Here is a 44,058-nt window from a genome sequence, read left to right as displayed (position 1 = left end):
CCCCCTGGTACACGGCGTTCAACGTCAAGCCCGGTGACGCATTGTATCTGGCACCGGCCGAGCGCGTCAGCGTGTGGCAATAGGATCGCGTAGCGTCGAGGTCGCTTCCATTTGACGGTGACGAGTTCGCACGCGTTGCTGGCACAGGAAAGCGCCTTGCGAAGCGTTCCGTATTTGTTCTAGCTAGTCGGACGCCGCCGATGCGGTGACTCGATTGCTGGAGCGACCCGATGCAGCACGATCTGCAACTGCGTGCGGCTGCGCGCGCGATCTACGACGCCTGCTATCCGACCGAGGATTGGGCGCCGGTCGGCTTCGACGAGGCCGAGCGATACGCGACCGTGCACTACAGGCAGGCGGTCGGCGCAGCCCGGCAAGCCCGCGCGGTTCTGACGAAACGCGGTGAACAGCTGGCCGAGCAAACATTTCTGAGATGAACGACCGTCCGGAATCAGGAAGCGGTGATTCCGTCCTGAAAGGCAGATTGTGGGTCAGTACATCATCGAGCGGCTGATCAGCATGTGTCACAATCGTCGGGCTGTGACCGAAAAACAGCATTCATTTCTGACCGGGATCACCCCGACCACCAGGCCGCTTTCTTTGACATAGCGCCATGCCGCGTGTCGCGCGTCAGACGGACACGCCCGATGCATCACGATCGTGTTCGGTCAGCACGGTCGTGACGGCCACGTCAGCTGTAACGTTCGCTGCTGTCGCGAACATGTCGGGGATGGTGTCCACTGCCAGGAACAACGGCAACAGTTCGATCGGCACGCCCACCGCGAGCGCAACCGGGGCGTAGGCGGCGAAGAAGCTGATCTGGTTCGGTAGCCCAGCGATGACCAAGTTGTTGAGCACCGCCAGCATCGCCACCACGACCAATTGGCCTAGCTCGAGATCGATGCCGTTCAACCGCGCGAGCGCCAGCGTGACGAGCGTGATCGCGCACGGCGCGCTGATGCGGAACAATGCCACCGCGAGCGGCAGGATCATGCCCGCCGTGCGCTCGGGCAGCCCGAGCGTGCGCACCGCCTGAAGCATCGCGGGCAGTGACGCGAGCGAAGATTGCGTGCTGAACGCGACCGTTTGCGCCGGCAATATCACGCGCAGGAACACGCGCACCGGCGTGCGCGAGGCGATTGCGACCAGCAGCACGAAGACCGCCAGCAGTGTCACGCCCGCGACCACGCGTGCGACGACGTACCAGGCGAGCAGCGCGCCGACTGCGAACCCGCTGCGCGCGGCGACGTCGAACGACAGCGCGAAGACGCCGACCGGCGCGGCGAGCAGGACCCAGCCGATGATCACCAGCAGCGGGTCGAGCAGGTTTCTGAATGCTTTCGTCACAGCTGCGGCCCGGTCGGGCTCGATCCGGCGCAGCGCGAGCGCGAAGATCAGCGCGAAGATGACGACCGGCACGATCGCACCCGCGGCGGCCGAGGCGATCGGGTTGACCGGCACCAGCGCGCGCAGCGTGTCGGCGAGCGGGGGCAGATCAGGCAGCTTCGCAGCCCCAGTCGTGACTCCCGACAAATTGGACACGTGCCAGCCGCTAAACATCGCCGAGCCGAGCGCGACGCCGAACAAAGCCGAGCCGAACAGGAACACGACGAACGCGCCGATCGCGCGTCGCGCCAGTCCGCCGGCAGGTGCTGCGTCACCGGCCATGCCGCCTTCACTGCCCAGCCCGGTGACCACCAGCGCGAAGACCAGCGGGATGATCGGCATCCTGAGCGCGTCGAGCCACAGCCCGCCGGCCGCCTGCACCGCCGGCAGAACGGCGGCGCGCGGCCCCGCGAGGTAGCCTGTACCGAGTCCCGCGATCAGCGCGGCCAGAATACGCGCCGCCGGCGGAACCCTCTGCAAAACCCTCACGCGGGTTCCGGCACCGCGGTCGGCACGGCCATGACCTGGGCGGCGAACCGTTCCATTTCCTCCTCCTGCGGGCTCATCTGTAGCAGCAGCAGGTCGAGCCCTGCGGCCTCATATTCTGCGATCCGCTCCTTCAACTGTTCGGGCGTGCCGACGAGGTTGGGGCGCAGCCCGCGGTTCGAAACCGAATATTCCTGCAGCTTCAGTTCGCGTTCCAGCTGCGTCCCCGACAGCCATTGATCGAAATTGGCGTAGCCTGCGGGCAGTTCGGTGACGGTGGTGATCCGCTCCAACTCTCGCTTCGCCTCGGCCTCGCTGTCGCGGACGATCGCGTAGGCGGCCATGCCGAAGGTCATCGGCGTGCCGCCCGCCGCGGCGCGGCGCGCGCGCATGTCGTCGATCTTGGGTGCGATTGCCGCCACCGGATCGCCGTGCATGACATAGGCGTCGCACTGCGCCGCGATCATCGTCTTCGCGGCGTCACTCTCCCCGCCGGCGTAGATGATCGGTCGGCTCTTCGGCTTGGGCGCGCAGATCGCATCCTGCGTCGTGTAGAAGCGGCCCTGGTAGCTGAAGCGATCCTCGCGCCACAGGCCATCGACCACGTCCAGCCACTCGGCGGTGCGCGCATAGCGATCGTCGTGCTTGTCGAACTGCAATCCGTATTGCTTCGCCTCGTCCGCCCACCAGCTCGACACGACATTGAGTGACAGGCGTCCGTCCGCGATCCGGTCGATGTTCGCCGCGGCCTTCGCGAACAACGCGGGGTGGTGGAAGTTCGGGCGTACCGCGACCATCAGCTCCAGCCGCTCGGTCACTGCCGCAAGCGCAGCGGCGGTCGACCACGCGTCGAGCGCGGGCTGCTCCACGCCCTTGATGTCGTTCAGGTTCAGCTCGGCGATCAGGGTCAGGTCATAGCCCCACCGCTCGGACGATTGCGCCAGTCGCCTGGCGTAATCCCACGTCGCCTCCATGCCTTCGTCGGAAACGTTGCGCAGCCAGCCGCCGAAGACAGGCATCCAATAACCGTATCTCACGCGCGTGCCTCCGCAATGCGTTGTTCGAGCCAGTCGACCAGCCGATCGTGCGGATCCCAGCCCAGCACGGTGAGCGGATCGGCGACAAAGTTGGAGAGCGCGTTGACGTCGTAGAAACGCGGCGTCCCGTCGCGGTCGTCGATCAGCACCTCGACCCCGCCGACGTCGATCCCCGCGGCGGCGACGATCGCCTCCGCGCCCGCGATCAACGCCGGGGCAGGCTCGACCGCCTTCATCGTGATGGTCGGGCGGCCGGGGAGTGCACACGCGTCCGCCGGGCACAGGTCGAAGCTGCCACCGCCGTCGACCTCCAGCGCGTAGAGGAAACGCCCCGCCAGCGTCTCGATCCGAGTGATGGTGCCGCCGCGCGCCGGCGCATATTCCTGCACCAGCAGCACACGGTCGATGCTGTCGGGCACCTGCCCGGCTGCGACCGCGGCGGCGAGCGCGGCGGGATCGTCGTAGCGCACGATGCCCGCGCCCGATCCGCCGATGTTCGCCTTGACCACGATCGGGAAGCGCAGGTCACGCGCCGCGGCGACCAGATCGGCGGCGCGGTGAACGACGCGCGTCGCCGGGATCGCCAGGCCGAGCCGTGCGATTAGCGACAACTGCCGTGCCTTTGAGGCATCGAGCGTCAGGGCGGGCGTGCCGTTCAGCACGGTTGCCCCTTGTGCCTCCCACTGCGCGAGCGCGGCCGCGGCGAAGAAGATTGGATGCTCGGGCGCGCGCAGGAAGCTCGACATGGCGATACGGTTGAAGATGACGCGGGCGGGCGGCGCGGTTGCGGCGGGATCGAAGGCGAGGCCGTCGGCGTGGATCGCGCGGTAATCGACGCCGCGACGGTCGAGCGCGGCGAACAGCGGCGCGAACCACTGCGGATGTTCGAACAGGATGGCGAGATCGGTCATGGCAACCACCGATTAAAGCACCTTGCAGCTGGTGGAGCGAAGTTTCGCTTTGCCGTCTGGCACGTCAGCTTGTCGCGCACGAAGCTCGCCGATCACAGTCCTTCGCCTGCGACCCAGTGTGCGTTCGACAGGTAGCGCGCGAGGTCCCACACCTGACGCCGGATGTCGGGCACCGCGGTGATCTCCCAGAACGCGCCTCGTGTCATCGGCCCGACGGCGAAGATGCTCTCGTTCGCTTGCCCGTCGAACGAGCGGACACGTGCCGTCGCGTCGACATCGATCCCAAGCCGCTCCGCGTCGGGGCGTATGGTGCCGTGCGCGATCATGTCGCCCAGCAACGGTTCGTCCACCTGCGTCACGTCACCCTGCGGGCCGACGCAATTGATGATGCGCGACACGTCCAGCGTGGTGGTGGTGGCCGTGCCGCGTGCGCGCCACACGACGTTGAGCTTCTTGTCGGCGACCTCCGCATGACAGATCTTGCCGGCGCGTACCTCCAGTCGGCCAGCCTCGATCAGGCACGCGATCCGATCGGCCACCCTGGGCGCAAGCCGGTGGCGGTGCACGTCCCACCACGGACGCAGATGGCGCAGGAAGCGCGCGCGGGTCGCGTCATCGGCACTCTGCCAGATCGCCTGCGTGAAGGGGCGTAGCTCGTCCACTGCGCTGCGCCAGCCGATGTCGGACGCGCGGTCGCGAACCGCGCGAAGCATCCGTGACAATGGCGGCGCCGGCCGCTCGCGTCGCCGCGCCGGGTGGGCGCCGCCCGAGGCATGGCGATGCGGCAGAAGTCCGCGGCGGGAGATCGCGATCATCCGGCCCTTGAACCCGGCGCTGTCGAGCTGCACCGCCACGTCGACCATCGTCAATCCGCTACCGATCAGCAACAGTGTGTCAGCCTCGCTCAGGCCGTGCGACAGATCGCCCAGCGCTGGTTGTATGCTCCAGGGATTGCGGATGAAGGCCGGATGGTCCGCGACCGGCTGCAGCGTGGCGGGTACGTGTGGCGGCAGGTTGCCGAGCGCCAGCACGACCGCATCGGTGTCAACGTGGCGACTATCCGACAAACGAACGCGGTGGCCGTCACCGCGCTCCTCCACGGCGAGAGCGTCCGCCGCGACGAGATCAAGCCGTCCGGGCGATGACGCCGCCGCGGTGTCGAGCAGATCGCGCAGATAGCCGCCGTAAAGACGGCGCGGGATGAAATCCGCGGCATCGAAGCCGTGGTCGTGGCTCGACAACCAGCGCACGAGATGATCGGGTTGATCGGGAAAGGCGCTCATGTTCGCGGTGCGCACGTTCAGCAGGTGTTCCGTCTGGCGCGTTCCGTAGGCGATGCCACGACCCAGCGCCGCTCGTTCGATCAGGGTCACACGCGGCCCGTCGTGTCGCAGCAGGTTGATCGCGAGCAACGTTCCCGAGAAGCCGCCGCCGATGATCGTCACATGCTTGATCAAGTAGTTGTCCTCGAAACGTCGAGCGGGGTTCACCGCCACAGGAATGTCGCCGCCGGTCGATAGGTTGCCTTTCCAGCGGTCTAGCAATCGTTTTAACACCTACTGCAAAGCTGGGATATCCTGCTCGACAGGAGTTTACCGCTGCGCATGTCCTCGATCCTCCAGTCACCTGTCTTTTTACCGGCGCCTGGGCACCGGCCGGGTGGTGCTGGCCGATGAGCCTCGCGGCGCTTCCGCGATCGGACGGGCGATCGGCGATCGACACTGCGGTGACGGCACTCCGTTCCGTACGTGACGAGGCGCGCCGTCGTTCGGCCCATCGGCCGGTCGGCGCATTCCCGTCCCGCCGCGGCGTGGCGGCGTTGATGGACCTGATCGCGTCCGCCCTGTTCCCGCGGCGGCTTGGCGGCTTCATCGGCAATGCGCGCGACGAGGATGGCTTCGTCGCGGCCAAGCTGATCGCGCTCGCCACCGAGCTGGAGCGCGAGGTCGCCGCCGAGCTGTCCTATTGGGAGGATGAGGCGCGCGGAGCCGGGTTCGAGGCCGACCAGCCGGCGACGATCGTGCGGCTGTTCATGGCGGCCCTGGGTGAAGTCCGTGCGCTGATCGACAGCGATGTCGCCGCGGCGTTCCTGGGCGATCCGGCGGCGCGCAGCGAGGATGAGATCCTGCTGTGCTATCCCGGTGCGATCGCGAGCCTGCATCACCGCGTCGCGCATCAGCTGTTTCAGCTCGGCGCGCCGATCGTGGCACGATTGATCTCCGAATTGGCCAATGAGCGGACGGGGATCGACATCCATCCCGGCGCGACGATCGGCCAAAGCTTCTTCATCGATCACGGCACGGGGGTCGTCATCGGCGAAACCGCGATCATCGGTGCGCGCGTGCGGCTCTACCAGCACGTCACGCTCGGCGCGCGCACGCCGCCAGGCGACGCGGCACCGACCCCGCGCAGCCGCCACGCGCGTCATCCGATCGTCGAGGACGATGTGGTGATCTATGCCGGATCGACGATCCTTGGCCGAGTCACCATCGGGCGGGGTGCGACGATCGGAGGCAACGTCTGGCTGCTGAGCGACGTGCCCGCGGGCAGCATCGTCTCGCAACCCGAGGCGCGCGTGCTCAATGCCGTTGGTGCGCAGGCGGTGCGTGAGCGGTTGGCGGAGCAATGAACGTGAGTGGAGCACGCAAGCCGCTGGTGGGGGTGCTGTGCTGCAACGAGGTGGCGCAGCGGCCGATCCAGGCGGTCGCCAGCCGCTTCGTCGCGCCGCTCGCACATTATGCCGGCGCATGCGTGATGCTGGTGCCCGCGATCGCCGATGTGAGCGACGCGGGCGCGCTGAGCGACCACCTCGACGGTCTGCTGCTCACCGGCTCGCGCTCCAACGTCGCCGCGCATCGCTACGGCGGCGAGGTGAATGACGGCGTTCGCGACGACGATCGCGATGAAGTCGCGCTCACGCTCTCTTCACGAATGATCGAGGCGGGCAAGCCGGTGTTCGGTATCTGCCGCGGCTTGCAGGAGCTGAACGTCCTGTTCGGTGGCACATTGTCGCGCGAGCCGTGTCGCGAGCGTCACCTGCGCGGCGGCTGGGACGCGCGGCCCTATGCCGAGCTGTTCAACCATCATCACGACGTCGAACTGACGGCCGGTGGCCGGCTGGCACGCGAGACGGGTCGCCGTTCGGTCTCGGTCAATTCGGTCCACGAACAGGCAATAGACCGGTTGGGCAGCGACCTGTCGATCGAGGCGCGTGCGTCGGGCGACGCGGTGGTCGAGGCGATCGCGGCGCGTCCTTGCGGCGCCGAGGTGCTGGCGGTGCAATGGCATCCCGAATGGGACGTCGAGGCGAACCCCGCCAACCGAGGCTTCTTTTCGCTGTTCGGCCAAGCGCTGCGCGACAGTGCCGCGATCCATCGCGGCGTTGCCGCAACACCTGCGTCATTCCCGCTTTGATCGTCACAAAGGAGGTAACCTTGAAGAAAATCGTCACCACGCTCGCGCTGTCGCTCGCACTCGGCGCCGCCGCCTGCGGCAGGTCGGATGAGGCCAGCAACACCGTTGCGGGCAGCGACATTGTGCTGAACGACGAGGACGCACTGACCGAGAACGACGCCGCGCTGGCGGCCGGTCCGCTCGACAATGCGACCGTGACGAACGCCAACAGCTCCGTGGGCAATGCTTTCTGACGCCTCACGCTCTTTCACCAACCCGCCAGGATGCTCCCTAGCGCAACCTGAGGCTCGCCGGCGTGTCCGGCGAGCCACTCTGTTTTCCGGAAACGTGAGCCGGTCGGGCCAGCGCGGAACAGGCGGGCAGACCGTTTCTTGATGCTGAATAAGAACGCGTGGCCAAGCCACCAATCAAAAGGGGTGCCCTGCATGACATACCGCCCGCTCGCACTTGCCGGAGCATCTGTCCTCGCGCTCGTCGCGCCGCTTGCCGATGCGCAGACGCCGACGCCGGGCACGCCTGCTGTCGCCGAACCCGCGCAGGCGGCACCCGCGGCCGATGCGGCGATCACTGCCGACGAGGGCAACGACATCATCGTGACCGGCACGCGCGCCGCCGGACGCACCCGGCTCGACAGCGTGTCGCCGGTCGATGTGCTGAGCGCAGCCAGCCTGCAACGCCAGGGCACGACCGAGGTCGCCGCCGCACTCGCGACGATCGCGCCGTCGATCGACTTCCCGCGCCCTTCCGCCAACGACGCCACCGACGCGATCCGTCCGGCGACGCTGCGCGGCCTGTCGCCCGATCAGACGCTGGTGCTGATCAACGGCATCCGTGGGCACACCTCGGCCAATCTCAACACCAACGGCACCGTTGGGCGCGGATCGGCGGCGGTCGACCTCAACACCGTGCCGACGTTCGCGCTCGACCGGATTGAGGTGCTGCGCGACGGTGCGTCGGCGCAATACGGCTCGGACGCGATCGCGGGGGTCATCAACCTGCGCCTGCGCGAGGCGCGTTTCGGCGGCGGCGCGCAGGTCAATTACGGCTTCTACGACACGCAGGTCGATACCGCGCGCAACAGCCGCCACGTGACGGGCGAGAACAGCGTCACCGTGTCGGCGTGGCAGGGCATCGGGTTCGGCGACGACGGCTTCGTCACGCTGACCGGCGAGTATCTGAAGCGGCAGCCGACCAACCGCGCCGATCTCGACACCCGCGTTTCCCCCGCGCGCGTGACTGGTCGCTACGGCGACCCGCAGGTCGAGCAATATACCGGCTTCGTCAATGCGGGCACCTCGCTGACCGACAACCTCAGCCTGTACGCGTTCGGCGGATACCAGGAACGCGACACGCGCAGTGCGGCATTCCCGCGCGTCAATCCCGCGGCGCAGACCACCGCGGCAGCGACGACGCGGCGCCAGCTCGCGCTCGCGGGCTACCCGGACGGGTTCCTGCCGCTCATCAACACCAAGACCAAGGACATCAACTCGGCGGCGGGCCTGCGTAGCACGCTGGGCGGTTTCGACCTCGACCTGTCGCTCAGCTACGGGCGCAACACGGTTGATTTCCGTACGCTCAATTCGGCCAATTACGCTTATGGCTCGGCCACCCCACGCAACTTCTACGACGGTGAGGTCGCCTACGACCAATATGTCGCCGGCCTGGATGTCACGCGCAAGTTCGACGTGTTCCAGTCGCTGAACCTCGCATTCGGGATCGAAGGGCGCCGCGAAGGGTACAAGATCAGCGCGGGCGAGCGCGCGTCCTACGGTTATCCCGCGGGTGCGACCGATGCGGTCGCCGGCTCCGCGCCTGGTGCACAAGGATTCGGTGGCTTCGATCCCCGCAACGCGACGAAGCGCAGCCGCCGCAGCGGCAGCGTCTACGTCGACGTCGAGGCGCAGGTGACCGACAGGCTGTTGTTCGGCATTGCCGGCCGCGCCGAGGATTATTCCGATTTCGGCAGCACCGCGAACGGCAAGCTGTCGGCACGCTACGACCTCGCCGACTGGTTCGCGCTGCGCGGCACCGCGTCGACCGGCTTCCGCGCGCCCTCGCTCCAGCAGCAATATTTCACGCAGGTCGCCTCGGTGGTGACCAACGGCACGCCCGTGCTGACGGGCACGGTGCCATCGACCAGCGACGTCGGACGCGCGCTCGGCGGCTTGCCGCTCGAACCCGAGAAGTCGACCAACCTGTCGCTCGGCACGGTGATCCGCGCCGGCGGGTTCGACCTGACGATCGACGCGTATCGCATCCACATCCGCGACCAGATCGGTTTGTCGGAGAATATCGCCGGGGCCGGCAATCCGCAGGTGCAGGCGATCCTGGCCCAAACCAACACCGGCGTGGCCGCCGCGCGCTTCTTCATCAACGGGCTGGCGTCCACCACCAAGGGGATCGACGCGGTGGCGCATTATCGCTGGCGCACGACGGCCGCGGGTGCGTTCGATTTCACGGTCGCGGGCAACATCAACGACGTGAAGGTCACGCGCGTGCCCACCTCCACCGCGACCCTCGACCCCGCGCCGACATTGTTCGCGCGCAGCCGCATCCTGACGCTGGAGGATGGCACCCCGCAGCAGAAGGTGACGGGCACGATCGACTGGTCGCTCGACCAGATCGGCGCGCTGGCACGCGTGACCTATTACGGCGACGTCAACCAGCCGGGAACGACACCCGCTGCCGATGTCCGCACCGGCGACCGCGCGATCACCGATCTGGAGCTGCGCTATTCCGCCACGCGCGGTGCGCAGATCGGCGTGGGGGTGAGCAACCTGTTCGACGTTTATCCGCGGCAAACCTCGATCGCGAACAACTCGACCGGCGTGCTGGGCTTTCCCTATTACTCGCCGTTCGGGTTCAACGGGCGCTTCCTCTACGTTCGCGCCGGGCTGAACTGGTGACGGCGGACCGCATGGGGTCATCGCAGTCCACGGGGCTCGTTGGCCATTCATGGCTTGGGTTGCCGACACTATTGCTTGTTTGGCCCAGCCGGCGCGACCGCCCATCTGTTCGTTCATGAGCACTCAAACGCCCAATCGCCTGCCGTCGTTCGGTGTGCAGGTCCTCGTCGGCATGGTCGCGGGCCTGGCACTCGGCCTGGTCGCGCGACAGACCGGCGGCGTCGACGGCGCGCTCGCGGTGACGCTCCACACGATCGGCACCATCTTCGTTCAGTTGCTGAAGGCGCTGGTGCCGGCGTTGGTCTTCACCGCGATCGTCGGATCGATCGCGGCGCTGCGCGACCTGAACAACGCCGCGCGGCTGGTGACGCAGACGCTGTTGTGGTTCGCCATCACCTCACTAATCGCGGTCACGATCGGCATCACGCTCGGCCTCGTGATCGAGCCCGGCATCCGCGCCGACGTCAGCGCCGCCGCCGCCGAGATGCCGACGACGCGCGGATCGTGGCTCGACTTCCTGACCGGGCTCGTCCCCGCCAACATGCTGGGCCTGTCCGCCGCGTCGCGCATCAAGGATGGCGCGGTGTCGACCACGCTCGGCTTCAACGTGCTGCAGATCATCGTTGCGGCAATCGCGATCGGCGCCGCTGCGGTGCGCGTCGGCGACGCGGGGGCGGCGTTCCTGGCGTTCAACACCTCCGCGCTCGCGGTCTTCCGCCGGTTGCTGCGCTGGATCATCGCGCTGACGCCGATCGGATCGGCCGCGCTGATCGGCGACGCGGTGGTGCGCTACGGATGGGACACGCTTTCGTCGCTCGGCGCGTTCGCGGGTGCGGTCTACCTCGGCCTCTTCCTTGTCCTGTTCGTCGTTTATCCTGCCCTGCTGCTGCTTCACGGGATCAGTCCGGCATGGTTCTTCCGCCGCGCCTGGCCCGCGATCCAGCTCGGCTTCGTGTCGCGCTCTTCGGTCGGCACGCTGCCGCTGACCGAGGAAGTGACCGAGCGCGCGCTCGGCGTGCCGCGCTCCTATTCGGCGTTCGCGGTGCCGCTCGGCTCCACGACCAAGATGGACGGCTGCGCGGCGATCTACCCCGCGGTGTCGGCGATCTTCGTCGCGCAATTCTTCAACGTCCCGCTTCACCTGGGCGACTATTTCCTGATCGCGTTCGTCTCGGTGCTGGGATCGGCCGCTACCGCGGGGCTGACCGGCGCGGCGGTGATGCTGACGCTGACTCTTTCAACGCTGGGACTGCCGCTCGCCGGAGCGGGGCTATTGCTGGCGATCGACCCGATCCTCGACATGGGGCGGACCGCGGTCAATGTCGCGGGTCAGATGCTGGTGCCGCTAATCGTCGCCAAACGCGAGCAACTCCTGCCAGGCCAGACCGAAGCATTGGCCTGACGCCGCACGCTTGCAGCAACGGTACGACGTCGACGGTGAAGCGGCGAAATTGGCTTGGGTGACCGGCGTGGACGTTCAAACCGTCGAACACACGCGCCTTGAACCAGCGTTCGACCCCGTTGACGACCATCCTGGCTGATCCGACGAGCGGGCTGCTGTATCGGTCGCGGCTGAACTCGATCGTCTCGCGAAGCGTCAGCGCGGGTGGTCGCCGAATCGGTAATTCTCTTTGCCTGCGTCGAGAAGGTGTTGCCGGCGTGGTCGATTGCCGGACTTTCGAGAGGCGGACCTTTTCTCCGGAATACGATCCCGATCGGGAAGCGAAGTGTGACAGCCATCCGGTTCTGACACCGCCTTCTTTCGGTGGGTTCGTGGGTGTCAAAACCTCCGGGCCACAATCTTCGAAGTGGCGGATTTTATGGTCATGGAAGCGGCCCACAGGGCTTTCCCGTAACGAACATGAGTTGGGATTGCAGAGGCGAGGGCAGGGTGGATTGCCCAGCTAACGGATCTGCGAACGTCGCTGACGAATAATCTCGAGCCGCGACTTCTTGTGCGCGCGAACCACAGCGGCTAGCTCGTTCCAGCTGATCGCTTGTCGACCAGCTGATGATCGCGCTGGTGCCCTGACAAGGGGCTTAAAAGGGAACACGGTGAGAAGCGTAGCTTCGAGGCCGAGGCTGTCCCTGCAACTGTAAGCGGCGAGCACGACGTGCGTGGTTCCTCGATCGGAACCGGCCACTGGAGGGCGCCCGATGGCGTCACCTGGGAAGGCTGCACGGCGCGGCGATGACCCGTGAGCCAGGAGACCTGCCAGCGTCGGGTCGCTCTTGCCTTGGCCCAGGGGATGGCTGCGGCACGGTTCTCCCGTCTGAGCGACGAACGTGCGGTGGAGGCCGCATCGGGTGTGTCCCGCGACGCTGATCGGCGTCGGCGCGCGGGCATGCCTGACCGTTCGTGACGGCACGCCTCCGCCGGTAGTCGCTTGACGCCCGGAGAAGTTCGATGACGAAGACGATAGCGTGGTACCTGGCGGCGATCGCTGCGGGTACGAGCCTGCCGAGCGCGGCGCAGACCATGCAGCCGAGCGAACCAGCCGATCAGACACGCAGCACCCCTCCCGCCGACATCGTCGTGTTCGGGCGCGGCGAGGCGAAGATCGGCGTCGCGCATGCCGCCAGTGAAGGAACCGTGGCGGGCAGCGACCTGCTGGTCCGTCCGCTGCTGCGCGTGGCCGAGCTGCTGGAGGCGGTGCCCGGCATGATCGCGGCGCAGCATTCGGGAAGCGGCAAGGCGAACCAGTATTTCCTGCGCGGGTTCAACCTCGATCACGGCACCGATTTCACCACCTATATCGACGGCGTGCAGATGAACCTGCGCACGCATGGGCACGGCCAGGGCTACCTCGACCTGAACGGTTTGATCCCCGAGATCGTCGCGCGCGAGGACTTCCGCAAAGGTCCTTACCGCGCCGATGGCGGCGACTTCGCGCTGGCGGGCGCCGCCTATATGACGACGATCGACGGCTATGACCGGCCGTGGCTGTCGGTCGAGGGCGGCTCGTACGACTACGCCCGGATCGCCGCGGGCGGCACGATCGACGGCGTCGGTGCGGGCGAGCTGACGCTGGTCGGTCAGGCGCGCGTCTACGACGGGCCGTGGCAGGAGCCCGAGCATCTGCGGCATCTGTCCGGCTTCGCCAAATACAGCGCGCCGACGGGGTCGGGCACGATCCAGGCGTCGCTCCACGCCTATCACGCAACCTGGCGCCCGACTGAGCAGATCCCCGAGCGGATCATCGGATCGGACCGCTGCGCCGACGTGTTCTGCTCGCCCGATCCGACCGCGCGCGGTCGCACCACACGGCTGATCGGCAACGTTGGTGTTACGCAGAATGACTGGCGCGCGAACGTCTACGGCCACTTCTACGACTGGTCGATGTACTCGAACCCGACCTATACCGATCCCGACGGCACCAGCGCGCAGATTCGCCAGTTCGATCGCCGCTGGATCGTCGGCGCGCGCGGTGAGAAGCGCTGGACGCTCGCGCCACAGCTCGCGCTGATGCTGGGCACGGAGAACCGCTTCGACCATATCGGTAGCGTCGGCGTCGACCGCACCGCCGCGCGCGCGTTCCTGTTCTCGCTCGGCCGCTACCACGTCGAGGAAGCATCGACCTCGCTCTACGGCGAGGCGACGTGGACGCCGCTCGCCGGCGTGCGCGTGATCGGCGGTTTGCGCGGCGATTATTACCATTACGACGTCCGCGCGCGCGACAGCGCGGCAGCTGCGGCCGGGACGGGGAGCGGCGACGACGCGATCCTCTCGCCCAAGGCATCGATCGCCTGGGCGCCGAGCGAGCAGGTCGAACTGTACGCCAACTGGGGCCGCGGCTTTCACTCCAACGACGTGCGCGGCGCGGTCAACGTCGACACGCCGGTCCCGGTGCTGGTGCGGGGCGACGGGCGCGAGGTCGGCGCGCGCTGGCAGGGTTCGGGGCTGACGCTTACGGCAACTTACTGGTGGCTCGACGTCGACAGCGAGCTGCGCTTCGTTGGCGATTCGAACGCGGTCGAGCCGACCGGGGCGAGCGAGCGGCACGGCTACGAGCTCGTTGCCTTCTGGCGTCCGCTACCGTGGCTGGCGCTCGACGGCAATTACACCGCCAGCCACTCGCGCTACGACAACGGCGACCGCATTCCCAACGCGTTCGAGAATGCCGCGTCGGCGGGCGCATCGATCGTGCTTGATCCGTGGGAGGCGAGCATTCGCGTGCGCCACCTCGGACCCTATCCGCTGATCGAGGACAACAGCGTGCGCGATCATGGCAGCACGGTCGTCAACCTGCGTGCGGCGCGAAAGTTCGGACGCTTCCAGGTGTACGGCGAGTTGCTCAACATCCTGAACAACCGCGACAAGGACATCGCCTACTATTACGAGTCCTACATTCCCGCGTTCGACACCGCAGGTCCGACCGATGGGCGTCTGAGCCGCGTGGTCGAGCCGCGCACCCTTCGCCTCGGCGCACGCGTAAACTTCTGACGTGCTCTTGCTGCCAGTCGCAAGGGCACGACTGGCAGTTCGAAGCTTGGTTGATCCCGTAACTGAACCATAGCTGCCGGCTTGTCGCGGAAATGCTGAGTTTTGAACGCGTCGTTTGTCGCGCCTTTTGCGACACCATAATGTCTGCTTCTGGGTGGCGAGCCGACGTTCAGCGGCGCGGGTTGTCCCACAACCGATCGCATTTTCGAGAAGGCGATTGGCTTCCCAAACCCTTTCACGGGACGCCTTCCGAGAAAAGGCCGTGAGACCGTTTGCCTCAGTGACACTTCCCATATGCACGGCTAGTCAGCCTGCGTGCAGGCTGTCCGGCATCTTCTCGCGCAACGCCATTTTGCCGTGCTGCTGTGTGCGGCGACGCTGTTGCTGAAGGTGCTGGTTCCCACCGGCTACATGATCGAGAGTGATCATGGCCGCATGACCGTCACGATCTGCTCGGGCTTTGGTCCGGCGACGATGACGATGGACATGCCGGACATGCACGGCGACATGCCCGATCACGGCAAGTCGAAGGATCACGGCAAGTCGAAGGATCACGGCAAGTCGAAGGATCACGGCAAGTCGAAGGATCACGGTAAGGCGGAGATGCCTTGCGCCTTCTCAGGCGTGTCGGCCGCGATGCTGGGGTCGATCGATCCCGTTCAGCTCGCCGCGCTGATCGTCTTCATCCTGGCGCTCGGCCTCATCACGACCATCCCGCCAGCACCCTCCCAATCGGCCTATCTGCGGCCTCCGCTGCGCGGACCACCTTCCTACCTCTGACCTGTCATTCCGCGCTCGCTCACCCGGCGCGACCACGAATTGCGGCCTGCGCCCAAAGGCGTCGGGCCGGTCAAAGGTATTTTCCATGTCCCGAATACACCTTCTGGCGGGTGCGGCTGCGCCCTGCCTGCTGCTGGCGATACCGGCCGCGGCACAGGTGCGCAGCTCCGACAGCGGGCAGTCGCAACGAGCCGACACTGCGGACCGTGACGCAACGGATATCGTCGTAACCGCCTCTCCAACCGTTGCCGAGGCGACCCGGCAGATCGAACGCACGCCGGGAGCCGTTGAGGTGGTGCCCGACACGGCTTTCAAGAACACGCCGGTCCAGACCATCAAGGATATCCTCCAGTATGTGCCCGGCGTGATCGTCCAGCCTCGGATGGGCGACGATGTCCGCCTATCGATCCGCGGTTCGGGGCTGTCGCGGGCCTACGGTGTGCGCGGCATCACGCTCACGATCGACGGCATCCCGATGAACACGTCGGATGGCCTGATCGACTTCTTCGAGGTCGATCCCAGCGCCTACGCTTACGTCGAAGTATTCAAGGGCGCGAACGCACTCCGTTACGGCTCGAACGCGCTGGGCGGCGCGATCAACCTCGTCACGCCGGTCGGCCGCGACGCGTCGCCGCTGGATGCAAGGCTCGATGTCGGCAGCTTCGGCTATGTGAAGGGGCAGGCGAGCACCGGCGGTATCTCCGGCGATCTCGACTATTTCGCGACTGTCTCCGCCCAGTCGATCGATGGCTACCGTGACCACAGCAACGGACGCCAGTTCCGCGGCAACCTCAATCTTGGCTACCGCATTTCGCCGGATGTCGAGACCCGCTTCTACGTTTATGCCACCGATACCAAGCAGCGCATTCCGGGCGAGGTCAGCAAGGACCAAGCGCTGGGAGACCCGCGCTCGGCCAATCCCGAGTGGGTGCGACAGGACCAGCAGCGCAACGTCCGCTCGATCCGCGTCGCCAACAAGACGACTGCGCGCTTGGGCGACGCCATTGTCGAGGCAGGCATCTTCTACAACAACCGGCACGTCCGGCATCCCATCTACCAGTGGCTCGACTTCACGGTTGACGACTATGGCGCGTTCGTGCGCGCGGTGGACGACCGTTCGCTCGGCTCGGTCCGAAACCGGCTGATCTTCGGCGCCAATCTACAGAACGGCACGATCGACACCGAGCAGTTCGTCAACCTGACCGGTGCGGTGAAGGGCGCACTTGCCGCCTCGATGGTCGACAAGTCCCGTAACCTGTCGGCCTATGCCGAGGACTCCCTGTTCGTGGCACCGAACCTCGCCTTGATTGGTGGACTCCAGTACCTCCACGCGCGCCGGGACCGGCGTGACCGTTTCCTGTCAGACGGCGACCAGTCCGGCGCCAAGAGCTACGACCTGTGGAGCCCTCGCGCCGGCATCCTTTGGGATGTGACCGCCGATGCGCAGGTGTTCGGCAACGTGTCGCGTAGCGCCGAGGTGCCGACCTACGACGCCAATTCGTTCGCGACACCGGCGAGCGGCAACCTGCGGGCGCAGCGCGCGACCACCTACGAGATCGGCACACGCGGCAAGCGCGGCGGGGTCGGGTGGGACGTCTCGCTCTACCGCTCGGAGATCAGAGACGAGCTGCAATGCCTGACGACAGGGCCGTTCAGCGCGTGCAGCGTCATCAACGTCGATCGTACCGTCCATCAGGGCGTCGAAGCCGGCCTGAACGCCGATCTACCGCTGTCGGCGCTTGCCAACCGGGACAGCCTCGCGGTTACGGCAGCTTACACCTACAGCGACTTCTTCTTCGATGATGACCGGCGCTACGGCGACAACCGGCTGCCGGGCATCCCCAAACACTATCTCCGCGCCGAGGTTCTCTACCGGCATCCGAGCGGCATCTACGCTGGACCGAACGTCGAGTGGGCACCCGGTCACTATTTCGCCGACAACGCCAACAGCCTCTCCGTCGACCCATATGCCCTGCTGGGCCTCAAGCTCGGCTATGATCGCGGCGGGCGCTGGTCGGCGTACGTCGAGGGCCGTAATCTGACGGACAAGCACTATATTTCCACGGTGGCTATCGCAGGCGTGGCGAGTGCCACGTCGGAAATCTTCAACCCGGGCATAGGACGGGCCGTGTTCGGCGGCCTGCGCTACCGCTGGTGACGGCCGCGACGCAAACGGCCGCTCGCCGCAGCGCGCCGGGCTCGCTCTATCCGCTGTTCTGGCGCTGGCACTTCTATGCCGGGCTGTTCGTGCTGCCCTTCATCCTGATCCTGTCGGTCACCGGCTCGATCTACCTGTTCAAGCCACAGATCGAGCGCTGGGAGGAGCGGTCCTGGCTGGGGCTGGGCACGGCCGGCGCCGTGTCGCCCGATCGCCAGTTGGCAGCAGCCCTCGCCGTGAACCCCAGCGCCCGCTTCAACCACTACCGCCTGCCCCGCGAAGCTGGAGACGCGGCGATGGTCCAGCTTGGACTGGCCGATGGCAAGCTGCGCGAGGTCTATGTCTCGCCGCAAGGCCGCGTGCTGGGGAGCCTTGATCCCGATGCGCGCATCGCCGCGGTGGTGGCGCGCATCCACGGCTCGCTGCTGATCGGGCGCTGGGGCGACTGGCTCGTCGAACTGGCGGCGAGTTGGACGATCGTGATGATCCTGACGGGACTGTACCTCTGGTGGCCGCGTCCGCTCCGGCTCGCCGGCACGCTGTGGCCGCGGCTCCGCCTACGTGGGCGTCCGCTGCTGAAGGACCTGCACCGCGTCACCGGCTTCTGGATCGCGGGGCTGCTGCTCGTCATGCTCGCCAGTGGCCTGCCGTGGGCCGGTGTCTGGGGCAGCGCATTTGCCTGGACCCGTGCCGAGCTTGGCTGGGTCAAGGGGCCGCAGGACTGGAAGATCGGCGTCGATGGCGGTCACGCCGGCCACGATCACGGCACGGCGATGCCGACGGCGCAGCCTGGTGTTGCGGGCGCGGGTCTTCCGCTGTCCGCCTTTGTGGCGAAAGCCCGAACCGAGCGCATGGCCTATCCGGTGCTGGTCCTGCCACCGCACGCGTCGCAGGCTTTCGGTCCACCGACGGGTGACGTGTGGACGGTCAAGTCGGCTGCACAGAACCGCACTCTGACTCGCCAGGTGACCTACAATCCCGCGACCGGCACGGAGACGGGACGGAGCGGCTTCGCCGATCAGCACCTGATCGACCGGGTCGTGAACACCGGCGTCGCCTGGCACGAGGGGCAGCTGTTCGGCGTCGCCAACCAGATCATTGGTGTCATCACAGCGTTCGCCCTGATCGGCCTCAGCGTCGTCGGCGTGCTGATGTGGCTGCGACGTCGCCCCGCGAACGGGTTCGGAGCACCCCCGGCAGCAAAGGTGAAGCTTGGTTGGGCGGCATTCGCGCTGGTCGCGCTCTGCGTCCTGCTGCCGCTTTTCGGGGTGTCCGTTCTGGTGATCCTGATCGTGGATCGGATCCGAAGGAGACTAGCCCCTTCGACATAGACGTTCACACAATCGAACGGCTCATGAGACTGCGCGGGTGTTCCCGGCGTTCATCCAGTTTCGGGAGGCTCAGCGCTTCCCAGAACATCAACAACAGCATGAAATGGGAATACGATTGCAGCCTGATTGTATCCGTTCACCAGCAATGTCGGTGTCACAACCGTTCGGTTGTGACACCTGCCGGACCACTACCGTCGGTTTCACGCGGGGTCATCAAGGCTGAATCTGTCCTCAATGTCGTTATAGGCAAACAGTTCGGCGTAACGCCCCCATTCCGTCACTGCCTTTAGCGTCACGTCGGCGAAGTCGGGCGACATGTGGTCTTCCAGCTCGTCGCGGAAGCGACGTGCTGGCGCCTGATGTGTCGGGCGTTCATCAAGCACCGTGCGGATATGACGGGCAAGTCGCACATGCGTCTCCAGCGTTCGACGAAAATTGGCTTTCCGCTGGTCCACGTCCTCTTGCGCAAAGGCATGCCCCCGCTTGGTCAGCACTGCATCGCCGTCTACCACATCGATGAATTGGAGCAGCTGAAGGCTTTCCACGATCGGGAACAGATCGTCGATTTCGAGCTGAAGCGTGTCAGCAAGCGTTGAGAGCGGCGCCCGTCCGAGGAACGGGGCGCCCTCGACTTCCTCGATCAGACCGGCGAGCGTATTCACCGACACGTCCGGCAGGGGACGGTCGATCCCGTGTTCGATGATGGGGCTGGCGGATGTGGCGGATGGCGCTGGCCGCTGCGTCATCCGCGCGTAGATCTGCTCGACCAAGTCCCGAAATGTCGGGTCGAGCCGGTCGCGCGGTTGCGGAAGATCGACACGGAACTCCGCGGCGATGCGCCCCGGATTGGATGACAATACCAAGATACGGTCGCACATGAGCACCGCCTCCTCGATATTGTGGGTGACGATCAGGATCGATGAGATACCGAGCTTGTCCTCGTCCCATAGGTCGAGAAGATCGGTGCGCAACGTCTCGGCGGTCAGCACATCGAGCGCCGAGAACGGCTCGTCCATCAGCAGTAGAGACGGTTCGACCACCAGCGCGCGCGCCAAGCCGACGCGCTGGCGCATTCCGCCCGACAGCTCCTTGGGAAAGGCATTCTCGAACCCGTCGAGGCCGATCAGGTCAATCGCGGCCAGCGCCCGCCGACGTCGTTCGTCCGCCGGCACCCGCTGCGCCTCGAGGCCCAGCTCGACGTTCTGCTGCACGGTCAGCCACGGCATGAGCGCAAACGACTGGAAGACCATCGCAACCGAACGGGGGGCGCCGGCGCCGTCGGGCTCGAACGTCAGCTCGCCCTCGGTCGGGCTGACCAGGCCGGCGATCGAGCGGAGCAGGGTCGATTTGCCGGAGCCGGACCGGCCGAGCAGGCCGACGACCTCGCCCTCGTTCACGGTCAGCGCAACATTGTCGAGAATGGGCGTTCCGCCCTCCACACCGCCGTAGCTGTGGCTTAGGTGCTCGATGGTGACGACGGGCTTGGGGCGGGCGATGGTCATGGCCTCGGGGTTCCTCAGGACAGGCGCAGGCGGCGTTCGGAGATGCGGTAGAGTGGGCGGAAGAGCAGGCGGTTGATCGCGATCACGAACACCGACATGACCATGATGCCGAGCAGCACGCGTGCGCTGTCGCCGGCCGCGGTCGCATCGGCGATGTAGCTGCCAAGCCCCGCGGCGCGCAGGTGGGTTGATCCCCAAGACACCGCCTCGGCGACGATGCTGGCGTTCCACGAGCCGCCCGATGCGGTCAGCGCGCCGGTGACGTAATAGGGAAAGATGCCGGGCAGGATCAGGCGTCGCCACCATTGCCAGCCCCGCACGCCGAACATCCGGCTGGCTTCGATCAGGTCATTGGGGATCGCGCTCGCGCCGGCGATGACGTTGAACAGGATATACCACTGGGTACCCAGCACCATCAGCGGCGACAGCCACACGTCCGCGTCGAGATGGAAGCGGACGATCGCGACGACCGCGATCGGGAACAGGACGTTGGCCGGAAATGCCGCCAGGAACTGCGCGACCGGCTGAACCCGCGCCGCCCAGCGCGGCCTAAGGCCAATCCAAACGCCGATCGGCACCCAGATCAGGCTGGCGATCACGATCAGCACGACGACGCGCAACAAGGTCAGCAGACCAAAACCGAGCGCCCGCACGGCATCACTCGGCGTCAGCGTATGCCCCAGGAAGCGGACGGCATAAACGCTCGCCGCGAGCGCCGCGGCGATGACCAGCACCGTCCACAGTCGCAACCCGGGCGACCTGTCGTCCTGGCGGGGCGAGAAGTGGCGGCGCTGAACCATCGGACGGGGCGCGGCCTCCGCGGTGAAGATGAGCGCCGCGCCGGCTCGCAGCGGCGCGGTCAGCGACGGCAGCAACCGCGCGCGACGAAAGAGATCGTACACCCACGAGCGGGGCGGGTCGGCGCTGGCGGTCTGTTCGACGCGAAAGCGATCCGCCCAGGCAATGATCGGCCGGAACACGAGCTGATCGTAGAGCAGGATGACCACCGCCATCGCGGCGACGGCCTGCACGACCGCGGCAAGGTCCTTTCGATCGATCGCCAGCGCCAGCCACGATCCGAAGCCCGGAAGCATGATCTGGGTGCGGCCGACGCTGATCGCCTCCGATGCGACGACGAAGAACCATCCGCCCGACATCGACATCATCGCGTTCCACACCAGACCGGGTGTGGAAAAGGGAAGCTCGACGCGCAGCAACCGGCGCAACGGCGACAGGCCGAAACCGCTGGCGACCTCGTTCAGGTCTGCGGGCACCTGTCGCAGCGACTGGTACAGGCTGAACGCCATGTTCCACGCCTGGCTGGTGAAGATCGCGAAGATCGCGGCGCATTCGACACCGATCCGGCTGCCAGGGAACAGCCCCATGAACGCGGTCACGGTGAAGGTCATGAAACCGAGAACCGGCACGGACTGGAGGATGTCGAGCGCCGGGATGATGACGAGTTCGGCACGCCTGCTCTTGGCCGCCGCGGTTGCGGCAAACACCGTGAAGACGAACGAGGCCACGAGCGCGGCGAACAGGCGGAGCGTGGTCAGCAGCGCATAGCGGGGCAGCTCACGCCAATCGAGCATGACCGCCTCCACCCGTAGCCGCGCCAGCGGCTCGACCGCGTCATGCACGCCGCTGGCAACCCCGACACCGGCGGCAAGCAGGATCGCGAACACCGCCAGATCAGGCCAACCAAGGCCGCCGCTGAGGCGGCGGGGCGAGAAGCCGAGGAAACCGGCGCGCTGCACATCGGGCGCTCTAGCCGTCACGTCGTCATCCTTTCCTCGAAATCCGGTGTCGCCGCGCGGCGATACCGCTGCGCGAGAAGTGCGCCGTCAACATCGTGCCGATGCACAGCAGCCGTGGAGTGCGAACGCGCGCACGGATGAGCAGGCGTGTGCCATGACAGGATATGGCGGAACCGGAACATCGGCCGGGCACCGTCAAAATGCGCCGTGGGCGCGAAATGCGAACACGTTGGCAGGACCGCGGTCACGATTGTAGCCGGGGTTGGCGACGAATTGATAATCGAGCGAGAACTCGGCGCCCTTCACCGCGACCAGCTTGTAATAGGCCTCCCCGATATACTCAGAACCGGGATGCGGCAGCCGACCATCGCCGACGAGAACGCCGAGACCGCCTGCGTCGAGATAACGCTGATGCTCGCGGCTGATGCCGTTGACGATGAAGACGGCGCCGACCGTATCGCCTTCGCGACCCCACCCGGCACCTTTGAGCGCAAGACCGAGCTGCGCGGTGTGATCGATGTCGGTGAAATCATAAGGCTCGACCTGCCCGTCAGCGATCCCGGCGCGCCCGAATACTCCGAGCTTATCGGTAACAGCCTGCTCGGCGTTGACACTGATCCCGGCACGGGTGCGCCGACGACGGACAAGGGCGGTGTCCGCATCATTTCCGGTGAGCCCGGACAGCTCCAGCGCTTCATCGAAGCGCCCGAACCGTCCGCGATTGCGGAATATCGTCACCCGCACGGCTCCTGGCCGACCGGCCAGCATGTGGCGGCGCTCGACCTCGCCATCGAGCTGATATTGCTGGAAGCCTGTTTCCAAGGACTCCCCGTTGGGCACCTTCGACAGGTTGAAAGCGCCCAGACGCAGCGTCCAGACACCCTGGTACCATTCGGCTGCCACGCCGGTGGTGTACCCCCAGGCATCGGCGGCATAGTCGAAGCTACCCGCATCGACCGCCGACCAGTTGAGGAAGTCAGCGCGGGGATCGTGTGCATAGCTGTTGGTGTCGAACACGTCGCCGACACCGAACTTGCCCGCGGTCAGCACCATGTGATCGCTCATGCGCGATCCGGCGAGTTGATTGGCGACCCCGGCCACCGCCTCCCGCTCCCCGCCCAGGCCGATCGTCTGGCGCAAGAAGAGCCGCTGGAGCCGGGAATAGGGGCTGGTGCGGCCGACCTTATAGGCCTCCGCACTCGAAAATCCGGCAACGCCGAGCGTGTTCGAAAGGCCGAAGCCCTGATCGATCTCGGGGTTCACCCACAACTCGCCCCCCGCCCACGGCCGCAAGCCGGCATATAGGGTCACGTCCACCGTTTCCCTGGCCTGACGCGGCGTAAGGCTGTTGGTGCCGCTGTACGGCGAGGCGAAGCCGGGGGTGCCTTGCAGGACGAACGTCGCCTGACCATGAAAAGCGACGCGTTGATCCGCAGGAACCACCTCGGGCGGGACCGTCGCGGCAGGCACAATGAGGGCGGGCGCGCGCTCCTGGATATCCTGCGCTTTTGCAGGCGCGTGAAGGGGCAGGCCGGCAAGCGCGCACGCGCTCGCCAGCAGCGATATGGTCCGGACCATGAAATTATCCTGCTTGCGTTCGATTACGGCGCTGCGGCGGCAATGCACCGGGCAACGTCACACCAGCGGCGGGCGCAAGATGCCGGACGTATAGAGGGCAAGACGGACGCGTCGGCTCAGATGCTCGACGCGGACGGTTTCAACGTGTGGTTCGACACGCAGCACAAGCAGGGTCATGACGACCTCCTAGTAGTCCGGGTTAAAATCCGGTCCGGGAGATCGACGTCATCGCAATCAGGCGATGGGCGCGAACTCCCCGACCGTTTCATGTCCCGCGGTGCGGATCAGCGGAGCAAAGCTCCTACTGTCGCCCTCGCTGGACACGGCGGTAGATCGGGCGTTCATCTTGGTCCTTCGTCTGGCGCGCAGGCGCGCCATGGCTACGAGTCGCGACAGTGCGACCGATGGACGCCACATACCTATCCGGGGTATAGGATCAACCCTCTAAACCGGAGGCGGCATGAGCCACGTCGAAAAAGAGAAAAAGAAGCTGCTCAACCGGCTGAAGCGCATGCGTGGACAGCTCGAGGCGATCGAGCGTGCGGTTGAAGAGGACAGAGAGTGCGCGCGCGTGCTGCAACAGGCGACAGCGTGCCGCGGTGCACTCGACGGCTTTATCGCCGAGGTGATCGAGGATCATATCCGCGAACATCTGATCGACCCGGCCTCAGCCGCCGACAGTCCCCGACGTGCCGCAGCCGAGGAACTGGTCGAGATCGTTCATGCCTATCTGACGTGATTCCTCCAACACGGCTTATCAAATCTGGAGCGTGCCAAACCTGTCAGGAGCTGCGGACGTATATCTGGGTCCGCATTATTTGTCGTTCCTTTATGGCAGTTTTACATCGCAATGGCCGTGCTCTGATTATGGTGCGCCAAGTTCGTTTGAACATTACCGGCACGATGTCCTGTCTTCTTGGGACGGCAGTAATCTTCTTCGTGCCGCCCTACATCTTGCGAAATGACTCGGCCGCTTACCGCTGGTGGCATTCGGCCGCTCGCTCCGCTCCGCTCGCCCGCTCGCCATGCCGGGCACGTCATGACGCGATGACAGCGAATTTAGCGAACCAAGATGCGTCCACCGCGTTGGAGGCTGATGTGGATCAATCCAGCGATTCAAGAAGTGCCTGCGTATGTCTGTGTCCAGAGGCTCGACATCGAGAACGGGCACGGACTGATCGCAGCGTCGACGTTCTAACCCGAACACCTGCTTCAACACCGAGGATCGATGATGGAAGACTATAAGGACGTACTGGCGGGCAAGTGTCCGTTCGGCGGCGACCGGCTGGGCGGGGCGTTCGGCAGCAAGCCGACGTTGCAGGACTGGTATCCCAACCGCCTGCGGGTCGAGCAGCTGCACCGCAACGGCCCGCGCGCCAATCCGCTGGGCGAGGAATTCGACTACAAGGCCGCGTTCGAGGCGATCGATCTTCAGGCGCTCAAGGCCGAGATCAAGCAGTTCCTGCAGACATCGGTGTCGTGGTGGCCGTCCGATTACGGCAATTACGGTCCGCAGATGATCCGCATGGCGTGGCACGCGGCGGGCACCTATCGCATCGCCGACGGGCGCGGCGGGGCTGGCGAGGCGATGCAGCGCTTCGCGCCGATCGACAGCTGGTGGGACAATGGCAACACCGACAAGTCGCGCCGGCTGATCTGGCCGATCAAGCAGAAATACGGCGACGCGCTGTCGTGGGGCGACCTGATGGTGCTGGTCGGCAATTGCGCGCTCGAGATCATGAACTTCCCGACCTACGGCTATGCCGGCGGGCGGCACGACGCGTGGGAGGCGGACGACGCGACCTATTGGGGTCCCGAATACGTCAACATGTCCACGGTCGAGTCATTCGACAAGATGACCGACCGCTCGGAGCGGTGGCGGGGTGAGAACGGCGACGCGGACTATGACTTGGAACAGCCGCTCGCCGCGACCAACCAGGCGATCATCTACGTCGATCCCGAAGGCCCGAACAAGAGCGGCGACCCGCTCGAATCGGCGCGCGACATCCGCATCGCCTTCACGCGCATGGCGATGAACGACGAGGAGACGGTGGCGCTGATCGCGGGCGGGCACGCCTTCGGCAAGAGCCACGGCATGGTCGCGCCCGACCGCATCGGCGCGCCGCCCGAGATGGCGCCTATCGAGCAGATGGGGCTAGGCTGGCACAACCCGCAAGGGCAGGGCAACGCCGAGAACACGATGACCAACGGCATCGAGGGCAGCTGGACCCCCGATCCGACGACCTGGGACAACAGCTACCTGGAGAACCTGTTCAAATACGAGTGGGAGCAGACCAAGAGCCCGGCGGGCGCGCTGCAATGGACGCCCAAGGACCCGAACGCGCCGCGTACCCCCGACGCGCATATTCCGGGCAAGACGCACCCGCTGATGATGATGACCAGCGACATCGCGTTGAAGGACGACCCCGTCTATCGCCCGATCTGCGAGCGGTTCCTGACCGATTTCGATTACTTCACGCTGCAATTCTCGAAGGCGTGGTACAAGCTGACGCACCGCGACATGGGCCCGAAGGAGCGGTACCTGGGCGAAGAGCGGACGATCGAGGACGATCTGCTGTGGCAGGATCCGATTCCGCCGGTCGACCACCCGCTGATCGACGCGGGCGACATCGCGCAGTTGAAGCAGGCGATCCTGAATAGCGGCGTGTCGGTGTCCGACCTCGCGTTTACCGCCTTTTCGGCTGCGTCGACCTACCGTGACACCGACAAGCGCGGCGGGGCGAACGGCGCGCGGATCGCACTCGCGCCGCAGAAGGACTGGGCGGTCAACCGGCGCGCGATGCCGGTGATCGAGCGGTTGCGTGGGATCGCCGACGATTTCAACGCGAGGTCCGCGGGCGGCAAGCGCGTCTCGCTCGCCGACCTGATCGTACTGGGCGGCTGCGCGGCGGTGGAGCGCGCGGCGGCGGACGGCGGGCACGCGGTCGACGTGCCGTTCACGCCCGGGCGGATGGACACGACCGACGACCGCACCGACGCCGACAGTTTCGAGTGGCTGCGCCCGATGGTCGACGGCTTCCGCAACTATGTCGACGACCGGTTCGAGGACGTGACCGGCGGCAAGATCGCGCCCGAGCAGATGTTCCTCGATCGCGCCAACCTGCTGGCGCTCAGTGCGCCTGAGTGGGCGGTGCTGACCGCGGGCTTGCGCGCGCTCGGCGCCAATTGGGATGGCTCGGACACCGGCGTGCTGACCGAGCGTGCCGGCACGCTGTCGAACGACTTCTTCACCGTCGTGACCAGCATGGATTACGAATGGGCGAAAAGCGACGGTGACACGTTCGCGCTGCGTGATCGCGACAGCGGCGACCAGCGCTACACCGCCAGCCGCTGCGACCTGATCTTCGGCGCGAATTCGCAGTTGCGCGCGATCAGCGAGGTCTATGCCGCGTCGACCGGCGAGGCGCGCTTCGTGCGTGATTTCGTCGCGGTGTGGAACAAGGTGATGATGGCTGACCGCTACGACACGCACCAGTGACGAGCGGGCCGGGGCGGGTGTCGCACCTGCCCCGGTCGCCGCTTCGATCTCTACGCAACCGCGCGTGGGCGGGTTGCGAAGCAGGGTTACGCTGTACCCAGCCAATTCGCGCTGAGCTCGCCCCGATGCCCCTCGGGCGCGAGCGCATTACGCAGCGCGTCGAGCAGCGGCGGCAGCGCTTGCGTGAAGGCGTAGGGCGGGTTGACGATGAACAGTCCTGCGCCGTTGTACACGCCGGGTTGATCGTCGTCGTACAGCCAGTGTTCGATCGTCAGGAACTTGGGAATGGCGAGTGCGCGCATCTCGTCCGTCCAGCGGCGATGCGCGGCACGGTCCTTTAGCGGATACCAGATCACCGTCACGCCGTGCCCCCATTTGCGCTGCGCGAGCGCGAGGGTGGCGGTGATGCGCGCGCGCTCGTCGATTTGTTCATAGGGCGGATCGACCACCACCACGCCGCGCGCCGTGCGCGGCGGCACCATCGCCAGCCAGAGTTCGTAGGCGTCGCGTTCGTGGACGGCCGCGGGCGTGTCGCGCATCGCCGCGCGCAGCGTGCGCGCGTCGTCGGGATGCTTTTCGTTGAGGATCAGGGCGTCCTGCGGGCGCAGCAACTGCGCCAGAACGCGCGGCGACCCGGGGTAGAGGCGCAGGTCGCCCGCGGCGTTCACCGCCTGTACCGCAGCGCGGTACTCGTCGAGCAGGGCGTTCTGGTCCGCGAAGGCGCGCAGCACGCCGTGGACGGACTCGCCGGTGCGTTGCGCCTGGTCGCCCTGGAGGTCGTACAGCCCGCAGCCGGCATGCGTGTCGATCAGGGTCAGCGCGCCCTCTTTCTGCTGCAACGCCCGGACGAGCGCGATCAGCAGCGCGTGTTTGACGACATCGGCGCTGTTGCCGGCATGGAACGAATGACGATAATTCACGGTGACACCGAAACTTTGTTGATCGACCCCGTACACGACGACGGGCGCAATTGCCGAGTGCGGGCGATCGATCGCCCCACGCAACCAATCAGCTCCAAGCGACCAATCAGCCCCAAGCTTCAATTGCCCTGAGCATCGACGGTGAACACCATCGGCTTGCCGCGCGACATCGGCTCCCAGCCGGCCGACAAGGCGGCGCGCACGCATCGTGCGATCGTCGCGTCGTCGAGTTGCAGCCGGCCGCGGGGCAGGCCTTTCAGAAGCCGCTTGGGCGCGGGAAATTCGACCCATGCCGCGCGCTTCGCATTGTGCGCGACCAAGGCGATCGTCATGCCCTTCCAGCCCTCGTCATCGGATTCGTGCGGCTCGCGCTGGAGGTGCCAGTCGTAGGCGACCCCGTCGACGGTGACGGTGCCCGCCGTGCTCTGTGTTTTCGACATGGCGTCCGCCTATCATGCCGGGCGCGTCACGGCACCGCCCGGTGTTGGGGTCGGGTTACGTCAGTGGCGAAGACACATGCGGTCGTGGAGTTGCGCGAACTCCGCGCCGCCGTCGTCGAGCGCGCCAAGACCTGCCAGCCCGAGATAGACGAAGCGTCGGGGCTGGTTATTCGGTGTGGACGCGACCAGCCCGCAGGTCGCCTGCGCGGCGGCGTTGCCGGGCGCCACATCGACGAGGGTGGCGCCCGCCGGCAGGCCGAGCGCGCGCAGGATCGCCCGGTCGGTCGCCGACGCGTCGCGCGCAGCCGACGCCACGGTGTTCGTCGGGACGGCTGCCGGTGCGAGACTGCGCTGCGCGAGCGGTGGGGCGTCACCCTCGCGTACGATAACCACTCCATCGGTGGGCGGTGCCGCCACCTGTCGCCTCGCCGCCCAGAAGAAGCCGGCGGCGAGGGCGAGGGCCAGCACGATCAGCACGGCGACGCGCGGTGTGGCGTTAGTCATCGATGTTGCTCGCTTCCCCGAGCCAATTGGGCGCGGCATGCGCGAGTTCGCCGTTGCGCGCGAACGCGGCGGGCCCGTCCGATGCGCCTTGCAGCTTCCACATGAACCAGGCGGTGGGATAGCCGAGCATCGGCTGGACACCGATGTTGCACGCGCCGGGCAGTCCGCCCGCAGGACAGGCGGGATCGCCCTCGATCTCGTTGTGGCTGCCGAGCGCGACCATGCCCATCACCTTGTCGACGCGGTTAGAGACCGGAAGGTAGTAGCCGAGGTTCACCGGCAGCGGCGAGACGGGGTCGAGATTGCCGCCGACGAAGAAGATCGATCCGGCGGTCACCCCGGTCAGCGCGCCGGGTGCGATCGCGCAATCGACGATGAGGCAGACGACGCGCTCGGGCGTTTCGATCGGCACGAAGGTCTTGAACGGGCTGTTGCCGAGCGAGAACAGCTTCACCGCGGTTGCCGCACCTTGCGAGTGACCGGTGAGCCCCAGCTTTTCCTCGTCGATCCGGTTGTGGAACACGCTGCGCGGATCATTGTCCTGCGCCTTGATATACGCCGCCACGTCGCGAACGGTGTCGCCGTTGCCGCTATTGCCGTCGCGCGAGCGGATGACGACGAAGCCCCAGCTCGCCAGATGGCGCAGGAAGAAGCCGTTCTTCTGTGCCGGCACGCTATCGGCCGTGCCGTTGGCGAAGACGATCACCGGGTGGCGGAACCCGCCCTGCTGGCCGCGAAGCGGATTGCTGCCGAGATCGGCCGGGTACCAGATGTCGCACAGATTGCCCTCGCGGTCGCAGCCTTGCGTCGTCGCGGTGGTGGTCGTCGCCCACGGGCCATCGGCGGCGTATTTCTGCTCGATCGCGCCCGTCGGCTGGTATGATGCGGCCGATCCGGGCGCGGCGCACAGGCACGCGAGCAGGCTTGCCGCGACGATCTTCCAGTTCATCCTCTCTCTCCTTCGTGGCGCCGCCGCGCTCGGTGGCGCGGCGGTCGTTTTCTAGCGATGCGCTGGTGGCTCCTCGTTCTCGCGCGAGCGGTGCGCGCCTTGATCGACCCAGCCGTGAAGCGCGAGCCAGTCGGCAAAGGCGCGGCGCCAGTAGAGGCTGGTGGCGCCCTCGCGTCCCATGCCGAAGCCGTGGCCGCCGTTCTGATAGACGTGCAGCTCGACCGGGCGATCGGCGGCGCGCCAGCCGGCGGCGAGATTGTAGCCCTGGCGACCGAACAGCGGATCGTCGGCCGCCATCGCGATGAACAGTGGCGGCGCGTCGGCGGGAACGGACATCGCCTTCATCGACGGATAGATCGCGCCGATCAGGTCGGGGCGCGCGTCCGCCGCGTTCGGCTGGACGAGCGACAGCGCGGTCATCGCGCCGGCCGAGAAGCCGAGCACGCCGACGCGGGCCGGGTCGACGCGCCACGCGGCCGCGCGCGCACGCACCAGCCGCAGCGCGGCGCGCGCGTCGGCAGTGGCGGCATCCGGCACCGCCAATTCGACGCGCCCGGCCTGCGCCATCGCCGCGGCGATGCGCTGCATCATCGCGACCTGGAAGTCCGCCGCGGCGGCGGGGGTCGGCTCGAGCCGGTATTTGAGCACGAAGGCGGCGACGCCGTGCGCGGCCAGCCATTCGGCGACGGGCCAGCCCTCGTTCTCCAGCGACGCGACCGCGAAGCCGCCGCCGGGCGCGACGATCATCGCCGCGCCGGTCGCGAGCGAAGGATCGGGCAGAAACGGCGTCAGCGTCGGATGCGCGGTGTTGCGCGCGGTCGCCTGTCCGTTGAGCAGGAACCAGCTCTCGTCGGCGCGCTGTTGTCCGTTGGGGGTGTAGACGAGCGGGATCGCGCCCGCGGGCGAGGGGTCGTCGATCGGCGCGAAAGGCGCGGGGGCCGCACCCGGATCGCTCAAGCGCGTCATTTTGCGAGATCGACCAATTGGCGGATGCTGCCGGTGGGCGCGGCGCGGCCGAGCACCTGGCCGAGCAGCGCGACCGCGTCCTCCATGCTGCCGGGACCATCGGTGAACGAGCGGCCCATCGTCATGCCGCGCACCGCCCAGACGCTCATGCGGATCACCGCCATCTCGGCCGCGGTCACCTCGGCGTGGTGGAAGTAGTTCTGCGCGCCGCGCCGCTCGATCTCGAGCTGCATCGGACGCGTGAGTTCGGCGAGGTCGGCGTCGCTGCGCGAGGCGACGAGGATCTCCATCACCGCGACGCCCGAGGGGCGCGAGAACACCTCCCACAGGATCTGGGGCCAGTCGCTTGCCCGGAGCGCGCCGGGGCGCTCGCTGGCGAGCCGGGTGTAATGCGCGATTTCCTGCTCGAACACCCAGCGCACCACCTCCGCCATGAAGGCGGCGCGGGTGGTGAAATGATGCGTGATCGCACCGCGGCTGACGCCCGCCTGATCGGCGATCGAGGCATTGTTGGCGCCGGCATAGCCGTGGCGGTCGATCATCACGACCGCGGCCTCGAACAATGCCGCGCGCGTCTCGGCGGTGCGCTGCTCCTGCGTGCGGCGCGGTCGCCTGGCGTTGTCGGAGCGGGCCTTATCGGTTTCGGCAGGCGGCGGGTTCATGTTCAATGCCGCTGTTCGCGCGCTCATTGCCTTAGGCCACGCCGAGCGGCGTGCCGCCGGTCAGGTGCGGCGTGGATTGCTCCTGGATGTCCGCACCGAACCCGTTGGCGCGGGCGATTGCTCCGTAGGCGAGCGCGGACGGCTTGATCCGGCGTTTCTGCGTGGTGCGGTCGACGCCGATCAGTCCGAACTTTGGGCCATAGCCCGCCATCCACTCGTAATTGTCGAGCAGCGACCAGTAGCAATAGCCGCGCACCTGAACACCGTCGGCGATCGCGCCGTGAAGCGCGGCGAGCGATTCCTCGACAAAGGCGGCGCGGCGCGCGTCGTCGTCGCCCGAGAAGCCGTTCTCGGTCACCAGGATCGGCGTGCCCGTCTGTTCCCAGACAAAGCGGCACACCTCGGCGAGTGCCTGCGGCCGGTCCTCGTAGCCCATGACGGTCAGCGGGTGATCGGGCTCCGGGCTGTGGCTGCCGTCGCGGCGCGAGGTGGTGCGGGTGTAGGTCTGCACGCCGATGAAGTCGTCGCCGCGCACCGCGTCGAGGAAGGGCGTCACCATCTTCGCGATCCGCGCGGCGCGCACGGCCTCCGCGCCCGGCTCGGCCTGCTCATCCTGCAGCGACAGCGTGATGCCGACCTGGATGTCGGGGGCCGCGGCCTTGATCGCGTCGCGCGCGGCGGCGTGCGCGCCGAGTCCGTTTCGCAACAGTGCCTCGCCGGGCGTGAAGAGAAAATTGCTGGTGATCGGCGCGCCGAGCGTGGCCTCCGCCGCGGCTTTCTTTGCCGGACCGTCCTCGCCCGCGAACAGCCCGGTCGCGACGTCGTCGATGATGAGCGGCACGTTCAGCTCGTTCATCGTGCAGGCGTAAGCGATACCCCGAAGCGCCCGCGCGGCATGGTCGCAGTAGCGCGCGAACAGCGCGGGGAAGGCGTCGGACATCATCCCGCCACGCCGCGCGACCCAGAGCGGAATAGTGAAATGACTGAACGTCACGATTGGGACGATACCGCGCTGGAGACACGCGTCGATGCAGCGCTGGTAGTGATCGAGTGCGGCCTGCGAGAAAATGCCTTCCTGCGGCTCGATCCGCGACCATTCGATCCCGAAGCGGTAAGCGCCCAGCCCGATGGCGGAGAGCAGCGCCATGTCGTCGTCGAAGCGGTTCCACTGGTCGACCGCGTCGCCCGACGGTTCCTTGAAGATGGACGGTTGCGCGTGTTCGAGCGCCCAGCAGTCGCTGTTCCAATTGTCACCCTCGACCTGATGGCCCGCGGTGGCGGAGCCCCACAGGAAGCCGATTGGGAAGTGGCGGCGACCATTATTCACGTGTAAATTCCCGGGTGAGGCATGGGTCGAACCTTGCGCTCGATAGCGACGCCGATGCGGCGACGTGTGTCGTCGGCGAGCGTCTGCGCGTATCGAGCGTGCGAGAGGCGTGGATCGAAGAAGCGAAGGGCTTGTAGGAGCGGTCGCGCATGAACGCGCTCAGCGATGTCGCGGTCGGCAGCGTCACGGGCTTGCCGATGCTGACGGTCGCCGGTGTGTGACAGCACTCGCGCTGGATCGGGCGCGCTCCTTGTTTGCCGTCACGATGTCTCTCCCGATCCGGCGATCGCGCCGGTTGTTGTCATCTGATCTTCAAGCAAACATACTGTCAAGACCGCAAGTGTGTTGACGAGGGTAGTGCCACGGAGCAGGATCACGACAGGAGAGATGTCGTTCGCAAGCCCCTGGACGATCCCGACAGCTGACGCATGCAGCAGGTTGAGCGCTGATCGGCAGTCGGGCGGTGGGGCAGCGTGCGGTTGAGCCCTTCTCCGCAGGCCGGGAGGGTTTGAATGACCACGATCGCTTCGTCCGACAGCAAACCGGCCGGCGGCAGGGGCGCGGGGCGTGCGCTGCCGAAGCTGGGGGTCGGGCAGAAGGTCGGCTACGCGACCGGCGCGGTGCTCGACGGGGTCGCGTCGCAGGCGATCAACATCTTTCTGTTCTTCTACGCGACGGCGGTCTGCGGTTTGCCCGCGGCGCTGGTGGGGTTTGCGCTGGCGGCGGGGCTGGTCGTCGACGCGGTGGTCGACCCGCTGATCGGATCGGCGTCGGACGCGTTGCGCTCGCGATTCGGGCGGCGGCTGCCGTTCATGGCGCTGGGCTTGCCGGGCACGATGCTGTCGCTCGTCATGCTGTTCTCGCTGCCCGCCGGCTGGCCGACGGGCAGGCTGGTCGCGTGGTTGACCGCGGCGTCGATCGGGCTGCGCACGTCGATCTCGCTGTTCGTGCTTCCGTACAATGCAGCCGGGGCGGAGTTGAGCGACGATTACGACGAGCGATCGTCGATCGCGGCGTGGCGCTGGGGCATCGGCATGCTGGCGGCAATGGCGACGGTGCTGCTGGGCTTCGGCGTGTTCCTGTCGGGGCCGGGCGGGCTGTCGCAGCGCGGTGCCTATCTGCCGTTCGCGGCGACGCTGGCGGCGCTGGTCGCGGTGGGCGCGGGCGCGTCGATGTGGTCGCTGCACCGGATGGCGGCGCGCCAGCATGTCGCGGTGGCGGGCACGGACGCCGCGCACCTGCGGCTGCTGCGGCAATTGGGCGAGCTGTTCCGCAACGCGTCGTTCCGCACGCTCTTCCTCGCCGCACTGCTGCTGTTCACCGCGTCGGCGATCCATTCGACGCTCGGCATCCATGCCAACACCTATTTCTGGCGCATGTCGTCCGAGCAGATCCAGGTCGTGACACTGTCGCTGTTCGGCGGGCTGCTGCTGGGCGCGCCGCTGGCGGGGCCGATGCTGCGCCGGCTGGAGAAGCGCACGATGCTGGTGATCGGCGTGATCGGGCTGGGTAGCGCGCTTGCGGTGCCGACGACGTTGCGACTGATCGGCGTGCTGCCCGACCGCAGTGGGCCGCCCGTCGCCCTGCTGGCGGGCGCGATCCTGCTCGGCGGGATGTTGATGGCGACCGCGGCGATCGCCTTTGCTTCGATGATGGCGGACGCGGCGGACGAGCACGAATATCTGTTCGGCGGGCGGCAGGAGGGGCTGTATTTCGCGGGCTGGGCGTTCGCCAGCAAGGCCGCGTCGGGGTTCGGTTCGCTGATCTCGGGACTGGCGCTGCAGGTGATCGGATTTCCGGCGGGCAGTAGCGGGGCGCACGCGGCTCCGGTGGGGGCGGCACCGTTGCAGCTCCCGCCCGGCACGGTGACCGCGATCGGTGTCATCTACGGCCCGGTCGCGGGTGTGCTGGCGCTGGCGGCGGCGGTGACGTGCCTGTTCTATCGCCTGGATGCGACGCGGCACGGCGAGATCCTGCGCGCGCTGGCGGAGCGTCGGGGCGATGCGTCGCGCAGCTGAGCCGCCGCGTCAGGGTGGAAGAAGTGCTTGACAGCGTAACGCTGTTTGTGTACAAAACAAGAACATCGAGATGATGCGACGACGGGCCGGGCGGCTGGGGTGACACACTCCGCTGCACCGGCCCGTTGCCGTTGTGGCGCGCTGGCCGAGGCCGGTTGCCTCGTCGCACCTGCGTGCCGCGCTCGATGTAGATGGGGGAGCGGCGATGGATGACGGGGGGACGGGCGGCACGCTGGTGCTGCGCGCGGGCAATTCGCGGCTGGTGCAGAAGGTTCGTGCCCGCCGCACGGGTTTGACCGATGCCAGGCGATCGCGCTTCATCGAGGTGCTGGCCGCGACGTGCAATGTCCGGCTTGCCAGTCAGGCCGCTGAAATGGATTACAGCCTGGCCTACCGGGCGCGGCGCAAGGATGCGGCTTTCGCAACCGCGTGGGACGAGGCGCTGGCGAGCGGCTATGCCCGGCTGGAGACGGAGGCGCTGCGCTACGCGCTGGAGCGGCTGCCGGACGCGATCGACCCTGAGGCGATGCCGGAGGATGACGAACGCGCGCGCGCCATCGTGGCGGGAAGCCAGGTCACCCGGCTGGTCGAACGACGCGCGAGCGACGCCGATCTGCGTTTCGTGCTGTCGATGCTGGGCCGGTACGCGCGCGGGACGGCGGGAGGCACGATGCGCGTCGCGCCGCCGAGCGAGGCGGATACGGATGCGCGGCTGACGGCACTGCTCGACAAGCTCGAGCGGCAGAGCGCGCGGTGAGCGGGGCGGGGGAGGAGGAGCCGCCTGCCACGCCGGCCGAGCGGCTGGCGCGGCTATCACCGGCCGCGCGCACGCGCATCCTGCGGCAATTGCCGGTCGGACACCGCCGCGAGCTGGCGGGGCGCTGGTCGCTGCGCGCGCACGAGGGCCAGTTGGCGCCGCCGGGAGACTGGCAGGTGTGGCTGATCCGCGCCGGGCGCGGCTTCGGCAAGACGCGCGCAGGCGCGGAATGGGTCAATGCGGCGGCGCGCAGCGCGGCGGTGCGCGTGGCGCTGGTCGGCGCGACGATCGAGGATGCGCGCCGCGTCATGGTGGAAGGGCCGAGCGGGGTGATCGCGGTGGCGGGCGCTGACGCGGCCGTCGTGTGGAAGCCGACGGCGGGCGAGGTGCGCTGGCCCTCGGGCGCAGTGGCGACGGTCTATTCCGCGGCGAACGCGGAATCCTTGCGCGGGCCCGAGCACCATTTCGCCTGGGCCGACGAACTCGGCAAATGGAAGGGGGTGGAGGCGTGGAACAACCTGCTGATGGGGCTGCGGCTGGGGAATGATCCGCGCGCGCTGGTGACGACGACGCCGCGCACGACCGCGCTGATGCGGCAGGTGATGACCGCGGCGGGCACGGTCGAGACGCGCGGGGCGACGCGCGACAACCCGCATCTGCCGGCGCGGTTCGTGTCGGCGATGGAGGCGGCGTACGGCGGGACGCGGCTGGGGCGGCAGGAGCTGGAGGGCGAGATGATGGCGGACGTGGTCGGCGCGCTGTGGACGCGCGCGTTGATCGACCGGCAGCGAGTGCGCGCGGGCGCGGTGCCGGTACTCCGGCGCGTGGTCGTGGGGGTCGACCCGCCGGCGAGCGCGGACGGCGACGCGTGCGGGATCGTCGCGGCCGGGCTGGGCGTCGACGATTGCGGCTATGTGCTGGAGGATGCGAGCGTTGCGGGTGCCTCGCCCGATGCCTGGGCGCGCGCGGTGGCGGGATGCGCGGCGCGGCACGGCGCCGACCGGATCGTCGCGGAGAAGAACCAGGGCGGCGACATGGTCGGCGAGGTGCTGCGCGCGAAGGATGCGGCGTTGCCGGTGACGCTGGTGCACGCGAGCCGCGGCAAGTCGGCGCGCGCCGAGCCGGTCGCCGCGCTCTACGAAGTGCGACGGGTGTGGCACGCGGGCGCGTTCCCGGCGCTGGAGGACGAGCTGGCGGGAATGCAGGCGGGCGGCGGGTACGAGGGGCCGGGTCGATCACCCGACCGCGCCGACGCGTGCGTGTGGGCGCTAAGCGCGCTGATGCTGGATGCGCGTGGGCCAGCGAGCGTGCGGGTGCTGGGGTAAGGAAGCGCCGTTGCCGCTGTACGACGAGGCTGGCATCGCATCGGTCATGTTCGTGTCCACGCTTGATCTGACGGGAGAGGTGGCAGTTGATCGGCTGACCGGCGATGGCGAGTTCATCGCACGCGCGGCGATCGGGTATGACGACGTGGAAGGGACGACCTATTCCGCGTTCGTGGCCTTGTCCCCGTTGACAGGCTATGCCGACATTCCGGGCTACGAGCTGGTGTTCAACATCACTGCGGCCGATGCGGGCGGCGACGTGATGGCGTATTGGGATGGGGCAGATACGCAGCACCTGCTTATCGAGCCATACTTGAGGGCCGAGGTGCGCTCGCTTATATGTACGCTCGTGGACATGTTGATTGACGACGTGGAGCCGCCGCTCGTAAGCATGGTCACGCAGGTGGCGCACCTGCCGCCCGCGGCGTTAACGAAGTACCATCAGATATGTGCGATCTTCGCTGGCAAGGGATATAGAGCCGGTAAATCGAATAGCTGGAACGGCCAGCATACGTGGATGATGGAACGCGCGTGAGGAACATCGGCGCGCTCGAGATATTGAATGGCCTGAAGGAAAGGCAGAGATGACAGCCCCGCTCAATCGCGATCAGCAGAACGAATTGATGAAGAACGCCAAGGCGCGTCATGATGCGCGCTTCGCGGCGTGGGTGTCCAATCGCGTGGTGCGCGAGACGCTGTCGCGGCCGGCGCCGGGACAGGACGATCAGCCGCGTTATGAGCGAGAGACACGCCGGATCGCCTGCGGCTGATCCGGCGCAACGCATCTTCTTGAAAAGCCCCGCTTCGGCGGGGCTTTTTCGTTTGGGGGTAAAATATGGCATGGTTCGGGTGGAAGCCCGGGCGCGAGGGGTCGCGTCCGGTGTTGTCGCGCGTGTTGGGCGGCGGGGTGCGCGTGGAGGTCGGCGAATGGCCCGCGTCCTATGAGGCGCAGGTGCGCGCCGGTTACTGCCGCAACGCGGTGGCGCAGCGCGCGGTGAAGCTGGTGGCGGAGAGCGTCGGGGGTGCGCCGCTGAACGTCGCGGACGAAGCCTTGCGCGCGCTGGTCGCGCGACGCGGGTTGATGGAGACGGTGGCGGCGCAGTTGCTGCTTCACGGCAATGCGTTCGTGCAGATCGGGCGGGGTGAGGATGGGCGCCCAGCGGCGTTGTTCGCGCTGCGGCCAGAGCGGGTGAGCGTCGAGCCCGACGCCAGCGGCTGGCCGGCGGCGTATCGCTACACCGTTGCCGAGCGGGTGACGCGGTTGCCGGCGGAAAGCGTGATCCACGTGCGCGCGTTCAATCCGGTCGACGATCATTACGGGCTTGGCTGCCTGGGTGCGGCGTCGGGTGCGATCGCAATCCACAATGCGGCAGCGGCGTGGAACAAGGCGCTGCTCGACAATGCCGCCCGGCCATCGGGCGCGCTGGTGTACGACGCGGGCGACGGTGCGACTCTGTCGGCGGAGCAGTTCCGGCGGTTGAAGGAGGAGATGGAGGCAGGGTTCCAGGGCGCGGCGAACGCGGGGCGGCCGATGCTGCTGGAGGGTGGATTGAAGTGGCAGGCGATGAGCCTGACGCCCGCCGACATGGACTTCGTGGCGACGAAAGCGGCGGCGGCGCGCGAGATCGCGCTGGCGTTCGGCGTGCCGTCGATGCTGCTCGGGCTGCCGGGCGACAGCACGCACGCGAACTACAAGGAAGCGAACAAGGCATTGTGGCGGCTGAGCGTGCTGCCGCTGGCGGGGGCGATCCTGTCGGCAATGCGCGAGGGGCTGGCCGAGTGGTTCAGCGATGCGGTGCTGGAAGTTGACATGGACATGGTGCCCGCGCTGGTCGAGGACCGCGAGCGGTTGTGGCGGATGGTCGCGGCGGCGGATTTCGTCACGCGCGACGAGAAGCGCCAGATGGTTGGCTGGGCATGAGCGCGGCGGGGGCAAGCGGAGCCGCGGGCGTGCTGGCGCAACTGATGGCGCAGGCCGGGGAGCGCGGGGCCGACATGGCGACGTTGCGCGCGATCGCGGAGGAAGCGGGCGAGCTGGGCGCGACGCGCGCGCTGACGCTACTGGGGCTGGCCGATGCGGCGGCGGGCGCGGATGTCGCCGAGCTGCGCGAATTGCTGAAGGCGTGGCGCGACGCGAAACGGTCGGCGTGGAAGGCGTTGATCGCGTGGGTGGCGCGGATGGCGTGCGCGTTGCTGCTGCTGGGGCTCGCGGTGAAGCTGGGCTTCGGCGAGTGGGTCAAGTGATCCGCGTCGAGGGCTATGCCGCGGTGTTCGATGCGCCTGATCGCGCGGGTGACGTGATGCGCAGCGGTGCGTTCGCGGGCGTGGGTCAGGTGCCGCTGCTGGTGCAGCATCGCGGGGGTGCGGTCGGGCGGATCGAGGCAATTGGTGAGGATGCGCGCGGACTTCGGGTGACGGCGGTGGTCGCGGATGCCGGGGTGGCACGGCTGGTCAGTGCGGGTGCTTTGCCGGGGCTGTCGGTCGGGTACCGCGCGCGCGTGGTGCGCCGCGGTGCGTGGCGCGAGATCCTGCGCGCCGACCTTGCCGAGGTGAGCCTGGTCGCGGTGCCGATGCAGCCGGCGGCGCGGGTGGAGCGGGTGAGCGCCGCCTAGGGAGTTCCCGGTCATTTCTGGTTCGGGCGGGGCGGATGGCCTCGTCCTGATGGCCTCGTTCGCGCTTGCGGGCGGGGTCTTTTCGTGTGGGAGAATGTGCATGAACGACGTGGTGGTGCGCCCGGTGCTGGACGGTGCGCGTGAGGTGGCGGGTGCGTTCAACGGCTTCGTCCGGTCGGGCGCGGTGATCGAGACCAAGGCGTTCACCGGGGTGATCGGGGATGCCGGCGGCTACGCGATCCCGAAGGAGATCGACGCGGTGATCGACGCGACGCTGAAGAGCGCCAGCCCGATCCGCAGCATCGCCAGCGTGGTGCAGGTGGGGTCGGCGGGATATCGCAAGCTGGTGACGACGGGGGGTACGCCGTCGGGCTGGGCAGCGGAGACCGATGCGCGGCCGGCGACGGCGACGCCCGTCTTCGCCGAGATCGCGCCGCCGATGGGCGAGCTGTTCGCCAACCCGTCGGCGAGCCAGGCGATGCTGGATGATGCATTGTTCGACGTCGAGGGCTGGCTGGCGGGCGAGATCGCGGCGGAGTTCGCCAAGGCAGAGGGCGCGGCGTTCGTGAACGGCAACGGCGTCAACCGTCCGCGCGGGTTCCTGCAAGCCGCGACGAGCAATGCGGGCGACGCGACGCGCGCCTTCGGGACGCTGCAATATCTGGCGAGCGGAGCGGCGGGCGATTTCGGCAGCGGCGCGCCCGAGCGGTTGATCGACCTGGTGCAGTCGCTCCGTGCGCCGTACCGGCAGGGTGCGTGCTGGGTGATGAACGCGTCGACCGCGGCGCGCATCCGCAAGTTCAAGACCGCCGACGGGCAGTTCCTGTGGCAGCCGAGCCTGACGAGCGGACAGCCGGCGACGCTGCTCGGTTACGCAGTGGTCGAGGCGGAGGACATGCCCGACATCGCGGCGAACAGCCTGTCGATCGCGTTCGGCAACTTCAAGGCGGGATATCTGATCGCGGAGCGCAGCGAGACCAACGTGCTGCGCGATCCCTATTCGAACAAGCCGTTCGTGACCTTCTACGCGACCAAGCGTGTCGGCGGGTGCGTGTCGAACAGCGAGGCGATCAAGCTGATGAAGTTCGCCGCGGCGTAAGTGCGGGCACCCCTGGATTGCCAAGGCGATCCAGGGAGATGCCACGGCGGGCAGCGGTGGCGGCACCGCCGCCTCCGTCTGACGGCGCGGCTGAAGAGAGCACGGGGGTGCGGCAATGACGGTGACGAACGGGCCCGGCGCAGCGGCGCTGGGCGGGGAGGATCGTGCGTCGGCGGTGGCGGCGATCAAGGGGCAGCTGCGCGTGGCGAGCGGCGAAGAGGACGGGCTGATCGCGGGCTATGCGGAGGCGGCGCTGGGCGTGGCGGAGCAGTTCCTAGGGCAGGTGCTGATCGCGCGCGAGGCATCGGTGGTGGTGGAGGCGGGTGCGGCGTGGCAGCTGCTGCCGCTCGTGCCGGTGTCGGCGATCACCGCGGTGGTGGCGGCGGGCACGGCGCTGCCGATCGCGGATTACGCGGTCGACGTGGATGCGGAGGCGCGCGGCTGGGTGCGCACGGCGCGGCGGGCGAGCGTGACGGTGCGTGCGGGGCTGGCGAGCGACTGGGCCGGGCTGCCGGTGGCGGTTCGGCAAGGCGTGGTGATGCTAGCGGCGCACCTGTTCGAGCATCGCGGCGGCGAGGCGCCGGTGCCAGCGGCGGTGACCGCGCTGTGGCGGCCGTTCCGCCGGCTGGCGCTGGCCCGCGCGGTGCATGCGTGAGCGGCGGGTTCGAGCAGCAGCTGCAGCGCGAGGCCGAGCGGCGTGCGGCGCGCGCGGTTGCGAGCGTGATCGCGCGGTTGGCGGCGCGGTTGCGCGACGTGCCGGGCGTGGTGGTCGAGGCGAAGGACGGTCGCGTGGGTGTGAGCGCGCCCGCCTTGCATGCGCGGCGCGTCGAGGAGGCGGTGCTGCGCGATGTCGCGGCTTGGGTGCGGTGACGGGAGGGGCGGATGGGTGAGGGGAGCGCGATCAACGGCGGGATCGGGGCCGCAGCGGCGGTGCGCGCCGGTGTGCTGGCGCGGCTGCGGGCGATCGGCGGCGTGAACGGCGTGTGGGAGGGGGCGGGGGTGAGCGCGGCGGTGCCGTTCGTGCTGCTGGGCGACGTGGTGGCGAGCGACTGGAGCACCAAGGACGCGATGGGGCGCGAGCTGCGCATCGCGGTGACGGTGCGCGACCGCGGGGACTCGCCGGCGCGCGCGGGCGTGTTGGCGACGGCGGTCGAGGCGGCGGTGGCGGGTTTGCCGCGCGAGCTGGACGGCTGGCGGGTGGCGAGCGTGGTGCTGCTGCGGTCGAGCGTGGTGGCGAGCGGCAAGGGCCAGTGGGCGGCGATGGTGGATCACCGTGTGCGGGTGTTGGCGGGGTGATGGATGGGGTGAGGGATGCGTCCTTCGTGAGGCGCACACACTTGTTAAGGAGGAAATGATGGCGGTGGAGAAGGGGTCGGCGTTTCTGTTGAAGGTCGGGGATGGCGGCAGTCCGGTGGCGTATCGGACGGTGGCGGGGCTGCGTACGACGCAGGTGTCGGTGAACGGCGAGGCGGTCGCGGTGACGAGCAAGGATTCGGGCGGGTGGCGCGAATTGCTGTCGGGCGCGGGCGTCAGGCACGTCAGCGTGTCGGGCGCGGGCGTGTTCACGGGGTCGGACGCGGAGTTGCGCGTCAAGTCGAGCGCGTTAGCGGGCACGATCGACGATTACCGGCTGACGTTCGAGAGCGGCGAGGCGATGACGGGGCAGTTCCTGGTCACGCGGCTGGACTATGCCGGGGATTACAACGGCGAGCGCAGTTACACGCTGTCGCTGGAAAGCTCCGGTCCGATCCTCTCAAGCAATGTGGTGAGTTCGTGAGCGCGGCGAGTTCCCTGCCCGCCAACCCTGCCCCTGCAAACCCGATGAGGGGGGAGGCGGCGTTGCGGGTCGGTGGCGCGGCGCTGCTGCTGCGCCCGACGTTCGCGCGGCTGGTGGCGGCGGAGGGCGAGTTGGGATCGCTATTCGCGCTGGTCGAGCGTGCGTCGGATGGGCGCATGACGCTGGCCGAGATGGTGGCGCTGTTCTGGCACTGCCGCCACGACGCGCCCGAAGCGGTCACGCGCGAGCGGTTGGGCGAGGCGGTGGCGGAGGCCGGGCTGGCGGCGGTGACGCCGGTGCTGAAGCTGCTGCTGCGGCAGGTGCTGTCGGGGCGCTAGGTGGCGGGTGATTTCGCGCTCGCCGCGCGGCGGCTGGCGGGGGTGGCGAGTGTCGCCTGGGGCTGGTCGCCCGACGCGTTCTGGCGCGCGACACCCGACGAGGTGGCGGCGCTGTTCGAGGCAATGACGGGCGGTGCGGAAGATGCCGGCGTGCCGCTGGACGGCGACATGCTGGCGCGATTGCGGGAGCGATATCCGGATGGATGAGGAAATCGAGCGGCTGGTGATCGGCGTGCGCGCCGACACCGCGGGGTTCGCGCGCGACGTGGGCGAGATGCGCGCGGCGCTGGACGGACCGTTTGCGGCGGGCGCTGACCGTGCCGGGCGCGCGGTCGAGACGGCGCTGGCGCGTGCGGTCAGGACGGGAAAACTGGGGTTCGACGATCTGCGCGGAGTCGCGCTGTCGGCACTGTCGGAGATCGCGCAGGCGGCGGTGACGGCGGGGAACGGCAGCCTAGGCGTTGGCGCCGAGGGTGCGGCGGGTAGCGGATTACTGACCGGATTGCTCGGGCTGCTAGGCTTGCCCGGACGCGCGACGGGCGGACCGGTGTCGCCGGGGCGGGCATACATGGTGGGCGAGCGTGGGCCGGAGGTGTTCGTGCCGACCGCGAGCGGACAAGTGGTGGCGAACGGCGCAAGCAGCGGCACGCGCGATGTGCGGGTGGCGATCACGCTCAACGCGCCCGCCGGTGCCGCGCCCGAGGCGATGGCGCGATCGAGCCGGCAGGTGGCGCGCGCGGTGCGGCGGGCGCTGGAAGACGCGGGCTAATTGAGGGCGTTCGCGATCCGGGTTGGCGGCCTGGTTGATGACAGCAACGAGGGAGGGGCGGGTGACGACAGGGTTTCACCTCCATGCCGCGCGTGGGGGACAGGCGACGGGGTTGGTGTCGCGGTTCGATCCGGTGTTCTGGACGGTTAACTTTCCCCGGCCGATGATGGCGGCGGTGACGACGATCGCGGCGGATGCGCTGCGAGTCGATGCGGTCTTCTATCGGTGCGACGATCTGGCCGGGCTGATCTGGGAGAGCGTGGACCGGCACGATCACGTGCTGCTGGGGTATGAGACGCGGCGCGACTATCGCGATTGCCGGCTGTCGTTCCGGTGGCGATCGTCGGGCGTGCTGCCGCTCGATGCGGTGAACGGCCCGGTGCTGACGATCGAGGGGCGCGACGCG

Annotated in this window: 42 protein-coding genes, 1 pseudogene and 1 riboswitch; of the genes and pseudogenes, 29 read left to right on the top strand and 14 right to left on the bottom strand. The window is 67.7% G+C overall.

Features of this window, described 5'->3' with window-relative positions:
* The first annotated feature begins 230 nt into the window (after nt 1-230).
* Nucleotides 231-437 carry a hypothetical protein gene (locus tag QZ847_RS06010; protein ID WP_294354261.1) on the top strand — a complete coding sequence of 69 codons (207 nt, stop codon included), beginning with the start codon at nt 231-233 and terminating at the stop codon, nt 435-437.
* A gap of 193 nt (nt 438-630) precedes the next feature.
* Here QZ847_RS06010 and QZ847_RS06005 read toward each other — a convergent pair whose 3' ends face one another.
* The 4 genes from QZ847_RS06005 to QZ847_RS05990 all read right to left on the bottom strand — a co-directional run bounded on the left by QZ847_RS06005 (nt 631) and on the right by QZ847_RS05990 (nt 5,277).
* Nucleotides 631-1,875 (bottom strand): cation:dicarboxylase symporter family transporter, encoded by a 1,245-nt coding sequence (locus QZ847_RS06005; protein WP_294354258.1) that lies wholly within the window; start codon nt 1,873-1,875, stop codon nt 631-633.
* Nucleotides 1,872-2,909: an LLM class flavin-dependent oxidoreductase gene (locus QZ847_RS06000; protein ID WP_294354256.1), complete on the bottom strand. Its 1,038-nt coding sequence runs from the start codon at nt 2,907-2,909 to the stop codon at nt 1,872-1,874. The genes QZ847_RS06005 and QZ847_RS06000 overlap by 4 nt, the downstream gene beginning before the upstream one ends.
* Complete coding sequence (locus QZ847_RS05995; RefSeq protein WP_294354253.1) at nt 2,906-3,820, bottom strand: alpha-L-glutamate ligase; 915 nt, start codon at nt 3,818-3,820, stop codon at nt 2,906-2,908. Before QZ847_RS05995 ends, QZ847_RS06000 begins: the two co-directional genes overlap by 4 nt.
* A gap of 92 nt (nt 3,821-3,912) precedes the next feature.
* A complete protein-coding gene (locus QZ847_RS05990) occupies nt 3,913-5,277 on the bottom strand; it encodes an FAD/NAD(P)-binding protein (protein WP_294354250.1) in 1,365 nt (454 codons plus the stop codon).
* A gap of 215 nt (nt 5,278-5,492) precedes the next feature.
* Here QZ847_RS05990 and epsC point away from each other — a divergent pair, with 215 nt between their 5' ends.
* The 9 genes from epsC (at nt 5,493) to QZ847_RS05945 (ending at nt 18,853) form a co-directional block, all read left to right on the top strand.
* The gene (gene epsC, locus QZ847_RS05985; protein ID WP_294354247.1) at nt 5,493-6,449 is read left to right on the top strand and encodes a serine O-acetyltransferase EpsC; all 957 of its coding nucleotides are present in this window, start codon (nt 5,493-5,495) and stop codon (nt 6,447-6,449) included.
* Between the two features lie 2 nt (nt 6,450-6,451).
* Nucleotides 6,452-7,234 (top strand): gamma-glutamyl-gamma-aminobutyrate hydrolase family protein, encoded by a 783-nt coding sequence (locus QZ847_RS05980; RefSeq protein ID WP_294354244.1) that lies wholly within the window; start codon nt 6,452-6,454, stop codon nt 7,232-7,234.
* Between the two features lie 20 nt (nt 7,235-7,254).
* Nucleotides 7,255-7,467, top strand: coding sequence for a hypothetical protein (locus QZ847_RS05975; protein ID WP_294354239.1), 213 nt, complete (start codon nt 7,255-7,257; stop codon nt 7,465-7,467).
* Nucleotides 7,468-7,659: 192 nt separating this feature from the next.
* Entirely contained in the window at nt 7,660-10,140 is a 2,481-nt protein-coding gene (locus QZ847_RS05970) for a TonB-dependent receptor (protein ID WP_294354233.1), read from the top strand.
* A gap of 115 nt (nt 10,141-10,255) precedes the next feature.
* The gene (locus QZ847_RS05965; RefSeq protein ID WP_294354230.1) at nt 10,256-11,542 is read left to right on the top strand and encodes a dicarboxylate/amino acid:cation symporter; all 1,287 of its coding nucleotides are present in this window, start codon (nt 10,256-10,258) and stop codon (nt 11,540-11,542) included.
* Between the two features lie 602 nt (nt 11,543-12,144).
* Nucleotides 12,145-12,375, top strand: a riboswitch (cobalamin riboswitch).
* 244 nt (nt 12,376-12,619) lie between these two features.
* The gene (locus tag QZ847_RS05960; protein ID WP_294354267.1) at nt 12,620-14,584 is read left to right on the top strand and encodes a TonB-dependent receptor; all 1,965 of its coding nucleotides are present in this window, start codon (nt 12,620-12,622) and stop codon (nt 14,582-14,584) included.
* Nucleotides 14,585-14,941: 357 nt separating this feature from the next.
* Nucleotides 14,942-15,364 carry a hypothetical protein gene (locus QZ847_RS05955; RefSeq protein WP_294354227.1) on the top strand — a complete coding sequence of 141 codons (423 nt, stop codon included), beginning with the start codon at nt 14,942-14,944 and terminating at the stop codon, nt 15,362-15,364.
* Nucleotides 15,365-15,449: 85 nt separating this feature from the next.
* Nucleotides 15,450-17,522: a TonB-dependent receptor gene (locus QZ847_RS05950; RefSeq protein ID WP_294354225.1), complete on the top strand. Its 2,073-nt coding sequence runs from the start codon at nt 15,450-15,452 to the stop codon at nt 17,520-17,522.
* Nucleotides 17,519-18,853 carry a PepSY domain-containing protein gene (locus QZ847_RS05945; protein ID WP_294354221.1) on the top strand — a complete coding sequence of 445 codons (1,335 nt, stop codon included), beginning with the start codon at nt 17,519-17,521 and terminating at the stop codon, nt 18,851-18,853. The genes QZ847_RS05950 and QZ847_RS05945 overlap by 4 nt, the downstream gene beginning before the upstream one ends.
* A 200-nt stretch (nt 18,854-19,053) precedes the next feature.
* On the opposite strand, the gene QZ847_RS05940 is transcribed toward QZ847_RS05945, so the two are convergent.
* From QZ847_RS05940 to QZ847_RS05930, 3 genes are all read right to left on the bottom strand, one after another.
* Nucleotides 19,054-20,355, bottom strand: a complete 1,302-nt coding sequence (locus QZ847_RS05940) for a nitrate/sulfonate/bicarbonate ABC transporter ATP-binding protein (RefSeq protein WP_294354219.1) — start codon at nt 20,353-20,355, stop codon at nt 19,054-19,056.
* A gap of 14 nt (nt 20,356-20,369) precedes the next feature.
* Entirely contained in the window at nt 20,370-22,040 is a 1,671-nt protein-coding gene (locus QZ847_RS05935; protein WP_294354265.1) for an ABC transporter permease subunit, read from the bottom strand.
* Between the two features lie 267 nt (nt 22,041-22,307).
* A complete protein-coding gene (locus tag QZ847_RS05930) occupies nt 22,308-23,690 on the bottom strand; it encodes a carbohydrate porin (RefSeq protein ID WP_294354216.1) in 1,383 nt (460 codons plus the stop codon).
* Nucleotides 23,691-24,150: 460 nt separating this feature from the next.
* Between QZ847_RS05930 and QZ847_RS05925 the strand changes: the two genes are divergently transcribed.
* Both QZ847_RS05925 and katG read left to right on the top strand, forming a co-directional pair.
* Nucleotides 24,151-24,429 (top strand): metal/formaldehyde-sensitive transcriptional repressor, encoded by a 279-nt coding sequence (locus QZ847_RS05925; protein ID WP_294191257.1) that lies wholly within the window; start codon nt 24,151-24,153, stop codon nt 24,427-24,429.
* A 492-nt stretch (nt 24,430-24,921) separates the two neighbouring features.
* Nucleotides 24,922-27,189 (top strand): catalase/peroxidase HPI, encoded by a 2,268-nt coding sequence (gene katG, locus QZ847_RS05920; protein ID WP_294354213.1) that lies wholly within the window; start codon nt 24,922-24,924, stop codon nt 27,187-27,189.
* Nucleotides 27,190-27,275: 86 nt separating this feature from the next.
* On the opposite strand, the gene rlmJ is transcribed toward katG, so the two are convergent.
* The 7 genes from rlmJ to QZ847_RS05885 form a co-directional block, all read right to left on the bottom strand.
* The gene (gene rlmJ, locus QZ847_RS05915) at nt 27,276-28,109 is read right to left on the bottom strand and encodes a 23S rRNA (adenine(2030)-N(6))-methyltransferase RlmJ (RefSeq protein ID WP_294354263.1); all 834 of its coding nucleotides are present in this window, start codon (nt 28,107-28,109) and stop codon (nt 27,276-27,278) included.
* 119 nt (nt 28,110-28,228) lie between these two features.
* Nucleotides 28,229-28,549, bottom strand: a complete 321-nt coding sequence (locus QZ847_RS05910; protein ID WP_294354210.1) for a hypothetical protein — start codon at nt 28,547-28,549, stop codon at nt 28,229-28,231.
* A 60-nt stretch (nt 28,550-28,609) separates the two neighbouring features.
* Nucleotides 28,610-29,053: a hypothetical protein gene (locus QZ847_RS05905; protein WP_294354208.1), complete on the bottom strand. Its 444-nt coding sequence runs from the start codon at nt 29,051-29,053 to the stop codon at nt 28,610-28,612.
* Complete coding sequence (locus tag QZ847_RS05900; protein WP_294354206.1) at nt 29,046-30,002, bottom strand: hypothetical protein; 957 nt, start codon at nt 30,000-30,002, stop codon at nt 29,046-29,048. The genes QZ847_RS05905 and QZ847_RS05900 overlap by 8 nt, the downstream gene beginning before the upstream one ends.
* Before the next feature lie 51 nt (nt 30,003-30,053).
* The gene (locus QZ847_RS05895; RefSeq protein ID WP_294354202.1) at nt 30,054-30,968 is read right to left on the bottom strand and encodes an alpha/beta hydrolase; all 915 of its coding nucleotides are present in this window, start codon (nt 30,966-30,968) and stop codon (nt 30,054-30,056) included.
* Nucleotides 30,965-31,630 (bottom strand): TetR/AcrR family transcriptional regulator, encoded by a 666-nt coding sequence (locus QZ847_RS05890; RefSeq protein WP_294354201.1) that lies wholly within the window; start codon nt 31,628-31,630, stop codon nt 30,965-30,967. The genes QZ847_RS05895 and QZ847_RS05890 overlap by 4 nt, the downstream gene beginning before the upstream one ends.
* Before the next feature lie 31 nt (nt 31,631-31,661).
* Nucleotides 31,662-32,957 (bottom strand): family 1 glycosylhydrolase, encoded by a 1,296-nt coding sequence (locus QZ847_RS05885; RefSeq protein ID WP_294354199.1) that lies wholly within the window; start codon nt 32,955-32,957, stop codon nt 31,662-31,664.
* Nucleotides 32,958-33,469: 512 nt separating this feature from the next.
* Between QZ847_RS05885 and QZ847_RS05880 the strand changes: the two genes are divergently transcribed.
* From QZ847_RS05880 to QZ847_RS05800, 17 genes and pseudogenes are all read left to right on the top strand, one after another.
* A complete protein-coding gene (locus tag QZ847_RS05880; protein ID WP_294354196.1) occupies nt 33,470-34,975 on the top strand; it encodes an MFS transporter in 1,506 nt (501 codons plus the stop codon).
* A gap of 205 nt (nt 34,976-35,180) precedes the next feature.
* Nucleotides 35,181-35,732 (top strand): hypothetical protein, encoded by a 552-nt coding sequence (locus QZ847_RS05875; RefSeq protein WP_294354192.1) that lies wholly within the window; start codon nt 35,181-35,183, stop codon nt 35,730-35,732.
* Nucleotides 35,729-37,057: a terminase family protein gene (locus QZ847_RS05870; protein ID WP_294354189.1), complete on the top strand. Its 1,329-nt coding sequence runs from the start codon at nt 35,729-35,731 to the stop codon at nt 37,055-37,057. Before QZ847_RS05875 ends, QZ847_RS05870 begins: the two co-directional genes overlap by 4 nt.
* Before the next feature lie 10 nt (nt 37,058-37,067).
* Nucleotides 37,068-37,592, top strand: a complete 525-nt coding sequence (locus QZ847_RS05865; RefSeq protein WP_294354187.1) for a hypothetical protein — start codon at nt 37,068-37,070, stop codon at nt 37,590-37,592.
* A 49-nt stretch (nt 37,593-37,641) separates the two neighbouring features.
* Nucleotides 37,642-37,827 carry a hypothetical protein gene (locus QZ847_RS05860; RefSeq protein ID WP_294354184.1) on the top strand — a complete coding sequence of 62 codons (186 nt, stop codon included), beginning with the start codon at nt 37,642-37,644 and terminating at the stop codon, nt 37,825-37,827.
* 65 nt (nt 37,828-37,892) lie between these two features.
* Nucleotides 37,893-38,978 (top strand): phage portal protein, encoded by a 1,086-nt coding sequence (locus QZ847_RS05855; protein WP_294354182.1) that lies wholly within the window; start codon nt 37,893-37,895, stop codon nt 38,976-38,978.
* The gene (locus QZ847_RS05850) at nt 38,975-39,301 is read left to right on the top strand and encodes a DUF6127 family protein (RefSeq protein ID WP_294354180.1); all 327 of its coding nucleotides are present in this window, start codon (nt 38,975-38,977) and stop codon (nt 39,299-39,301) included. Before QZ847_RS05855 ends, QZ847_RS05850 begins: the two co-directional genes overlap by 4 nt.
* A complete protein-coding gene (locus tag QZ847_RS05845; RefSeq protein WP_294354177.1) occupies nt 39,289-39,669 on the top strand; it encodes an HK97 family phage prohead protease in 381 nt (126 codons plus the stop codon). The genes QZ847_RS05850 and QZ847_RS05845 overlap by 13 nt, the downstream gene beginning before the upstream one ends.
* A 100-nt stretch (nt 39,670-39,769) precedes the next feature.
* Nucleotides 39,770-40,768 (top strand): phage major capsid protein, encoded by a 999-nt coding sequence (locus QZ847_RS05840; protein WP_294354175.1) that lies wholly within the window; start codon nt 39,770-39,772, stop codon nt 40,766-40,768.
* A gap of 115 nt (nt 40,769-40,883) precedes the next feature.
* Nucleotides 40,884-41,423: a hypothetical protein gene (locus QZ847_RS05835; RefSeq protein ID WP_294354172.1), complete on the top strand. Its 540-nt coding sequence runs from the start codon at nt 40,884-40,886 to the stop codon at nt 41,421-41,423.
* On the top strand, nt 41,420-41,638 hold the full coding sequence (locus QZ847_RS05830; protein ID WP_294354171.1) for a hypothetical protein: 219 nt from the start codon (nt 41,420-41,422) through the stop codon (nt 41,636-41,638). Before QZ847_RS05835 ends, QZ847_RS05830 begins: the two co-directional genes overlap by 4 nt.
* A 12-nt stretch (nt 41,639-41,650) precedes the next feature.
* Nucleotides 41,651-42,064, top strand: coding sequence for a DUF3168 domain-containing protein (locus tag QZ847_RS05825; protein WP_294354167.1), 414 nt, complete (start codon nt 41,651-41,653; stop codon nt 42,062-42,064).
* Nucleotides 42,065-42,122: 58 nt separating this feature from the next.
* On the top strand, nt 42,123-42,545 hold the full coding sequence (locus tag QZ847_RS05820; protein WP_294354165.1) for a phage major tail protein, TP901-1 family: 423 nt from the start codon (nt 42,123-42,125) through the stop codon (nt 42,543-42,545).
* A gap of 44 nt (nt 42,546-42,589) precedes the next feature.
* Nucleotides 42,590-42,883, top strand: coding sequence for a gene transfer agent family protein (locus tag QZ847_RS05815; protein ID WP_294354163.1), 294 nt, complete (start codon nt 42,590-42,592; stop codon nt 42,881-42,883).
* Nucleotides 42,884-43,090, top strand: coding sequence for a phage tail assembly chaperone (locus QZ847_RS05810; protein ID WP_294354159.1), 207 nt, complete (start codon nt 42,884-42,886; stop codon nt 43,088-43,090).
* Nucleotides 43,083-43,652: a tail tape measure protein gene (locus QZ847_RS05805; protein WP_294354156.1), complete on the top strand. Its 570-nt coding sequence runs from the start codon at nt 43,083-43,085 to the stop codon at nt 43,650-43,652. Before QZ847_RS05810 ends, QZ847_RS05805 begins: the two co-directional genes overlap by 8 nt.
* A 61-nt stretch (nt 43,653-43,713) precedes the next feature.
* A pseudogene (locus QZ847_RS05800) lies at nt 43,714-44,058 on the top strand (TIGR02217 family protein); the annotation flags it as partial.

Origin of the sequence: uncultured Sphingomonas sp., from assembly GCF_913778135.1 — a bacterium.
Lineage (GTDB): Bacteria > Pseudomonadota > Alphaproteobacteria > Sphingomonadales > Sphingomonadaceae > Sphingomonas.
The sequence above is the reverse complement of the archived record's forward strand: the minus strand, read 5'-3'. Positions and strand labels throughout refer to the sequence as shown.

Coding starts and splice junctions, on each gene's coding strand:
- QZ847_RS06010 (WP_294354261.1), top strand. CDS start 231: ATGCAGCACGATCTGCAACTGCGTGCGGCTGCGCGCGCGATCTACGAC.
- QZ847_RS05995 (WP_294354253.1), bottom strand. CDS start 3,820: ATGACCGATCTCGCCATCCTGTTCGAACATCCGCAGTGGTTCGCGCCG.
- epsC (WP_294354247.1), top strand. CDS start 5,493: ATGAGCCTCGCGGCGCTTCCGCGATCGGACGGGCGATCGGCGATCGAC.
- QZ847_RS05970 (WP_294354233.1), top strand. CDS start 7,660: ATGACATACCGCCCGCTCGCACTTGCCGGAGCATCTGTCCTCGCGCTC.
- QZ847_RS05965 (WP_294354230.1), top strand. CDS start 10,256: ATGAGCACTCAAACGCCCAATCGCCTGCCGTCGTTCGGTGTGCAGGTC.
- QZ847_RS05960 (WP_294354267.1), top strand. CDS start 12,620: ATGCAGCCGAGCGAACCAGCCGATCAGACACGCAGCACCCCTCCCGCC.
- QZ847_RS05950 (WP_294354225.1), top strand. CDS start 15,450: ATGTCCCGAATACACCTTCTGGCGGGTGCGGCTGCGCCCTGCCTGCTG.
- QZ847_RS05940 (WP_294354219.1), bottom strand. CDS start 20,355: ATGACCATCGCCCGCCCCAAGCCCGTCGTCACCATCGAGCACCTAAGC.
- QZ847_RS05930 (WP_294354216.1), bottom strand. CDS start 23,690: ATGGTCCGGACCATATCGCTGCTGGCGAGCGCGTGCGCGCTTGCCGGC.
- QZ847_RS05925 (WP_294191257.1), top strand. CDS start 24,151: ATGAGCCACGTCGAAAAAGAGAAAAAGAAGCTGCTCAACCGGCTGAAG.
- katG (WP_294354213.1), top strand. CDS start 24,922: ATGGAAGACTATAAGGACGTACTGGCGGGCAAGTGTCCGTTCGGCGGC.
- QZ847_RS05910 (WP_294354210.1), bottom strand. CDS start 28,549: ATGTCGAAAACACAGAGCACGGCGGGCACCGTCACCGTCGACGGGGTC.
- QZ847_RS05905 (WP_294354208.1), bottom strand. CDS start 29,053: ATGACTAACGCCACACCGCGCGTCGCCGTGCTGATCGTGCTGGCCCTC.
- QZ847_RS05900 (WP_294354206.1), bottom strand. CDS start 30,002: ATGAACTGGAAGATCGTCGCGGCAAGCCTGCTCGCGTGCCTGTGCGCC.
- QZ847_RS05895 (WP_294354202.1), bottom strand. CDS start 30,968: ATGACGCGCTTGAGCGATCCGGGTGCGGCCCCCGCGCCTTTCGCGCCG.
- QZ847_RS05890 (WP_294354201.1), bottom strand. CDS start 31,630: ATGAACCCGCCGCCTGCCGAAACCGATAAGGCCCGCTCCGACAACGCC.
- QZ847_RS05880 (WP_294354196.1), top strand. CDS start 33,470: ATGACCACGATCGCTTCGTCCGACAGCAAACCGGCCGGCGGCAGGGGC.
- QZ847_RS05875 (WP_294354192.1), top strand. CDS start 35,181: ATGGATGACGGGGGGACGGGCGGCACGCTGGTGCTGCGCGCGGGCAAT.
- QZ847_RS05860 (WP_294354184.1), top strand. CDS start 37,642: ATGACAGCCCCGCTCAATCGCGATCAGCAGAACGAATTGATGAAGAAC.
- QZ847_RS05855 (WP_294354182.1), top strand. CDS start 37,893: ATGGCATGGTTCGGGTGGAAGCCCGGGCGCGAGGGGTCGCGTCCGGTG.
- QZ847_RS05850 (WP_294354180.1), top strand. CDS start 38,975: ATGAGCGCGGCGGGGGCAAGCGGAGCCGCGGGCGTGCTGGCGCAACTG.
- QZ847_RS05840 (WP_294354175.1), top strand. CDS start 39,770: ATGAACGACGTGGTGGTGCGCCCGGTGCTGGACGGTGCGCGTGAGGTG.
- QZ847_RS05835 (WP_294354172.1), top strand. CDS start 40,884: ATGACGGTGACGAACGGGCCCGGCGCAGCGGCGCTGGGCGGGGAGGAT.
- QZ847_RS05825 (WP_294354167.1), top strand. CDS start 41,651: ATGGGTGAGGGGAGCGCGATCAACGGCGGGATCGGGGCCGCAGCGGCG.
- QZ847_RS05820 (WP_294354165.1), top strand. CDS start 42,123: ATGGCGGTGGAGAAGGGGTCGGCGTTTCTGTTGAAGGTCGGGGATGGC.
- QZ847_RS05815 (WP_294354163.1), top strand. CDS start 42,590: ATGAGGGGGGAGGCGGCGTTGCGGGTCGGTGGCGCGGCGCTGCTGCTG.
- QZ847_RS05805 (WP_294354156.1), top strand. CDS start 43,083: ATGGATGAGGAAATCGAGCGGCTGGTGATCGGCGTGCGCGCCGACACC.